At 70.1% G+C, this 57,671-nt stretch carries 38 protein-coding genes and 2 pseudogenes (2 of these 40 only partly in view); 6 read left to right on the top strand and 34 right to left on the bottom strand.

Going from position 1 to position 57,671, the window contains the following annotated elements; genetic code table 11:
- The 23 genes and pseudogenes from AC1DMS_RS22030 to phnD form a co-directional block, all read right to left on the bottom strand.
- Positions 1 to 1,592: the 5' portion of a DUF2169 family type VI secretion system accessory protein gene (locus AC1DMS_RS22030; protein WP_478181832.1), read on the bottom strand. 1,021 nt of this gene lie to the left of the window's left edge; only the first 1,592 of its 2,613 coding nucleotides appear in the window; it begins with the start codon at positions 1,590 to 1,592; its stop codon lies beyond the left edge, outside the window.
- A gap of 85 nt (positions 1,593 to 1,677) precedes the next feature.
- Positions 1,678 to 2,562, bottom strand: a pseudogene (locus tag AC1DMS_RS22025) (pentapeptide repeat-containing protein); the annotation flags it as partial.
- Between the two features lie 242 nt (positions 2,563 to 2,804).
- Positions 2,805 to 4,565: pseudogene (locus AC1DMS_RS22020) on the bottom strand (type VI secretion system Vgr family protein); the annotation flags it as partial.
- Positions 4,566 to 4,643: 78 nt separating this feature from the next.
- Positions 4,644 to 7,373: a type VI secretion system ATPase TssH gene (gene tssH / locus AC1DMS_RS22015; RefSeq protein WP_062363584.1), complete on the bottom strand. Its 2,730-nt coding sequence runs from the start codon at positions 7,371 to 7,373 to the stop codon at positions 4,644 to 4,646.
- Between the two features lie 69 nt (positions 7,374 to 7,442).
- Positions 7,443 to 8,777 (bottom strand): methyltransferase domain-containing protein, encoded by a 1,335-nt coding sequence (locus tag AC1DMS_RS22010; protein ID WP_478181831.1) that lies wholly within the window; start codon positions 8,775 to 8,777, stop codon positions 7,443 to 7,445.
- A complete protein-coding gene (gene tssG, locus AC1DMS_RS22005; RefSeq protein ID WP_478181830.1) occupies positions 8,774 to 9,877 on the bottom strand; it encodes a type VI secretion system baseplate subunit TssG in 1,104 nt (367 codons plus the stop codon). The genes AC1DMS_RS22010 and tssG overlap by 4 nt, the downstream gene beginning before the upstream one ends.
- On the bottom strand, positions 9,874 to 11,766 hold the full coding sequence (gene tssF, locus AC1DMS_RS22000; protein WP_478181829.1) for a type VI secretion system baseplate subunit TssF: 1,893 nt from the start codon (positions 11,764 to 11,766) through the stop codon (positions 9,874 to 9,876). The genes tssG and tssF overlap by 4 nt, the downstream gene beginning before the upstream one ends.
- 7 nt (positions 11,767 to 11,773) lie before the next feature.
- Complete coding sequence (gene tssE, locus AC1DMS_RS21995; protein WP_012745689.1) at positions 11,774 to 12,289, bottom strand: type VI secretion system baseplate subunit TssE; 516 nt, start codon at positions 12,287 to 12,289, stop codon at positions 11,774 to 11,776.
- A 2-nt stretch (positions 12,290 to 12,291) separates the two neighbouring features.
- Positions 12,292 to 13,128, bottom strand: a complete 837-nt coding sequence (locus tag AC1DMS_RS21990; protein WP_412510289.1) for a type VI secretion system accessory protein TagJ — start codon at positions 13,126 to 13,128, stop codon at positions 12,292 to 12,294.
- 1 nt (position 13,129) lies between these two features.
- Positions 13,130 to 13,687, bottom strand: coding sequence for a type VI secretion system tube protein Hcp (locus AC1DMS_RS21985; RefSeq protein ID WP_012745687.1), 558 nt, complete (start codon positions 13,685 to 13,687; stop codon positions 13,130 to 13,132).
- Between the two features lie 34 nt (positions 13,688 to 13,721).
- Complete coding sequence (locus tag AC1DMS_RS21980) at positions 13,722 to 15,686, bottom strand: caspase family protein (RefSeq protein WP_478181828.1); 1,965 nt, start codon at positions 15,684 to 15,686, stop codon at positions 13,722 to 13,724.
- A 104-nt stretch (positions 15,687 to 15,790) separates the two neighbouring features.
- Positions 15,791 to 16,969: a hypothetical protein gene (locus AC1DMS_RS21975; RefSeq protein WP_478181827.1), complete on the bottom strand. Its 1,179-nt coding sequence runs from the start codon at positions 16,967 to 16,969 to the stop codon at positions 15,791 to 15,793.
- A 28-nt stretch (positions 16,970 to 16,997) separates the two neighbouring features.
- Positions 16,998 to 17,747: a hypothetical protein gene (locus AC1DMS_RS21970; protein WP_012745684.1), complete on the bottom strand. Its 750-nt coding sequence runs from the start codon at positions 17,745 to 17,747 to the stop codon at positions 16,998 to 17,000.
- A 105-nt stretch (positions 17,748 to 17,852) separates the two neighbouring features.
- Positions 17,853 to 19,457: a murein transglycosylase A gene (mltA, locus tag AC1DMS_RS21965; RefSeq protein ID WP_478181826.1), complete on the bottom strand. Its 1,605-nt coding sequence runs from the start codon at positions 19,455 to 19,457 to the stop codon at positions 17,853 to 17,855.
- A 54-nt stretch (positions 19,458 to 19,511) separates the two neighbouring features.
- Positions 19,512 to 21,437, bottom strand: a complete 1,926-nt coding sequence (locus tag AC1DMS_RS21960; protein ID WP_478181825.1) for a protein kinase domain-containing protein — start codon at positions 21,435 to 21,437, stop codon at positions 19,512 to 19,514.
- A 622-nt stretch (positions 21,438 to 22,059) separates the two neighbouring features.
- Positions 22,060 to 22,683, bottom strand: a complete 624-nt coding sequence (gene tagF / locus AC1DMS_RS21955) for a type VI secretion system-associated protein TagF (RefSeq protein ID WP_478181824.1) — start codon at positions 22,681 to 22,683, stop codon at positions 22,060 to 22,062.
- A complete protein-coding gene (tssM, locus tag AC1DMS_RS21950) occupies positions 22,680 to 26,279 on the bottom strand; it encodes a type VI secretion system membrane subunit TssM (RefSeq protein ID WP_478181823.1) in 3,600 nt (1,199 codons plus the stop codon). The genes tagF and tssM overlap by 4 nt, the downstream gene beginning before the upstream one ends.
- On the bottom strand, positions 26,276 to 27,604 hold the full coding sequence (locus AC1DMS_RS21945; RefSeq protein WP_478181822.1) for a DotU family type VI secretion system protein: 1,329 nt from the start codon (positions 27,602 to 27,604) through the stop codon (positions 26,276 to 26,278). The genes tssM and AC1DMS_RS21945 overlap by 4 nt, the downstream gene beginning before the upstream one ends.
- A gap of 32 nt (positions 27,605 to 27,636) precedes the next feature.
- Positions 27,637 to 28,968, bottom strand: a complete 1,332-nt coding sequence (gene tssK, locus AC1DMS_RS21940; protein WP_478181821.1) for a type VI secretion system baseplate subunit TssK — start codon at positions 28,966 to 28,968, stop codon at positions 27,637 to 27,639.
- Positions 28,969 to 29,166: 198 nt separating this feature from the next.
- The gene (locus AC1DMS_RS21935; protein WP_436035000.1) at positions 29,167 to 29,475 is read right to left on the bottom strand and encodes a hypothetical protein; all 309 of its coding nucleotides are present in this window, start codon (positions 29,473 to 29,475) and stop codon (positions 29,167 to 29,169) included.
- Positions 29,472 to 30,017, bottom strand: coding sequence for a hypothetical protein (locus AC1DMS_RS21930; RefSeq protein WP_478181820.1), 546 nt, complete (start codon positions 30,015 to 30,017; stop codon positions 29,472 to 29,474). Before AC1DMS_RS21930 ends, AC1DMS_RS21935 begins: the two co-directional genes overlap by 4 nt.
- A gap of 71 nt (positions 30,018 to 30,088) precedes the next feature.
- Complete coding sequence (locus AC1DMS_RS21925) at positions 30,089 to 31,147, bottom strand: phosphate/phosphite/phosphonate ABC transporter substrate-binding protein (protein ID WP_478181819.1); 1,059 nt, start codon at positions 31,145 to 31,147, stop codon at positions 30,089 to 30,091.
- A 14-nt stretch (positions 31,148 to 31,161) separates the two neighbouring features.
- Positions 31,162 to 32,145 (bottom strand): phosphate/phosphite/phosphonate ABC transporter substrate-binding protein, encoded by a 984-nt coding sequence (gene phnD / locus AC1DMS_RS21920; RefSeq protein WP_478181818.1) that lies wholly within the window; start codon positions 32,143 to 32,145, stop codon positions 31,162 to 31,164.
- Between the two features lie 291 nt (positions 32,146 to 32,436).
- Here phnD and AC1DMS_RS21915 point away from each other — a divergent pair, with 291 nt between their 5' ends.
- The 4 genes from AC1DMS_RS21915 (at position 32,437) to AC1DMS_RS21900 (ending at position 38,396) form a co-directional block, all read left to right on the top strand.
- Entirely contained in the window at positions 32,437 to 34,326 is a 1,890-nt protein-coding gene (locus AC1DMS_RS21915; protein WP_436299407.1) for an ATP-binding response regulator, read from the top strand.
- 224 nt (positions 34,327 to 34,550) lie between these two features.
- Positions 34,551 to 35,546, top strand: a complete 996-nt coding sequence (locus AC1DMS_RS21910; RefSeq protein WP_478181817.1) for an ABC transporter substrate-binding protein — start codon at positions 34,551 to 34,553, stop codon at positions 35,544 to 35,546.
- A complete protein-coding gene (locus AC1DMS_RS21905) occupies positions 35,543 to 37,534 on the top strand; it encodes an ATP-binding response regulator (RefSeq protein WP_478181816.1) in 1,992 nt (663 codons plus the stop codon). The genes AC1DMS_RS21910 and AC1DMS_RS21905 overlap by 4 nt, the downstream gene beginning before the upstream one ends.
- A gap of 58 nt (positions 37,535 to 37,592) precedes the next feature.
- Positions 37,593 to 38,396 (top strand): hypothetical protein, encoded by an 804-nt coding sequence (locus AC1DMS_RS21900; RefSeq protein ID WP_307592895.1) that lies wholly within the window; start codon positions 37,593 to 37,595, stop codon positions 38,394 to 38,396.
- A gap of 18 nt (positions 38,397 to 38,414) precedes the next feature.
- Here the strand turns inward: AC1DMS_RS21900 and AC1DMS_RS21895 are convergent, their stop codons facing one another.
- The 7 genes from AC1DMS_RS21895 to AC1DMS_RS21865 form a co-directional block, all read right to left on the bottom strand.
- Entirely contained in the window at positions 38,415 to 39,194 is a 780-nt protein-coding gene (locus AC1DMS_RS21895; protein WP_478181815.1) for a glycosyltransferase family 2 protein, read from the bottom strand.
- 1 nt (position 39,195) lies between these two features.
- Positions 39,196 to 40,296, bottom strand: a complete 1,101-nt coding sequence (locus tag AC1DMS_RS21890) for a radical SAM protein (protein ID WP_478181814.1) — start codon at positions 40,294 to 40,296, stop codon at positions 39,196 to 39,198.
- 13 nt (positions 40,297 to 40,309) lie between these two features.
- On the bottom strand, positions 40,310 to 45,847 hold the full coding sequence (locus AC1DMS_RS21885; protein WP_478181813.1) for a two-partner secretion domain-containing protein: 5,538 nt from the start codon (positions 45,845 to 45,847) through the stop codon (positions 40,310 to 40,312).
- Between the two features lie 7 nt (positions 45,848 to 45,854).
- Positions 45,855 to 47,567, bottom strand: a complete 1,713-nt coding sequence (locus AC1DMS_RS21880; RefSeq protein ID WP_478181812.1) for a ShlB/FhaC/HecB family hemolysin secretion/activation protein — start codon at positions 47,565 to 47,567, stop codon at positions 45,855 to 45,857.
- A gap of 374 nt (positions 47,568 to 47,941) precedes the next feature.
- A complete protein-coding gene (locus AC1DMS_RS21875) occupies positions 47,942 to 50,095 on the bottom strand; it encodes a CHAT domain-containing protein (RefSeq protein ID WP_478181811.1) in 2,154 nt (717 codons plus the stop codon).
- Between the two features lie 144 nt (positions 50,096 to 50,239).
- Positions 50,240 to 52,426, bottom strand: a complete 2,187-nt coding sequence (locus AC1DMS_RS21870) for a catalase (RefSeq protein ID WP_478181810.1) — start codon at positions 52,424 to 52,426, stop codon at positions 50,240 to 50,242.
- Entirely contained in the window at positions 52,423 to 52,590 is a 168-nt protein-coding gene (locus AC1DMS_RS21865; protein WP_012745663.1) for a hypothetical protein, read from the bottom strand. Before AC1DMS_RS21865 ends, AC1DMS_RS21870 begins: the two co-directional genes overlap by 4 nt.
- A gap of 336 nt (positions 52,591 to 52,926) precedes the next feature.
- Between AC1DMS_RS21865 and AC1DMS_RS21860 the strand changes: the two genes are divergently transcribed.
- The gene (locus AC1DMS_RS21860; RefSeq protein ID WP_012745662.1) at positions 52,927 to 53,745 is read left to right on the top strand and encodes a transglutaminase-like domain-containing protein; all 819 of its coding nucleotides are present in this window, start codon (positions 52,927 to 52,929) and stop codon (positions 53,743 to 53,745) included.
- 22 nt (positions 53,746 to 53,767) lie between these two features.
- Here AC1DMS_RS21860 and ligD read toward each other — a convergent pair whose 3' ends face one another.
- From ligD to AC1DMS_RS21845, 3 genes are all read right to left on the bottom strand, one after another.
- Complete coding sequence (gene ligD, locus AC1DMS_RS21855) at positions 53,768 to 54,676, bottom strand: non-homologous end-joining DNA ligase (protein WP_436287195.1); 909 nt, start codon at positions 54,674 to 54,676, stop codon at positions 53,768 to 53,770.
- Complete coding sequence (gene ku, locus AC1DMS_RS21850) at positions 54,673 to 55,692, bottom strand: non-homologous end joining protein Ku (RefSeq protein ID WP_478181809.1); 1,020 nt, start codon at positions 55,690 to 55,692, stop codon at positions 54,673 to 54,675. The genes ligD and ku overlap by 4 nt, the downstream gene beginning before the upstream one ends.
- 205 nt (positions 55,693 to 55,897) lie before the next feature.
- Positions 55,898 to 56,902, bottom strand: coding sequence for a M14 family metallopeptidase (locus tag AC1DMS_RS21845; protein ID WP_478181808.1), 1,005 nt, complete (start codon positions 56,900 to 56,902; stop codon positions 55,898 to 55,900).
- Between the two features lie 172 nt (positions 56,903 to 57,074).
- Here AC1DMS_RS21845 and AC1DMS_RS21840 point away from each other — a divergent pair, with 172 nt between their 5' ends.
- Positions 57,075 to 57,347, top strand: coding sequence for a hypothetical protein (locus tag AC1DMS_RS21840; protein ID WP_436301283.1), 273 nt, complete (start codon positions 57,075 to 57,077; stop codon positions 57,345 to 57,347).
- Between the two features lie 9 nt (positions 57,348 to 57,356).
- Here the strand turns inward: AC1DMS_RS21840 and rpe are convergent, their stop codons facing one another.
- Positions 57,357 to 57,671: the end of a ribulose-phosphate 3-epimerase gene (gene rpe / locus AC1DMS_RS21835; RefSeq protein WP_478181807.1), read on the bottom strand. The gene runs 384 nt beyond the window's last position; only the last 315 of its 699 coding nucleotides appear in the window; the start codon falls outside the window, past its right edge; it ends in the stop codon at positions 57,357 to 57,359.

Genomic DNA, 57,671 nt, shown 5'->3' with positions numbered 1-57,671 from the left:
GCCTCGCCCGCAAGGGGAACGGCGGCTGCCTGCAGGTGCGCCGTCTGCAGGTAGTCGACGTGCAGCGAGTTCTGCATGCGCCAGAGCGCGGTACCGATGCGCGCACGGTCGAAGGGCTTGCCGGCAGTACGGTGCGCGCCTTCCAGTTCAGCGAGCTGCTGCTTCGCGCTGAAGAGCGGCGGACCGCGGTGCTGGAGCTTTTCAGCGGCAGGTTTGTGCTTTCTGGCGAAGGCGATCGCGGTTTCGGCGTGCGTTGCCGCGTCGTCCAGCGCCGCCCACCTCTGCGCGTCCATCTGCTCGCGCAGCTTCTTCAGGTAGGCCGGCATCTCGGCGGCGGTCGGCGGCTTTTCTCGCGGCGCCAGCCGGACGCCGAGTGCATCGGGGTCCCTGCCCTTCGACTGCAGGAAGTCGCGCGCCAACTGCACCTCGACTTGCGCGCGGCGGTACTGCGCCGCCTCCTGCAGGCCTTGCGACTTCATGACGGCTTGCAGGGCTTCCAGCGAGGGATCGGCGGTGTCCAGGCCCTCGGGCTGCAGATCGCCGTCGTTCAGGGCCTCGAGCGCCGCGTCGCGGCCGCGCGTGCGCTTCTCGAGCACCGACAGGTAGTGCGCGCCAGTGCGCGCCTCGGCCGGATCGATGCGCTCGACCGCCCCGAGCAGATCGTGGATGTCGGATGCGTCGTCCTCGGCGGTTTCAGCCAGGCCGTGGAAGACCAGGACCATCCGCTGCGCCGCCGGGAAGAACCACACCGTCGTCAGCCGCATCGGAATTTCACGCAGCTTGAAGACCGCGCTGTCCCCCTCGCCCATCCGGTAGTGCGCGAACGCACGCACGCGAAGACCTGGCAGCCGGCCTTCGATGTGCGGGCGCTCGGGATGCATGTGATCGAGCTCGTAGGTCTCGTCGCCGCGCAAGGGCGCATCGATCCACTGGTCGCGCGGCGCCATGTTGAAGTGCTGCCAGTTCAGGTCGGGCGCGTAGCCGGGTGCATGCTCCTTCAGCCAGTTGGCGTCGTAGGTGCCGCGCAGCGCCGCCCGCTGCGGATGCAGCACGTCGAGCGGCGCGAAGGCCGCGGGCGCCACCGCCTGGTCCGGCCTGCGCAGCCGGTCGCCCGGGTATTCGAGGGCGGGCAGCCATCGAATGCGGTCGGTGGCCTGGCGGCCGCGCCCCGACGGGTTCTCGGCGAAGTCCGCGCCGCCATAGGCGTTGGGCCAGTCCAGGGCCAGCGGCTGCATCGGCGCCGGCGCGCTCGGCGCGTCGCCGTCCCAGTAGCGCTCCCCGAATGCCAGCAGGGTCTTCGAGGTGCCGCCAAGCCGGGCGCGCACCGCGACGGCCTCGGGGCGCTCGGGCGCCGCGAAGGCCTTGCCATGCACGAGAAACTCGGGCGTCAGCTTGGCGATGCCCTCGTCGATCAAGGGCACCCCCATCTCGGCGCCGAGAAAATTCCACATCGACTGCTCGCCCCAGAGACAGCCCTGCGCCGGCTGCGCGAAAGGGACGTGCAGGTAGCCCGACACGGACAGGCCGAACCGCTTGCGGAACGCCATGGGCCTGAACGAGAGCCCGAGTGTCTGGGGCTTGATGATCTGCATGGGGGCAAGGTTGTTTCAGAAACCGGAGGAATTGGGTTCGGACGAATTGGGCTCTGATGAGCTGGGCCCGGATGAACTGGGCCCGGATGAACTGGGCTCGGACGAACTGGGCTCTGACGAGCTGGGCTCGGACGAACTGGGCTCCGACGAGCTGGGCTCGGACGAGCTGGGCCCGGATGAACTGGGCTCGGACGAGCTGGGCTCCGACGAGCTGGGCTCCGACGAGGTCGGCCCGTCGCCGCCGGCGGATGGATCGCTGGAAGATCCGCCGTCGGGCACGGCAAAGGGGTCGTAGTCCGATGAGAAGGCGTCGCCCCGGGTGTTCTGGGTGCTCGTCGGCGCGTCCTTGTCCATGGTGCCCGCGCCGTCGGTGGCCAGGCGGTTCAGGCGCGCGGCCAGGCCCGGGTGCCCGGCAGCGGCGGCATCCCGGGCCGCCTGCGCCAGTTCCGCCTTGGCATCGCTGTACTGGTCCGACAGCTCGGCGAACCCGATGACGGAGGACATGAAGCCCACGTTCACCCCTTCCAGCACGCCGACGATCGCCAGGAACTCCGCGCCCTCGCTCAGCACCGTGGCGCCGCCGCCGGCTGCCCCTCCACCGGGCACGTACATCTTCATCGAATTCATCTCGATGTGCGGCCCCACCGCGATGCTCAGCTTGGCGGCGGCCACCGCCTCGAACTGCAGCGCCAGCGTGTTGCTGATGCTCGCACCCATGAAGGTGTCGATGGCCACGCCGAGAAAGGTGCTGCGGGCCAGCCCCATGTTCGTCTCGCTCGCCATGCCGACGTAGCCGCTGTTGTTGTTCCCCATGACCGTGACGTTGTTCTCGATCGACGTCTGGTTGATCTTGCCGACCGCCAGGATCGAGGCGTCCGTGTTGCTCAGCACGCTGAACTTGTTCGCCATGATCGAGTAGGGGCCGCTGGGCACCGCCATCACCGCGGAATTGGCACCGGTGATCTTCCATTCGAAGTGCGGCGTTTCCATCACGATGGTGGCCGCCTTGAAGCCCATGTTTCCGGAGACGGTGAAGGTCTGGTTGCCGCTTACCTTGCGCGTTTCATTGCCTGTGGTGTGGTCGATGCGGTTGCCCGAGGTCTTGGTGCGGATGTCGCCCTTGGCCTCGACCTGGTGCACGCCGTCCACCGTGGTGACCTGGTTGCCGACGATCTTGTTTTCCTGGTTGCCGATGACCTTCAGGCTCTGGTTGACGTCGACGATGTGCGACTCGTTGTTCTTGACGTGGATGCTGCGGTTGCGCGTGACGGCCAGGCTCTGGTCACGCTGGACGATGCCGCTCTGGTCGCGCTCGACCACCAGGCTCTGGTCGCGGCCCACGGTGGTGGAATCGTCGCGCTCCACGCTGCGGCTCATGTTGCGCTCCGCATGGATGTTGATGTTCTCCTCGCCCTTCTTGTCCTCGAACATGATCTCGTTGTAGTTCGCGGGACCGCCGCCGGGCGTGGAGCGGGTCTTGAAGCCGCTCTGCGTGGGCGACTTGTAGGGAATGGGCTGGTCGTCGTTGTAGACGCGGCCCACGACGATCGGCCGGTCGGGGTCCCCGTTGATGAAATCGACGATCACCTCCTGGCCGATGCGCGGAATGAAGTACCCGCCCCAGCCCTTGCCGCTCCAGGGCTGCGACACGCGCACCCAGCAGGTCGACTTCTCGTTGCTCTCGTCGTAGCGGTCCCAGTGGAAGTGCACCTTCACGCGGCCGTGCTCGTCCACGTGCAGCTCGTCGCCCGCGGGGCCGACCACGATGGCCGTCTGCGGACCGGGCATGGTCACGCGCGGCGTGAGGCGGGGCGGGCGGTAGGCCCGCTCCATCGGTATCGCCGTGATCAGGAATGCGCTGGTGCCCGGCTGCGAGGTGCTGAGCATCGGCGTGCTGGCGATCAGGTCTTCCAGCACCTGCAGCGTGTCGGCGTTCACCGCATCGTCGCGCAGCACGCCGGCCAGCGCCGTGCGCAGGTCCTGTGGAACGGCCGTGCCGGCGCCCACGCTTTCATAGCCAGGGTGGCTTGCCATGAAGGTGCAGGCCGCGATCACGTAGTCGCCGTTGCGTGTGCCGTCGGGGTCGCCCTCGAACTTGAAGCTGCGCCCCGCGGCCACGTCGGGCCAGGTGGTCAGCGCCCAGTGGCGGTCGCGGCGCGCGTTGAGCTCGTCGCCGCGCAGCTTGGTGCGGTTCTCGCCGTCGTCGCCCGTGAAGTAGCCGCCCGGGAATTCGAACTCCTCGAAGTCGGCGAGTTCGTGGTCGTCCTTCACATCGATGGTGGCAGCCAGCTTCTTCTTGATCGCCTTGAAGTCGCTGTCGCGCGAGGCCTGCTTGCCGGTGTCGAACTGGCGTGCGCTCACCCAGCGCGAGATCTCGTTGTGGCGCGCCTCGCTCGCGTCGCTGGACATGTAGCGCAGCGTGCCTTCCACCGGCAGCTTCTCGTGCGCCAGGTCACTCGCGTCCGACAGGTGCATGGTGCCGGGCGCGTCGTGCGCGTCGAACCAGTAGTAGATGCCTTCGTCCTCCAGCAGGCGCGAGAGGAACTGGTAGTCGTTCTCCTGGTGCTGCACGCAGTAGCGCCGGGGCGTGTGGGTGCCGATGACGTTGCCGGCCTTGGTCTTCTTGAAGCGCTTGATCGGGCTGTCTTCGAAGACCGCGTCGAGCACCTCGAGCACCTTCTTGTCCTGCAGGATGCGCGAGTTGGTGCGCTTGGTGAGCAGCCAGAACCACGAGCGCAGCGTGATGCGGTATTCGAAATGCCTGCCCACATGCCCGGCCCGCACGAAGCGCACCGCATGGCCCTGGCAGTGGCGCTCGTGCACGCCGCCGTCCTTGTCCTGGAACTGGATGACCACGTCGAAGGCGCGGCCGAGAATGTCCTTGGCATCGAGCGCCTTGTTCTTCGACAGCACCGTGAGTTCGTAGGCCGACGGGCGCGCCAGCGCCTCGTGGCCCACGATGCGCCAGAACATCAGGTCGTCCTTGGCGGGTGAATCTGTCTCGATGCGGAACTCGTGATCGGCCATTTTTTACTCTTGATGCGCAGTTGCTCAGTCGAACGCGTAGGTGAAGTCGGCGTCCTTCACATCGAGCGCGACGCGGCGGATCTCGCCGCCCGACGCCAGCCGCTGCAGGTACTCGACCGAGATGGTGGGCAGCACCGTGTTGGTCAGGATCGCGTCGATCACGCGCCCGCCCGACTCCGGGTCCTGGCAGCGCGCAACCACCTGGTCGACCACCGCGTCGCTGTACTCGAAGGGCACGCCGTGGTTGGTCTCCACGCGCTTCTTGATGCGGCCCAGCTGCAGCCGCACGATCTTCTTCATCATGTCGGGCGACAGCGGGTAGTAGGGAATGGTGACGATGCGGCCCAGGAGCGCGGGCGGGAACACCTTCATGAGCGGCGCCTTCAGCGCATCGGCCAGCGCGTTGGAATCGGGCAGCAGCTCGGGGTCGCGACACATGCTCATCACCAGCTCGCTGCCGGCGTTGGTGGTGAGCAGGATGATCGTGTTCTTGAAATCGATCATGCGGCCCTCGCCGTCTTCCATCCAGCCCTTGTCGAACACCTGGAAGAAGATCTCGTGCACGTCGGGATGGGCCTTCTCGACCTCGTCGAGCAGCACCACGCTGTAGGGCCGGCGGCGCACCGCCTCGGTCAGGATGCCGCCCTCGCCGTAGCCCACGTAGCCGGGCGGCGCGCCCTTGAGCGTGGAGACCGTGTGCGCCTCCTGGAACTCGCTCATGTTGATGGTGATGATGTTCTGCTCGCCGCCGTACAGCGCCTCGGCCAGTGCCAGCGCGGTTTCGGTCTTGCCCACGCCCGAGGTGCCGCAGAGCATGAACACGCCGATCGGCTTTTGCGGGTTGTCCAGCCGCGCGCGAGACGTCTGGATGCGCCGCGCGATCATATCCAGCCCGTGCTTCTGGCCGATGACGCGCTGGTTGAGCGTGTCGGCGAGCTTGAGCACCGCCTCCACTTCGTTCTTGACCATGCGGCCGACGGGAATGCCGGTCCAGTCGGCCACCACCGAGGCCACGGCCTGCTCGTCGACCGAAGGCAGGATCAGTGGCGACTCGCCTTGCACCGCATGGATCTTGGCCTGCAGCGCATGCAGTTCTTCAAGCAGCGCGGCCCGGTCTTCGCTCCCTCCCCCGCCGGGGGAGGGCTGGGGTGGGGGCACGTCGGCTTTCGCATCGCCCTCGGCGGAAGCAGTGTCCACCGGCTTGCTCCCCGCACGCAATTTGCTGCGCAATTCCAGCAACCGATCGACCAGCCCCTTCTCTTCCTTCCAGCGGGCGTTGAGCGTTTCCAGCTGCCCGTTCGATTCCAGCAGCAGCGCGGAGACCTGCGCGGCGCGCTTGGTCACGTCGATGCCGATGGCTTCCTCGCGGCCGATGATCTCCTGCTCGACCGTGAGCCCCTCGATGCGGCGCATGCAGTCTTCAACTTCAGGCGGCGTCGCGTGCTGACTCACAGCCACGCGCGCGCATGCCGTGTCGAGCAGGCTCACGGCCTTGTCGGGCAATTGGCGCGCGGGAATGTAGCGGTGGCTCAGCTTCACGGCCGCCTCGATGGCCTCGTCGAGCAGCTGCACGCGGTGGTGCTTCTCGAGCACGCTGGCCACGCCGCGCAGCATCAAGATGGCCTTCACCTCGTCGGGCTCGGGCACCTGCACCACTTGGAAGCGCCTTGTCAGCGCCGGGTCTTTCTCGATGTACTTCTTGTACTCGGCCCAGGTGGTGGCGCCGATGGTGCGCAGGTTGCCGCGCGCCAATGCGGGCTTCAGCAGGTTGGCCGCATCGCCGGTGCCGGCCGCGCCGCCCGCGCCCACCAGCGTGTGGATCTCGTCGATGAAAAGAATGATGGGCGTGGGCGATGCCTGCACCTCGTCGATCACCTGGCGCAGCCGCTGCTCGAACTCGCCCTTCATGCTGGCGCCGGCCTGCAAGAGGCCGATGTCGAGCGTGAGCAGCTTCACGTCCTTGAGCTGCGGTGGCACGTCGCCGCGCGCGAGGCGCTGCGCGAAGCCTTCGACCACGGCCGTCTTGCCGACGCCCGCCTCGCCCGTGAGCAGCGGATTGTTCTGGCGGCGCCGCATCAGGATGTCGACGATCTGGCGGATCTCCTCGTCGCGTCCGGTGATCGGGTCCATCTCGCCCTTCTTGGCCTTCTCGGTGAGGTCGACCGCGAACTTCTTGAGCGCGTCGCCCTTGCCCATGGCGGCGGGCGCCATCGCGCCCGAGTCTTCGCCGGGGGCGCCGCTGCCCATGCCGGTGCCGTCCTGCGCGCGCATCTGCGATTCGGGCGAGGCGTCGCAGATCTTCGCGAAGTTGTCGGCCAGGTCCTCGACCTTGACCTTCTCGAACTGCTTCGACAAACCGAACAGCGGGTTGCGCAGGCTCTGCGTCTTCAGCATGCCCACCAGGATGTAGCCGGTGCGCACCTGCGCCTCGCCGAACTGCAGCGTGGCATAGGTCCAGGCGCGTTCGATGGCGTTCTCGATGTGCGGGGAAAAATCGCTGATGGCGGTGGCGCCGCGCGGCAGGCGGTCGAGCGCGGCCGTCATGTCCTTGGCGACGACCGACACGTCGAGGCCGTAGTGCTGGATCACGCGGTGCAGGTCGGAGTCCTGCGCCTGCAGCAGCTGTGCGAACCAGTGCTCCAGTTCCACATACGGATTGCCCCGCATCTTGCAGAACACCGTGGCGCCCTCGATGGCCTTGTAGGCCAGCGAGTTGAGTTTGCCGAAAAGGGCGGTGCGACTGATTTCACTCATGGAAGACTCCGTATCTGTTGAAGACGATTCATGCCGGAAAATTTGAAGGTCGGCGATCCGTGTCCGGCGTCAATGCGCAGAAAGCCTTGCGCTGGCCAGCCACCCCTGCACGTCCTGCCCCGCCTCGCGGCGCGGCACGATCGGCTCGATGCGCACGGCACAAAAACCGGCAGCCGCAAGACAGGCCTCCACATGCGCAGCCGCATGGCGGTAGCGGCCGCTGCCTTCGAGCCTGAAGTCGTGCTGCCCCCCGGGCATGGCCTCGACCGTGAACACCACCCCGCCCTCCGGACGCAGCGCGCGCGCGGCCGCCGCCAGCACCTCGTGCAAGTCGCCGAAGTAGCACAGCGTGTCAGCCGATATCACCAGGTCGAAGCGGCCGGGCTGCGTGTGCAGGTAGTGGGTGAGCTCGGCCTTGTGCAGCACGTCGTAGCCGCCGCGCTGCTCCGCGCGCTGCAGCATGCCGACCGACAGGTCGCAGCCGGCCAGGTGCGCGGCCCAGGGCCGCAGCAGCGGGGCGCAGAGCCCGGTGCCGCAGCCGGCATCGACCACGGCCAGGCTCGCGGCCGGCGCGCCATGCATTTGCTGCACCGCCTGCGCCACCAGCTCGGGCGCACGGTAGTGCAGCTTCTCCAGGCTGGCGTCGAAGCTTCCGGCGTAGCTGTCGAACACGGTCTCCACATAGCCGTCGCTGGCGCGCGCGGGCGCCTGCCCCTCGCAGGCGGCCAGCAGATGCGTGACCACGGGATTGCCTGGATCCTCGGCCAGCCACTCCCGGTACATGCCAAGGGCCTGATCGTGCTCGCCGAGCAGTTCCAGCGCACGAATCACCTGCGAGCGGGCGCTCAGGTTGCGCGGCTGCAGCAGCACCGCACGGCTGTTGGCGATGACGCTCTCATGGGTGCGCCCCTGCTCCATCAGCGCGATCGACAGGTTGTACCAGGCCTCGCTGAATTCCGGCCGCAGTTCGATCGCCTGGCGGCTCACGCGCTCGGCGGCTTGCCAGTGGCCCTTGCGGCGTTCGAGCGATGCGATGTTGCTCAGCGCATCGGCGCCTTCGTCGCCTTCTTTGGCGAAGGAAACGCTGTTGCCGTAGGCGAGCATCGCGTCGTCGATGCGGCCGGTCTCGACCAGCAGGTTGCCCAGGTTGTTCCAGGCGCCGCTTTGCGCGGGTTGCAGCGTGAGCGACCTTCCGATCAACGCGATGCTCTCGTTGCTGCGGCCTTGCGCATGGCGCAGCAGGCCCTGGTAGTGCAGGGCGTCGGGGTCGGCCGGCGCGGCCTCCAGGAGGCGGTCCAGCAATCGGTCCGCCGCGTCCAGCTTCTGCGCCTTGACCAGGGCCGCGGCTTGCGCCAGCGCGGCCGCGTGCGCCGTCGTGTCCGGCTGCACGGGCGTCGTCGTCATGCGGCGGCTCCCACGGTGGCCTGGGCGCTGCGGGCGGTCATCGGGCGGTTGCCGACGCGCACGTCCGCCGCATCCTTGGCACGCGTGCGCTGGCCGAGCCACGAGACCCAGCCCAGGCGCGGCGCGTTGCCCTTGGCCTGGCCAAGGCGCGTGGCGGGCACCTGCGTCGTCTCGAGCACCAGCTCGGCGTCCCATTCGAGTTCGTCGCCGAGCAGCTGCTGCATCCAGCGCTGCAGCACCGGCTGCGCGTTGCCGGTCGGCAGGAACATGCGGTACTGCGCGAGCGTGAGCGGGCCGATGTGCAGGCGCACGCGGTGCTGCCGGTCCCACGCGCGCGTGCCGAGCATCGCGCCCATGCCCATCGAACGCGAACTCTCGCCCTGCCCCAGCCGCGTGAGCTCGCCCGCGGGCAGGCTCATCCAGTGGCCGACCCAGCGCTCCAGCTTCACGGGCACGCCGAAGTAGCTGCACAGCACCGCTTCCACGCTCTCGGCGTTGTGCACGCGGCGCGCGAGCCAGCCCGAGAAATGCAGGCGCGCATCGTCGTGCACCTCGTCGCGCTCGATGCGGCCCGGCGTGCCGATGCCCACGAACGCGCCGACCTGCAGGCGGAAGCGGTCCTCGCCCGGCCGGTCGAGCGCCACCGCGGGCCGCGCCTGCGCCCAGGCGCGGTAGAAGTGCAGCGAGAAGCGGTGCAGAAAGCTGTCGAGAAAGGCCAGCCAGGTGGGGTCGCCATGGTTCAGGCTGCGCTCGCGGATGAAGTCGCTCAGGTGCACCGGCAGCGGACCGTTGGGCCCGACATAGCTGAAGAAGTGCTGGCGCAGGCGCGGTGGCGAGTGGGCGCTGGCCGGCTCGAAGCGGCTGAAGCTGGCCGGCGCGAACGACAGCGACGGCTCCTGCCCCACGCGCACCGGCTCCGCGCTCGGCAGCAGGGCGCGGCCCCAGCGCGGCGTGGTCGCGGCCACCGACTCCAGCCGGCGCAGCACCGCAAAATAGTCGAAGGACCACGGCTCGGCCGACCATGCGCGCAGCGCGGTGTCGACCCGCGTGTTGACCGCCCCCCCCAGGCTCGCGCCCTCGGGCGGCCGGGCGGCGCTCACAGGATCTGCCGGGTCCCGCACAGCGGCCTCCATCGCATGGTCTCGCCCTTGCCCGCCACGCGCAGCACGGTCTCGACGAAATGGTTGACCTCCACATGGCGCGCCAGAAAGCGCGCCATCACCGCGCCGAACAGGAACACGCTGTGGCCGTGGAATGCGTCCTTGTCGACCTCGAGCGTCACTTCGAGCCCGCGCCCGAAGGCGATCGGCCCCTTGAGCGGCAGGCGGCGCGCCACAGGCTTGGCTCTGACCGAGAGCAGCCCGCGCACCTGGCCCTGGCGCATCTCGTCGGCATGCGTGGCATAGAGCATCAGTGTTTCGCGCAATGCGGCAGCGCCTTGCTCCGGCGTGCTGTCGGAGATCGACAGGTAGTTGAGCGCCAGGTGGTCGACCACCCGCCAGCCCAGCCCCTGGCTCACCACCGGCGACACCGGCCGCGAAGGACCGCGCACCATGCGTACCCGCTGCACGGGGAAGGAGTCGACGCAGTCGAAGTCGTTGTCGCGTCCCAGCGGCATCAGGAGCGGCAGGTCGCGGTTGGTGCACAGCGCGGCCACCGCAAGCTGCCGCAGCGTGGCGGCGTACGGCGCCTGCTGCGGATCGACGATCTGCATGTAGACCTCGGAGCCGATGTGGCTGCTGCGATGGCCCTCGGTGCGCTGGCGCACCGACAGCATCCGCGGCTCGCGCGTGGTCGTGAAGTAGGCCGGGTGGCTGTGCCGCGTGCCATGGAAGGCCGAATAGAAGGGGCGGAACACCTGTTCGGCGGCCGCTGCATCGGCGCCCGGTGCGCCGTGGCCGATGACCTCGGTGACGGTGTGCACCTCGAAATCCTGCGGCCGCGTGCGGTCGGGCACCAGGTGGAACTGGCTCACGCCTTCGGTCAGCGGCACGCGGTCGAGCCGCTTGTTGAACAGGTTGACCACCGGCACGCAGTGCAGCTGCACGTTGTCGGCGCTCACCAGCTTTTCGAGCGCCGCATCGCCGCGCGAGAACAGCAGCACGAGCTCGACCTCGGCGACCGGCATGGCCGCAAGCACCGACTGCAGCCCGGCGATGCGCAGGAACTGGAAGCGCTGTGGAAACGCGAAGTACTCCTGCAGCAGCCGAAAGCCCGAGAAGCCGGTGGCCGTGACCGGCAGCAGCGCTTCATCGTCCTCGAAGCCGACCGGCTGGATCGCCGTGGCCGGCAGGCTCTGCGCCGCGCCCTGCAGCGCACCGGTGGGCGACAGCGGCCGCACCATCACGCCGATGGGCTGGCCCAGCGCGCACTCCTGCAGCTGCCACGCCACATCTTCGGCGCCGCCCAGGTGCAGCACCAGGTCGTCGAGCTGAATCTGGCTGAAGTTGAGCCCCGCCGTCGCATGCAGCGTGATGCGCAGGCCGCCGCGGATGGCGCGGGACTGGGGGTGCGTGGCGAGCGGCAGGTCGGGCGCATAGGTGAAGTACTGGGCGCGCTGGATCTCGATCGGCCAGATGCGCAGCGCGCTCGAGGTGCGGAACTCGCAGTGCGTGTTCTGCCCCACGGCCTGCCGCGCGCGCAGGCCCGCGCCGCGCGGCAGCCTGGGGCCGGTCGCAAGGTTGGCGTCGTCCAGGTCGGGCGAGAACGAGACGACCGCCATGGCGGGCGTGGGCGCGAGGAAATTCGGATAGACGATGTCGAGCAGGTGGCCCGTGAAGCGCGGGTATTCGGCATCGAGCTTGAGGTTGACGCGCGCCGACAGGAAGGCCGTGGCCTCGATCAGCCGCTCGACGTACGGATCGGCGACCTCCTGGCCTTCGATGCCCAGGCGGTGCGCGATCTTCGGAAAGGCGCGCGCAAACTCCGAGGAGCTCTCGCGGAAGTAGCGCAGTTCCTGTTCATACAGGTTCAGCAGCCGAGGGTCCATGTCGGACTCACCTTGGGTTTTGCGCCATGTCCACGATCTCGATGCGTCCTTCTTCCAGGTCTACACGGCTTCGCATCAGGAACTCGAGCGGCACGGGCTGCGCCCACAGCATGCCGCGGATCTGCAGGCCGATGCTGTTGTGCGAGTCGAGTGCCGAGCCTTCCATGACGAGTTCAACTTCGAGAGTGCGGGACAAAATGCGCGGCTCGAACTGCAGGATTGCGTTCTTCAAAGCCTGTTCCATGCTGACACGCTGCACCGACGAGGTGAACTGGCCAGACAGCATAGGCAATCCGTAGTTGATGACCGAGCGCGCGGCGTTCGGGTATTGCTTGTCGTCCATCGCAAGGCCGAAGCCGGTGGCGTTGAAGAGCCAGCTCAGATCGCGCAGCACGGCCGAGCGCAGCGCCTGCTTGGTGAGCGTGCGCTTGTCGTCGCTCTCGCGCTTTTCGGTGGGCGCGTCGTCGACCAGGCGGTCGAGCAGCGACGGCTGCAGGCGCTCCTGGGCGGTGAGCTCGGCCACGATCAGCCGCCTGCGTCGCCGGGGCCGTCCTGCGCTGCGGCAGAGGCGGTGGGCGTGAAAAGGATCTCGCGCACGTCCATGAGCGCGTACTCGCCGGCGTCGCTGCCGAGCACGCGCTGGCCGCGGCCGGCCCAGACCTCGGGGCGCAGTTCGCGCCACTCGGTCTTGCGCGCGAGCCGCAGCTCGCCGTCCTCGCTGTTCTCGCTGCCCTCGTAGCGCGTGGGAATCAGCGCAAGCGTTTCGCCGCCGTTCTCGAACTGCAGGTGGGCGGGCATCCAGACGCAGTCGCGCAGGTCTTCGGGCGGCTCGATCCTGATGTGCGCGAGCCGGGCGTAGGGAATCCAGTAGTACTTGCCGTTGACGAAGGCTTCGAGCACCGGGCCCAGGCGCATGTCGGCATCGGCCAGCCATTCGAAGGGCACGCCGTCGATGGTGCCGGCGATGGCGGGTGCGCCGTCGAAGGCCCGCTGGCGAAGGTCTTCGGCCAGTTCGCTCTCGCCGCGGCCCTGGCGCAGCAGCGATTCGATCAGCAGCGCCAGCCATTCGTCGGGCTGGCCGAAGATCATCGGCGTGCGCGTGCCGGCGAACACCTCGGCGCGCAGGCCTTCGCAGCGCACGGCGTCGCCATACACCTGCTTCATGGGAACGGCGAGCGCATCGAGCTCGGCCGCGACAGTGAGCTGGTTGAGCGCGCGTTCCCACTGGCCCAGCACGCACAGCAGCTGCGCCATGAAGACGCGGTGCTTGCTGTCGGCGGGCTTGGCGCGGACCTCGTCGCTCAGGGCCTTGAGCGCGGCGACGGGGTCGGCGGACTTGAGGAGTTCGGCGGAGCTGGCCATGTCAGTTCCCCGCGAAGGTGCAGGTGCGGACGGCACCCCGCGCGCCCGTCTGCTGCTGCGGCGCCGAGCGGATCTCCAGCTTCGTGTAGTCGAAGAAGATCAGGTCGCAGGGCCGCTTGGGCGTGCCGCCGGTGACGATGGCGTGGCAGTTCACGCGCGCGCCTTCGAGCACGAATTCGAGGTGCGACTGCTGGTCCTTGGAACTGTCTCCGCCGGCCTTGAAGACCGAGATGGTCACCTTCAGGTCGCTGTCCTGGCTCTTCAGCAGGCTCGCGATGGAGGCCGTGGCCGCATCGCAGTCGCGGATCACGATGAAGGCGTGGTTGCGCAGCTTGCCCTTGGTGGAGCCGGGCGGAACGACGACGTCCGACTTGTACGAGTAGCCGCCGATGTCCATGCGCTGCTTGCCGTCTTCGTAGGTGCGCTTGGACTCCCCTTCGATCGGCGAGCCCTTGCTCTCGATCATCATCGCGAAGTCGTTGCCCGATTCGCCCGACAGGTAGTCGAGCAGGCGCAGGGCCTCGTCGGGGTCCAGTTTTCCATCGTAGGTCCAGCTCATGTCGATCTCCTGAAAAAAATCCGGTGGTCTGTCGTTACCTGGCGGACAAGGCTTCGCCCGCCCAATGCACCATCGCGGCAAAGCTCTGCCGCTCGCTGTCTTGCTGCAGGGCGCCGCGCACCCGCACCTGGGCCACCCCGTCGGCCGTGCCGGCGCCGAACAGGCGCGGCGCGCTGTAGGGCGTTGCCGGCGCGGCCAGCACCAGCAGCCGGCCGCCTTCGGCGTTGAACCAGGGCAATTCGAAGCGCTTGACGGCGGGCGCGTCGCGCGTGCCGCGCTTGAAGCGGTTGGTCTCGCCCGGGTCCCCGGGGTAGACCTGGCGCGCGCCGCCCTGCGGGTCGATGCCGACGACGACAAGGTCCACCGAGCGCCCGGTGGCATTGCGCACATTGAGCACGGCGCGCTCGCCGGCACGCAGCGGCAGCAGCCCGGCGCCGGCCTGGCGGGCCGGGCCGCTGCGCACCAGGCGGTCGCCGTTCCACACTTCGAACAATGCGTCGAAGCCCTCGAACTGCGCATCCCTGGCAATGCTGTAGAGCTGGTTGAGCCACTTGAGCCGGGCCAGCATTTCAAGATGCCGGCGGGCCGCTGCGGCATCGGCCGGCACAGGCCTGGCGCCGGCGCCGAGCGCGGGCGAGAGCACGTCGAGCCGGGAGGCGCTCCAGTGCACGTCGGCACCGTCCGCCGCGGCCACGGCGACGACCGAGGCGGGGTAGTCGAGGCTCAGCCCGGGCGGCAGGCCCTGCTCCGCGCGCACGCGCAGCGCGACCGACGCCGGTTCGCCGAGCGGCGTGATGTTCCAGAGCGCGGCGCCGGACAGCTCGCGCAGCGCGGGCGGCACCGCCATGCGCGCCTTGTCGGTGTAGGCCTGCAGCAGCAGGCCCTCGGCGCTGCGCACCGTGCCGTCTTCCATCGTGGCCAGCACGCGCAGCGGCTGCTGCGCCACCAGCCCGTCGAGCTGGCCGGCCTGCAGGACCAGCGCGTCGCCGGAGCGCTGCGCACGCCACACCGGCCGCGTCGAAACCGGCTGCGCGCGGTTGGCGAAGATCGGCGCATCGAGGTTGCCCTCGGCCACCGGCGATGGCAGCTCGCGCGTGGGAAAGCGCTGCGCGAGTTCGTCGATCACCGGCGGATAGGCCGCGAGCACGCCGTCGAACAGCTCGCGCCAGGTGGCGGGCCGGCGCGAGAGTGCCTCCACCACGGCCCAGGTCAGGAGGCCCTGCGGGCGCGCATTGCGGCTCTTGCGCGGCAGCCGCAGCTCGGGCGTGATCTGGTGGCTCTCGGAGGCGAAGAGCGCGACATAGCGCGCGCGCGGCACCGGCTCGGCCGCGGCGGCAGGCCGCGCCACGGCAGCGCGCGCTGCCGGAGCGGGCGCGCCGAGCAGTTGGCCGATGCGCAGGCCGCGCCAGCGCACCTCGTCGTCGGCCGGACCCTCGGCAATGAGCGGGCTGTCGGCCGTGCTGCTGCGGGTCATCGAGTTTGCCGAGCAGGTGTCGAAGATGGAGGCGACGAACACGTTGCGCGCGAGGAGGGCCTGGATCCAGGCATCGAAATCGGCATCGCGCAGGTCGCCCGTGAGCGCGCTGTCGCTGCCGAGCGTGCCGCGCACATCGCGCGCGAGAAAGTTTTCCGAAAGGCCGTCGGGCTCCTGGTAGAGCTTGCTGCTGTCGCGCAGGCGGGTGCCGTGGCCCGAGAAGTAGAGCAGCACGAAGTCGCCGCTTCTCGATTGCGCGAGCAGCCGGCCGAGTGCATCGTGGATGGCCTGCGATTCGGGCAGCACCGCGCCGCCCACGCCATCGGCGAGCACGGTGATGTCGGATGGGGCAAAGCCCTGCTTCAGCAAGGCATCGCGCATCAGCATCACGTCGTTGCGCGGCGCCTGCAGCCACAGGGCCTGCGGCTGGTTGACGAGCTCGGAGACGCCGACGAGCAGGGCACGCTGGGTTGCAGAGGCAGGGTTGCCGAAGGCCAGCAGCGCCAGCGACAACAGCAACTGCAAACAACGCGATCTGTGGCAGGCAGGGCGCCCGATGGATACGCCGCTCGCCCCCTCCCCTGCCCTCCCCCGGCGGGGGAGGGAGAAAGGCAGGCGCGCCGCGCACGTCATGGCCGCTCCGGAGCGGGCCCGGCCGACTCGACCAGCGGCGATGCCGCAAGCACCGCGCGGCCGCCGACCGGATCGGCGGCGCGCAGCCGCCAGACGCCGTTCGCATCCGGCCCGCCGACCACCTCGGCCGGCATCGAGCGCAGCAGGCGGCCGGCCTCGTCGATGCGCACGCCGTCCTTCCAGCGCACGACCAGGTTGGCTTGCGTTGCAACGGGCACGGCGGGCACCGCACGAAAGCGCACATCGTCTTGTTCCGCATCCCGGCTGCCGAGCAGGCCGGTGTTCTGCACCACCGCGAACAGCGCCAGCACCGCGAACGCGGGACGCAGCCATCCGCCGGAACCGAACCAGTGCCGGATGCTGCCCCACCAGCCGCCTTCGGGCCGCGGCTGCGGCCGGGCGCGCGGCACGCTCGGCGGCGCCGATGCGCGGCTCGAAGCCGGCTTCAGGGCCGTGCCCAGCTGCGATGCGGCGGAGCGATAGAGCGCCTGGTAATCAACACGCGGATCCTGCGCAGCGAGCGGCGTGCCGGAGAGCACCGAGAACACGCCGCCCACGGTGCGCAGCGCAATGCGCCCGGGCTCGGGCGCGATGGCCAGCGGCGCCTCTGCGGCCCATTCGTCGTGCACCGCGCGGATCGCGGCGAGCCGGGTGGCCGAGACCTCGCCGAGCACGCGCGCGCACAGCTGCGGACTCGGTTCGAGCGTGAGCATGTTCCAGGCCTGCACCAGGCCGAAGGCCGGCTCGAAGGGCTCGTCGCCGGGCTCGAGCAGCACGTCGAACGGCCCGGCCCAGTCGGCCTCGCCCGCGGCCATCCAGCCCTGCCACAGGTTGCCGTGGATGCAGCGGTCGAGCAGCACGCCGAGCAGCCGCCCTTCGTGCACCACGCTCACGAGGCGGCCCGGCGCCCAGCGCGCACTGAAGGCGCGCTGGGCGACAGCCTCGCGGCGCCGGGCCAATTCGGTGAGCGGAAGCACGAGATCGAGCACGGCACGCGGCGGCGCGGCCGCGGTGCCCTGCTGCGCGGCATGGGATGCGGCACCGGGCATCGCGACGGCCGCCACGGCGGCTTCCTGGCCGGATGCGCCTGGTGCGCCCGGCATCGCAGGCGCGGTGCCCGCGGCCTGGAATGCGCTTCGGATCACGCTGAGCGGGGGCCAGAGGTCGGTGTTCATGGCGGTCTGTTCCTGAATGGCTATGTCTTCAGGCATAAGACGCTTCAGCACCGAGGATTTTGAAAACCTGCAGGATCGCCGCCATGTTGCCGGGCTCGATTGCAATGCCCAGGGTCTGCTGGATCCAGCCCCCAAGCCGGGTTTTGGCGTAGTCGGCGGTGAGGCCCTCGCGCTTGTGCACCAGGCCCAGCCGGCCCGCGCGGTAGTGGTAGGAGGCGATGGCATGGCGCGAGGCAATGCCCGAGAGGCCGCCCTCGGCCTCCTTGCCGAAGCCCTCGCACAGCAGGATGCGCTCGGGCTCGGGCAGCTCGGCGATGAAGGCGCGCGCGGCCAGCTGCACCGCGCCGGCGCTCAGGCCGTGTTCCGCGAGGCAGCCTTCGAGGTCTTCACCGGCGCCCAGCGCATCTTCGAGCTGCGCTTCGCTGACCTGCTCGCCGATCGAGAGCTTGCGCCGGAATGCGCTCGCGCGCGTGCAGTCGATCAGGTAGCGGCGGAAGTACGCGCACAGCGCAAAGGCGGTGGAAGGCGCGCTGTGGCCCGCGCGCTCGTCGGCCTCGTCGGGATCGGCGTCGAGCCGCAGCACCTTCACGTAGATGAACTGCGCCACCAGCTCCTGCCGGCCTTCGCCCAGCACCTGCAGCTCGGGCGGATTGCAGGCCACGAGCGCATCGCCCACGATGCGGTACATGGTGCCCATGTCGCCCGGGGACAGCGTCTGCCGGCGCTGCCAGAGGCGGACGAGTTCGGTGCTTTCCGCGGACGAAAGGGTTTCTTGCATGGGTCAGCGGCCGCCGCCGGGCCGCCCCAAGGCGGGCCGCGCCTCCCCCTCGGGGGGTGGAGTTACAGGAGCGCAGCGAGTGAAAAGCCGGGGGACAGACATGACTCAGTCGTCCACGCACACGCCTTCGGTCGGCACCAGGCACTGCGGCAGGCCGGCGCCCGCCGGGCCGCCGCGCGTGCGGATGGCCGAGGACACCGCCGCCGTGGCCACGGCCAGGCCGCGCGGCAGCAAGATCCAGAGCTGGCCGCGCTCCTTCATGCGGCGCGCGTTGGTCGCGGCCTGCTGGCCGTTGCCGAAGAAATAGTCGGCCCGCACCGCGCCGCGGATCGCGCCGCCGGTGTCCTGCGCAATGGTCAGCCGCTGCATCGGCGCGCCGGTGCCGGGCGCGCGGGTCGACACGAACACCGGGTAGCCCAGCGGCGTGCTGCGCGGGTCCACCGCGATCGAGCGGCCCGCCGACAGCGGCACGCCGAAGGCGCCCACCGGCCCGCCCGAAGGCGACGGCGACTCCTTGAAGAACACGTAGCTCGGGTCCTTGATGCCCGAGCCGACCACCGGCCCGGCCGTGCGCCGCCCCGGCACCAGCACCGCGCCGCTGGCCGTGGGCTGCGCAAGCGTGAAGCCGCGCGTGCGGATGGTGCCGGTCGCGGGGCCGCCGACGTCGTCGTCTTCGTCGCCGTCGTCGAGCTGCAGTTCGATCGACGAGCCGCGCACCTTGACCGGGCTGCGCGGCTTGCCGTTGGCCGCCTGCGCCAGCGTGGGGCGGAAAGGCTGGCCGTTCTGCTCGGCATAGGCCACGCGGATGATGTCGCCGTTGGCCAGCTTGATGCGGCCCGAACCCTGGATCTGCATTTCGTAGAGCGCGGTGGCGCTGCTCACGAAGGCCAGCACCTTCGCATTGGGCGCGCCCTTGGTCTCGATCTCTTCGCGCGTGTAGTAGGGCAGCAGTTGCTTGCCCTCGATGCGCAGGCGCACCTTGCGGTCGAGGGCGTCGCGCGTGATGGCCGAGAGGTCGAGCGCATAGAGCCCCGGCGCGCCCATGTCGCGCGTGCTGAGGCCGGTCTGCACCACCACGTTGCGGCCCTCGACCTTTGCCGCCACCGTGCCGCTGCCGGCCGGCAGCTTGCGCGCATCGGCAAACAGCATGTCCTCGGGCTGGCCATAGACCGGGTAGATGAACGGCGCCGCGTACTGCCGGCTGCCCGGGATCTCGGGCTCGAAGTAGCCGGTGACCACGCCATCGGGCTTGCGGTCGTCGTCGCGGATCTGGTAGGCCGAGAACTCCTGCTCGAAGAAGGCGCGGATCGCGCTGTTGTTCTTGCTGTCGACCCGGAGGGCGCGCGCACACACGTCCTTCCACTCGGCGCCGCGGCCGGTGAGCACCTTGCAGCTGCCGAGGAAGGCGGGCCAGCTTTCGGAGAAGTCGTCGCGCGCCCATCCGGGCACGGCATCGAAGCTGACCGAGGTGTAGGTGGCCAGCTGGGTCGAGAAGGTGCGCGCCTGGCCGGCCGTGCTCGAGCCGGCGGGGCGCGGCGGTGGTGGCGTCGCCGTCGTCGAGCCGGCGGCCGCCGCGCTGGCCGCCGTGTCCGAAGCGCCGGCGCTCGCCGTCGGCGGCGTGTTGGCGCAGCCCGCCGCAAGCATGGCTGCTGCGGTGGCCGCCCAGCGCAGGGCGGAAATGAAAAGAACCGGCGACGGTGTCGTGTTCATGAAAGCCTCCTTGTCCGGAAAGAACGGCCCAACGGGCCAACGCTCTGCAGACGATTACTTCTCGACGATTTTGAAATTCGCGACGCCGTAGACGTCGTTGCAAGGGGTGTTGGGCGCGCAGACCGGCTTGCCCAGCAAAGGCGACGGACCCGTGCCGCGGCTGGCTTCGAGCGCCGCCAGCACGGGCAGCGGAAATTGCGGAAACACGCCGTCGTTCTGCACGCCCGAACCGCCGAAGTCGCGCTCGTGCTCACTCACGAGCACCGCGAACTGGTTGGTGCCGGCCGGACCGCCCGCATCCATCGGCCAGGAGGCGCGCGGCAGCGAGAGCGGGCTGCCGGCGGTGATCTTGTTGTACTTGTCGAGCAGGTTCGGGAACAGCAGGAACATCTCGCCGCCGCTGGACAGCAGGAACACGTAGACGAAACCCTCGCGCTTGCTGCGGACCTCGAAGGCGAGCTTGTCCTTGCCGATCGACACCTCGGCCTTCCTGGGCGCGGCCGTCACGTCGAAGCCCGGCGCCGCGCCCGCCGCGAGCGACTGCAGCGATTCGAGCGGCGTGCGTGGCGCCGGCGGGGGAGGAGGTGGTGGCGGCGGCGCCTGGACCACGCGCGGTTCGGGCGGCGGTGGTGGTGCGACTACCGCGACCTGCTTGCCGCCGTTGTTGTCCCCTTCCGCGGCCGCGGTGGTGCGGCCCTGGTACCACCACCAGCCGCCGCCGGCCACGGCGGCCAGCACGGCCACCGAAGCGATCGCGGCCACGGCCTTGCCGCTGTTCTTTTCGCCCGCGCCCGGAGCGGGTGCCGGCGCGGGTGGTGCCTTGCCGCGTCCGATCGTCGTCGGCAGGTCGGCGTTGCCGGTGTTGTTCCGCGCGCCCGAGCCGCCGGGCGTGGTGCGCGGCGGCGGCGCGATGCTGTGGCCCACCTCCAGGTCGAGCGCGGCGCGGAACTCGGCCATCGACTGCGGCCGCGATTCGGGCCGCACGCCCAGGCCCGCGTCGATCGCCTGCAAGAGGCGCAGGCTGTAGCGCTGGCGCAGGATGTCGTTGCCCGCAAGCGACACGTAGCTGTCGGACAGGAGCCGCGCCACCGAGGGCGGCGGCGCGCGCCCGCACACGGCCACATGCATCACCGCCGCGAGCGCGTAGACGTCGGTCCACGCGCCCTGCGACATGTCGGGCATCTCGGCGTATTGCTCGATGGGCGCGTAGCCAGGCTTGAGGATGACGGTGATCGCCTGCGTCTTGTCGGTGATCACGCGGCGCGCGGCGCCGAAGTCGAGCACCACCGGCCGGCCGGAGCCTTCGAGCAGGATGATGTTGTCGGGCGCGATGTCGCGGTGGTAGCAGTTGGCGCCGTGCATCACCGCCAGCGCCTGCGTCACGCCGTCCATGATGCGGATCAGCCAGGCCTCGTCCACGCCCGCGGGAATGGAGACCAGCGCCTGGCGCAGCGTGTCGCCGCGGTAGAACGGCATCACCATGTAGGTGGTGCCGCGCTCCTGCCAGAAACGGTAGACCTTCAGCAGCGAGGGATGGTCGAACTGCGCGAGCAGGCGGGCTTCGTTGATGAAGCTGCGCATGCCGAGGTCGAAGGTTTCGCGGTGGCGCTCCGACAGCGGGACCACCGTGCCGTCGTGCTGCCTTGTGGACAGCGATGTGGGCAGGTATTCCTTGATGGCAACGACGCGTTCCAGCGTGTGGTCCCAGGCTTCGTAGACGACGCCGAAGCCGCCCTGGCCGACGACCCGCGTGATCTCGAATTCGGCGAGGCGGCTGCCTACGGGGAGGAGGCCGGCCTCGCTGGTTTCTGCTGCAGCGGCGGCGGCTGCTGGTGGCGCGTTGGAGAGGCTTGTGGAGCCGGATGTGATGACGGTGGCGGAGGTGTCGGATTCGCTGTCTGCGGGTTGCTGCGCGGGCCTGGACATGACGCGGGTGCGGTCGTCTTCTGGGGGCATGCTGGGGTTTGGAGCTTCGGTCATTGACGGGCTCCTTTGTTTGTTCTTGTTTGTGTTCCGAGGCCGGGTCTCGCCCCGGCGGGCGACCTACTTTTCTTTGCTTCGCCAAAGAAACGTAGGCAAAAGAAAGGCGACCCTACTGTCTGCGTCCCTCCGCTTCGCTGCGGGCAACCTGCGGTGCTCGACTCCGGCGGGGGTCCGCAGAACTCGCTTCGCTCAAACAGCTGCGGCCCTGATCCCGCCTCCATCTGCGCTCCTCGGCGCAGCCAGAAGGGGTGGGGAGAAGACAGGCCATCGCTTCGCTCGGCCGAGTCCGATCCAAACAGCCAATACCAACCACCGCAGGCGCTGCGCGCCTGCGGTGGCTTGGTGGCCGAGCGAAGCAAAGGCCCGTTCGGTATCCAAGCCCCTCTGTATGCGCCGAGGAGCGCAGGGTTTCGCGGATCAGGGCTCGCAGCTGTTTGAGCGAAGCGAGTTCTGCGAGACCCCGCGAAACCCGAGCACCGCAGGTTGCCCGCAGCGAAGCGAAGGGTCGCAGACAGTGGGGTCGCCTTTTCTTTGGCTACTTTCTTTTGGCGAAGCAAAAGAAAGTAGCTCGCCCGCCGGGGCGAGACCCGGCCTCCGGCAACAAAAGGAAGCAGGAACTTCATTCCCCACCCCCCAAAAACAAGGCTTCAAACCGACCATCCAAAGGCAACCCCGCAACAAGCATCCGAGCCCCGTCACCAGCCCCCGGATCACCAAGCCACAAAGACTCCCCCACCCCCGGCAAGGCAAGCGACTCCACTGCCATCTCGCGCACCTCGAGATCACCGGCAGCAGCAAACACCCTCTCCAGCACCGCATCAAACCGCAGCGCATCCAGATCCCCCTCAAGCCCTTCGAGCGCAGCCCGCGTCCCCCGCGCCCACCACCCCAGCGCCTGTTGCAGCGCCTCGCCCTGCAACGTGCCTCCCGCGGAAGCATCAAGCTCCACCGCCAACGTGAACGGAAAGTACCGCCCCACCCCATCGACCGACGGCATCAGCACGCCGATCCATGCACCTTCGCCAACCACCTGCGGCCCGAGCGCAAAGCACCACACCGGCGCTTCGAGGTAGTGCGAAGTCCAGTCCGCATGCCGGTCGCGCAGCCGCGCCAATCCGCGCTGCAGCCACGGGTCCCACACCGAGCGAAATGACTCCGGCAGGCGCCGGTGCGCGAAGTCGCCCATGCCCGGCAGCTTGCCGAACCATCCGGGCAATGCAGAAAAAACAGCGGCTTCGCTCACAGCCCCTCCGGACAGGAGAACTCGCGCAGCTCCTTCAAGCGGATCGGATGCTGCACGCTGTTCGTCGTCACTTCGAAGCGCGTCTTGCGCGCGCCGATCTGGAAGGTGATGAAAAATTTCTCGGGCGCATCGCCGGCTTCGAGCTGGCCATCGTCGAGCGCGCGGAACAGCGCCCATGGCCCATCGACCGCCGCGCCCGAACTGCCGGTGGCCGAAGGCGGGCTCACCTGGATGCGCACCTGGTTGCTGCCCTTCGGGCCGGGCCACTGCACGGCCATGGGCACCACCGGCCCGTGCGCGTACTTCACGAGCTGTCCGTCGACGTCGAGGATGAACTGCGTGATGCCCGCATCCATTTCCACCGGCTTGAAGTCCAGCCGCATCGACGGGCCCCGGCCGCCGCCGCGGAAGAAGATGTCCTTGATGCGCGCGGCCCGCTCGAACTGCGCCAGCGCCTGCGTGGTGACGGCGCCGCGTTCGGCCACGGGCTTGTAGCGCCAGGGCTTGGTGCTGGTGTCGACCAGCGCGGCCAGCCGCTTCTGGAAGAACTCGTCCATCAGGCCGCCGGCGCCGAACATCTGGCCGAAGTCCTCGGGCAGCACGTCGCGCTTGCTGCTGCCCACGAAGGGGTAGCGGCCCGCGATGGCGCGGTTGCAGAAGTCGGTCACGGGACGCAGGTCCTGGCTCAGGTTGCCGCGCTCGGCCACCTGGGCCTGTGCCGCGCCCGACTGGCTCAGGTTCTCGACCATGGTGCGCACCGGCTCGGGCAGGCGGCCCGCGTCGGACTTGAGCTTGCCGGCCACGTCGCCGGGCGGCGGCGAGGTGCGGCCCTTCACGGCGGTGTCGACGGCCGTGAGGTACACATACACCTCGTTGAAGAGCTTGAGCGCATCGTCGATGGGCGCGGGCTGGTTCGGGCCGGCGGCGGTGACGAGGCGGCGCAGCGGCTCGAAGCGGTCGTCCACGATGCTCTCGATGCGCTTGCCGCTGGCCACGGCCTTGTTGGGGTCGCCGCCGAACAGGTCTTCCAGGCCCTTGCGCGTGCTCGCGACGGTGGCGGTCGCCTTGCTCACCACGTCCTTGGGCTGGTCGGCGGGGATGAGCGTGGTCTCCTTCACCACCGCGCGCAAAAAGTTCGCAAGCGGCGAGCCCACGCCCGAGAGAATGCGCGCGGCCTCGATGTTCTTCTCGAGCCCGCTGGCGCGGATCAGCCGCACGTCGGCCAGGAGCGCCTCCCAGACCTTGACGTACTCCGCAAGATAGAGGCGGCGCACGCGGTCGGTCAGCGCGCCGAGCGCCGCCACGTCGCGCATGCGGTCGGCGGCGCTGCGGTCTTGCCCGAGCACCCACGGGTCTTCCTGCGCCAGCAGGCCGGTGAGCACCGTCACTTCATTCTGGAAGCGCTTGTGGTAGCCGTCGTAGGTGAACATGCCCGGCACGCCTTCGGTCAGCGGCTTGCCGCTGATGCGCTCGAACACCAGCGGCGCCGAGGGGCCGGCGGCGGTGGCAATGCTGAAGGCCGGAATGTCCTTGGTGGCGCGCTGGCGCTTCAGGCGGCTGAACACGCGCTGCTCCAGCGGATAGCTCGCGAGCACGGCACGCACGCTGCGCACCAGGTTCTCGTCCATCTTGAGCGGCGAGCGTGGCGGGCCCTGGGCAATGAGCACGTCGAGCTGGTCTTCGAGCGCCTGGCGCTGGTCTTCGGGAATGCCGCGGTCCAGGCTGCGCGCCCAGTCGAGCGTGATCCAGGCCTTGAGCGCCTCGGCATCGAAATGCTCGGGCTGGTAGAGCATGAGGTAGCTCTTGAGCGCCTCGTAGGTGTATTCGAGGTTGTCCTTCTGCGCGGTGCGCAGCTGGTCCTCGATGCGCTTGGCGATCTGCGGCAGGAAGGCGTCGTTGAGCGCACGCTGGTGCGTGAGCATGGCGGCGGCGTCGAGCTTGTCGCCCTGGTAGAGGCCGAGCGTCATCGACAGCGGCTCGTCGCCCTGGCGGTTGTCGGGTGTCTTCCAGATGTTGCGCAGGCCCTGCAGCACCGGCGCCACCTCGACCAGGTTCTGCACCCGCGAAGGCAGGGCCGCCAAGGTCTGGCGCGCGGGGTCGACGCGCGCCTCGACCGACTTCAGGTAGTTGAGGTTCTGCAGCGTGCTGTAGCCCCAGCCCGCGAGCAGCGCGAGCGTGACCAGCGTCATGGCCGCCACGCCCGCCATGCGCAGCGCATGGCGCCGGCGCTCCAGCTTCACGTTGGCGCCGGCCAGCCGCTGCTCGGGGAACACCACCTCGCGCAGCAGCGCGGTGAGAAAGTAGCTGCGGCCGCTGGACTTCTGCGGCGCGAGCATCGCGCGCTCGATGCCGAAGCTGCGCGAAAGGCTGCCCATCACGCGGTCGATCGGGCTGCCTTCCTGCGTGCCGCTGGTGAAGTACACGCCGCGCACCCACGGCGGCTGCGCGAAGCGCGAGCCGGTGAACACCTGGTCGAGCAGGTCCGACAGCATCGAGCCGATGGAGCCGAACTGCGCCGGAAAGCCGAAGATCGCCGCGCGCCGCGTGCCGTCGGTCTCGCGCTGCATGCGTGCGATGAGCCCGTCGTTGACGCGGTTGTGCAGCAGCGCGAACTCGCGGTGAAAGGCCGTGGACAGCCCCTTCTCGTCAGCCTGCACGTTCTCGTCGGCCGCCAGCGTGAAGCCGAAGACCTGCGCGCGCTGCTCCTTGCCGAGGTCGTCGAAGTAGTCGGTGAAGCCATAGAGCAGGTCGCTCTTGGTGACGAGCACGTACACCGGCAGCCGCGTGGTGAGCTTCGCATCGAGCTCGAGCAGCCGCGCGCGAATGGACGCGGCCAGCTGCGTGCGCTGCTCGGGGCCCTGGCTCAGCAGGTCGGCCACGCTCACCGTGAGGAACACGCCGTTGAGCGGCCGGCGCGGACGCGCCTTCTTGAGCAGGCCGAGGAAGCCCTCCCACGCGCTCTTGTCTTCCGACTGGTGGCTGTCCTGCGTGGTGTAGCGGCCGGCGGTGTCGATGAGCACGGCCTCGTCGGTGAACCACCAGTCGCAGTTGCGCGTGCCACCCACGCCGCGGATCGCGCCGGGGCCGAACTTCTCGGCCAGCGGGAACGAGAGGCCCGAGTTGACCAGCGCCGTGGTCTTGCCCGCGCCCGGCGCGCCGATGAACACGTACCACGGCAGGTCGTACAGGTAGCTGCCGCCGGAAATGGAGAGCCAGTCGCGCCAGCCGGGCTTCTTGCCCGCGGCATGCAGGCGCATCTGCTTGAGCGTGGCCACGGCTTCGCTGAAGCGCGTGTCCAGGATCTTCTGTTCGCCGTTGACCGGCGCATCGGTCTTGGCGGCGGGCGCCTTCATGAGGCCGTCGGTCAGGTGCTGGCTCGCACGCCGTGCGCGCCACCGGCGGTAGATCGCGCGCAGCACCACGACGAGCACGATGGCGCCGATCAGCAGCGCGCGTGCGAGCTCGCTTTCGAGCGGCACCCACGCGCCGATCTTCACCAGCGGGCCGATCCACCAGATCAGGAGCGCGACGATGACCAGCGCCAGCAGCGTCAGCAGCAGCGGGCTGAACAGGAAGCCGAAGATTTTTTTGATCATTTCGCCACTCCCGCCGCGGCAGCCACGCGGTCCGGCTCGGACAAGAGCACGATGTCCACACGCCGGTTGCGCGCGCGGTTGGCCGGCGTGTCGTTGGCGGCCACGGGCTCGGCGTCGGCCTTGCCGTCGGAGCGCATGCGCGCCGGATCGACCAGCGTGGTGAGCGCGCCCTTCACCGCATCGGCGCGCGCGGCCGACAGGTGCCAGTTGGAGGGATAGCGCAGCGAACGGATCGGCTGGTTGTCGGAGTGGCCGGTGATCAGCACCTCGCCCTTCACCTCGGCCAGCGCCTGGCCGATGCGGCGCAGCACCGGCAGCGAGGCCGCCATGGGCTCGGCGCTGCCGGAGCCGAAGAAGGAATCGCCGCGCAGCCGCACCACGCTGCGGTCGGCCTCGTCGGTCACGGTGACCAGGCCCTGCTTGATCTCGGGCTCGAGAAAGCGCGCGAGCCGCGGCGACTTGGCCGGCGCGGCAGGCGGCGCGATCTGGAGGTTGGGCACGCGCAGGCCCGACACCGCGGCATAGGTGGTGTCGGAGCGGTAGTTGAGCGTGAGCCTGAGGCCGAACCAGGCCAGCGCGAGCAGCAGCGCGAAGCCGGCCGCGAACACCCACAGCGGCAGCGATTCGCGCAGCCGCACCGTGCCCGCGCCCTGCCCGCGCCAGTGCGGCGAAAGCTCGGCTTCGAGCGGCGGGCGGTCCTTGGCGATCAGGTCGGCAAGGCGCTGGCGCACCGAATCGAGCTGCGCGCGGCCGTTGTCGACCACGCGGTAGCGGCCTTCGAAGCCGAGCGCGAGCACGCTGTAGATCAGCTCCAGCAGCTGGCGGTGCGTGGGCACGTCCTGCGCGAGCTTGGCGAGCAGCTGGAACACCTTCTCGCCGCCCCAGGTCTCGTTGTGGAACTGCACCAGCAGGCTCTGCTTGTTCCAGCCGGCCTGCACGCCCCAGGGCGTGTTGGCCACGGCCTCGTCGAGCGCAGTGCACAGCACGTAGCGCGCGGCCAGCACCGATTCGTTGCTGGCGCCGGCGCGGCGCGCAGCGGCGTCGAACTGGTTCACCGCGTCGGCAGTGGAGGCGCGCAGGGCCGGCACGTTGGGCGGCTGCACCAGGTTGCGCAGCTTTCCGATCAGCACCAGCAGCTTGCCCGCGGCCGAGACCAGCGGATTGAGCAGCCCGATCTCGCCGACCTCGGCGGCCGGCGTCGGATCGGCCCCGCCGAAGAAGGGTGCGGGAGCCGGCGCGGGCGGCGTGCCGGCCGGCGTGCGCGGCTTGGGCTTGATGACCGTGCGCTCCGACTCGAAGGCGGCGAAGGGATCGGGTGTTGTCATGATGGTGTTCCGTTTCCGTCAGCCCGATGCGGCTAGGAACGAATGGCCCAGAAAGCCAGATCCAACCCTGGGAAGTCGCCCGCGATGTGCATCGCAATGCCGCCCGATTGCTCCAGCTGGCGCCACAGGTCGCTGTTGCGCGTTTCGAGCTCGAAGTAGTTGGCGCCGGTGTGGAAGGGAATCTGCCTTGGCGCCACCGGCATCGGCGTGAGCGTGACGCCCGGCAGCGCCAGGTTCACGAGGTCGCGGATGCGCTCGACCGGGCCGATCTTGACCTGCGTGGGAAAGCGCGCGCGCAGCGCCTCGCTCGGCATGTTGGCATTCACCGCGAGCACGAAGGTCGCCTTGCGCTGCAGCTCCACGTCGGTCACCACCGCCACGCGCACGCCGTGCTTGCGGTCGTGCAGGTCGATGCGGATGGCCGACTGCTCCAGCACCATCGAGAGGCTGCGCCGCAGGTCGTCCATCAGCGGGCGGAAGCTCAGCGCCAGGTCGTCGTGGATGTAGGGGCCGAAGCGCGTGACGCGGCGCGAATCGCGAAAGCTCGCCAGGTCGCCGGCCAGCCCGAGCGCATGCTCGAAGAAATGCTGCGGGTGCAGCATGGCGCTTTGGGCCAGGTGCGCGAAGACCGCCTCGTTGCGGTTGACGGCCTGCAGCAGCATGAAGTCGGCGATCTCGGCCACGCCGCCGGTGCCGCCCTGCGTCATGCGGCCGGCCAGTGCCTCGCCGCGCTGGCGCAGCAGGCCCAGCAGCTCGTCGAGCCAGGAACGGATCACGGCATGGCCCGCCACGTCCAAGAGCGGCGGCAGCATCGCGCGGTCGAGCTGCACCTGGTTGTCGACGCGGCGCTCCAGCACGCGCGCCACGCCCAGCATGGTCCAGGCGTCGGTGGCTTCGCTGGCGCGCATCAGGCGCGTGTGGAGCTGGCCCAGCTGCAGCACGGCGGTGCGCTCGCCCGCGGTATTGGAGTCGGGCACCTCGGACTCGAGCACGCGGTGGCGCACCAGCTCTTCATAGTCTTCGGCATCGGCCTCGCGGGCGCCGGCGCGGCGCAGCGGCAGCGCCAGCACCACGGCCTCGTCGCGCATGGCGGGCGGGATGTCGATGGGCTCGGGCAGCGGATCGACCGCCGGCATGTCGAACACCGTGCCGTCGCCGAACAGGCCCACCGCGCGCACCAGCGCGAGCTTGCCCAGCGTGAGCGCGGCCTGGTCGATCTCGATCTCCGCGAATCCCCAGGCATAAGGCGTGGTGGAACGCAGCAGCACATGCCTCGCATGGTCGGCATGACGCTCGCTTTGCTGCAGGTGCTGGGGCTGCAGCAGCATCCCCTCGCTCCAGACCACTTTTGTTCGCCAACTCATCCGCACTCCGTCAACGGCAAGGGCTGCCTGAAAGAAACACGAAGTTTCCGGCGCGCGCCGCGGCGGGCAAATCCGCCTAACGGCCTAGATGCGGGGTTTTGGAGCTACGGCGAAGGGAGTAGATGCCTCGATGGCGGTGCGGCAAATGTCCCGCCGGTTGTCTACCGGCAAAAAGGAACGGACAGCTCCGGGCGGGCGTTACAGGCCGTAGATCGCGACGATGGCCCAGAAGGTCAGCCAAAGGGCTCCTGCGCCCAGCGCAAGCATCGCGGCGACGAACGCCACGAAGTACCCGATGCGGCGCGGGAGTTCGGGCGCTGCCGGAACGCATCTCGCGTAGATCAAGGCGGCCCAAAGCAAAAGCGCAATCGCTCCGGCCGCCACGGCGCTCCCCGACATCGCCAGGATCCGATGCTGCTCCAGGAAGCGCAGGCCGACGCTGAGCAAAGGCATCGCCAAGGTCCAGGCCAGCATGTTCAGCGGCAGCCACCACCACCGCGCTTTCATCGGATCGCCTCGCCCTTGTAGTAATGCGCCGGCATGGGGCTCTCCCAACCTGGCGTCAAATATCCAGGTACGGACACCAAGGGCACGTAGCCCGTCACGCTCTTGAGCAAGCCTGCAACATAGGAGCTGCTGTTGTACTCGCCGGGACGCATGCGCGAGCCGAGGATGTTCTTCGGCGCCGAGTACGGAGAAACGTAGCTCGCGAACTTCTGAGAGTTGACGACGAGCTGGCGTGCGAACTCCTGTCGACTCATGCCCTGCGGGGGATTCAGAGGAATCTGGGTCCGCACCTCGCCGGGAAGCGAGTTCATGTATCGGTTCGATCGGATCAAGCCAAAATTCCGCCTACCCGCTTCAAAGAAGGTCGGCTGACCATCGATCACGGTGATGCCGCTGTAGGCGTCGTCGATGACGATCGAAAAATGCAGATGGGGCGTGGGCCAGGTGACATAGCCCACAGGATCTGCAGCGATGCGCCCGTACAGAGTGATGTTGGGCTCCGAATGCTGCGCACGCGCAGCCGAATTCATGTTCGACGGCATTTGTTCTCTCCCTTGATTGACCGGTTGCCCTGGTGGGCCCGATCCATGATATCGATGCCAGCTGCAGATGCTCAGCGCGCGCCAGAACCGGCGGCCGCGCTCAGGGCCTCGACCTGTTCCCGGTAGTTCTTCTCGATGCGCTGCAGGCGCTTCTCGCGCGCGGCGTCGTTGACCCAGGCGGCGGCCATGGCGCTTTGCTTGCCGAGCTGGTATTCGAGCATGGCCTCGGCCAGCAGCGCGCTGTCGTCGGCGGGGGCATAGCCGTAGGCCGCGCGCAACGTCTTCAGCACCTCGCGCTCGGCATCGGCGCCGGGGCCCTTGCCCTGGCCGTAGCCCACCAGGAAGGCCTGCAGCCGGGCCTGGAACTCGGGCGGATAGCTGCGCCGCACCACCATCTGCGCACCGGGCGGCGGCTCGGACTCCCACACGATGTGCAGCCGCGCGGCCTCCACCGGGAACTGTTCCCTGAAGCGCTCGAAGTCGGTGGTGTTGTTGGTGGCCACGTCGGCATCGCCGTTGGCCACGGCCAGCGCGGTGGCCTGGTGGGTGCCGACGATCTCGCCGCGAAAGCGCGTTTCCATCGCGATCCCGCGCGGCAGGAAAAGCTGGCTCTGCGGAATGAGGAAGCCGGTCACGGAGCGGCTGTCGCCGCGCGCCAGCCGCCAGCGCTCGGGCTCGGCGAGCACGGCCTCCAGCGTGCTGGGCAGGCCGGCCTTGCGCGTCAGCAGCACGGCGCGGTGGGTCGGCATGCCGGGCCGGCGCGCGATCTGCGCCACCACCTTCATGCGCCGCTGCATCACGGCGTCGAGCGCCATCTTGGCCGAGAGAAAGGCCATGTCGATCTCGTCGCGCTGGATGGCGCGGTCGAGTTCCTCGTACGACGCCACCGAGTAGGCGCTCACGGGCACGCCCATGGCCTGGCTCAGGCCGGCCAGCAGCGGCGTCCACAGGGCGCGCGATTCGACCGCGCCGCCCAGCGGCAGCACGCCGAAGCGGATCGACTTGACCGGCGCAGAAGCTGCCTTGTCCGCCGTGGCGGCACCGCCCTGCGCCAGGCAGGCCGCGGCAACGGCCAAGAGCGCGAGCGCCGCGGCAACCGAACGCAGGAGACGCAGCATGGACATGGACATGGGCAGGGCCCGCGTCAGGGAGACAGGTCGCGCAGCACGGCGGTCTGTTCCGCGTACCCGCTCTCGATGCGCGAGAGCCGCGCCTGCCGCGCCGCATCGTTGACCCACTGCGCACCAATGGCGTTCTGCCTGGCCAGCTGGTAGGCCAGCTTGGCGGCAGGCTGCAGCGAGCTGTTGTCCGCCGCCACGAAGCCGGCCAGGTCATGCAGCGACTTGAGCACCACGCGCTCCGCATCGCCCTTGGGCCCCTTCGCGCGGCCGTAGCCGACCAGGAAGGCCTGCACGCGGCTGCGCAGCTCGGGCGGATATTCGCGCCGCACCACGATCTGCGCGTGCGGAATGAGCTCCGACTCCCACAGCACCTGCAGCCGCTCGGCCTCGGCCGGAAAGCGCTGCCTGAAGCGCTCGAAGTCGGCGGTGTTGTTGGTGGCCACGTCGGCTTCGCTGTTGGCCACGGCCAGCGCGGTGGTCTGGTGGGTGCCGACGATCTCGCTCAGGAAGCGCGTCTCCATCGCGATGTGGTTGGGCAGGAACAGCTGCAGCTGCGGCACGATGAAGCCCGACACCGACTGCCGCTCGCCGCGTGCGAGGCGCCAGCGCTCCGGCTCCGCGAGCAGGCTCTTCATGCTGTTGAACGGCGGCGCCTTGCGCGCCAGCAGCAGCGCCCGGTAGCCGGGCAGCCCGTCGTGCCGCACCACCTGGGCCACCACCTTCATGCGCCGCTGCGTGACGGCGTCCAGCGCCATCTTGCCGGACAGGAAGGCCATGTCGACCTCGTCGCGCCGGATCGCCTGGTCGAGCGCTTCGTACGAGTTGACCGACAGCACGCTCACGGGCCTGGCGATGGCGCGGCTCAATTCGGCCAGCAGCGGGTCCCAGTCGCTGCGCGACTCGAAGGCGCCGCCCAGCGGCAGGATGCCGAAGCGAACCGGCGCATCGGGCTGCAGCGCAGGCTGCGCAAGGGCCATTTGTGGCAGGCCGGCAAGCAATGCGAGCATGGCGGCCGCTGCGCCGCGGCGCGCCACGCCCACCATGGCGGCGGCGCGCCCGAACCTCGGGCAGCGAGAGGCGCGAACGGCGTCGGAAGCGCCGGAAGCCTTCCGGGCGCGGCATGGGGAGGCCTGCATTTTTGGAACACGAAGACATGGGGCCGCTGCGGACCAGCGGGTCTAACATGGGCAACGCGACGCAATTAGATACCAAATACAAGTTAATTTCGTGATGTTTTTCCCATCTTTCGCTCGCATGGCCGTCCCTCTAAGCTCGACATTCATGCGCCAAATCCCCCCATGAACTGGAACTTCCGCGTCCTCCGGGGGCTTGCGCGCCTCACCTTCGCGCAGCAGCTGATCCTGCTGGCGCTGGTTCCGGCGACCGCCGCCACGCTGGCGGCCATTGCCGTGCTGACGCGCCAGCACCTGGACAACCTGACCGCGCTGATGCGCGCCAACGCGCAGACGGTGGCCATGCAGGTGGCCACCGCGGCGCAGACGCCGCTGCTGCGCATGGACCGCCGCATGCTGCAGCGCACCGCCCAGTCGGGCACCTACCAGCCGCACGTGCAGCAGGTGCAGATCTGGTCGGAGGACGGCGAGATCGTCGCCAACTCCGAGACCGTCGACCGCGCGCGCGGCGATGGCCTGCAGGTGGTGGTGCCGATCGTCAGCGACGAGGGCCGCCAGAGCGGCAAGGTGATGGTGGAGATGAGCCTGGACGCGGTGCAGGACGCGCGCCGTTCGGTGTGGCTCAACGTGGTGCTGGTGCTGGCGATCAGCCTGGTGGGCGTGGGCCTGGCGGGCTGGTGGGCGGCGCGGCGCATCAGCGAGCCGATCCGCGCGCTCGGCAGGGCCGTGGACCGGCTGGGCGCGGGCGAGGCCGCGAGCGTGGCCATCGAAGGCACCTCCGAGATCCGGCACCTGCAGCACGGCTTCAACCAGGCGGCGCGCGCGCTGGCCGAAAGCCATCGCCTGCTGCAAAGCCGCATCAGCGAGGCCACCGCCGAACTCGCGCGCAAGAACCAGCAGCTCGAAGTGGCAAGCCAGGCCAAGACGCGCCTGCTGGCTGCGGCCAGCCACGACCTGCGCCAGCCGCTGCATGCGCTCACGCTCTTTTCCGACGGGCTGGCCAACGGCGAGACCGATCCGCTGCGCCTGCAGCGCATCGGCCACATCCGCGAGTGCGTCGATTCGCTCGACCGGCTGTTCTCCGAGCTGCTCAATCTCTCGCAGCTCGACGCCGGCGTGCTGCAGCCGCAGTGGGCCGACTTTCCGCTGGACCGGCTGTTCGACGAGATCAGCCGCAACTTCCGCCCGGTGGCCGAGCAGCAGGGGCTGCGGCTGGTGGCGCGCAAGACCGAGCTGTGGGTGCGCTGCGACTACGTGATGCTCTCGCGCATCCTCAACAACCTGGTGTCGAACTCGCTGCGCCACACGCTCGAGGGCGGCGTGCTGATCGGCGCGCGGCGGCGCGGCAAGGGGGTTCGCATCGACGTGGTCGACACCGGCGTGGGCATCGCGCCGCAGCATCAGGCGCGGGTGTTCGAGGAGTTCTACCAGGTGGAGACCACGGGCCGCCAGGCACCGCGCGGCGCGCGCGGCATGGGCCTCGGGCTGGCCACGGTGCAGCGGCTGGCGGAGCTGCTCAACACGCGCGTCGACCTCACGTCCAGGCCGCACAAGGGCACCTGCGTGCGCGTGCTGGTGCGCTCGGCGCCGGCCGCGCTGCCGCCGCCGGCCGCCGCGCCCGCCGCCGGCGGCGCCGAGGAAGAAGCGAGCCTGGAAAACCTGCGCATCCTGGTGATCGACGACGAGCGCACCATCCTCGAAGGCCTGACGGTGGTGCTCACCCACTGGGGCGCCGAAGTGCTGGCCGCGCAGACGCGCGCCGAAGCGCTGGCGCTGGCCGACACCTGGGCGAAGCCGCCCGACGTGGTGGTGAGCGATCTGCTGCTGCAGGGCGGCGACAACGGCCTGGACGTGATCGCCGCGCTGGAGCGCCACCCGCGCGGCATCGGCCCGGGCACGGCGCGGCTGCTGGTCACGGGCGAGACCAAGCCCGACCGCTTGCGCGAAGTGGCGAGCGCCGGCATCGCGGTGCTCTACAAGCCGGTGTCGCCGCGCGTGCTGCGCCAGGCGATCCAGGCGCAGCGCGCGGCGGCGCTGTCGAACGCCGACGCCTGACCAGGGTAGTGCGTCGGACATAGGCCAAGCGGCTGCCGGCGCTGTGATCTTCCTCACAGCCGCGCGGGGCTGCGGGCGCCGACATAAGCCCTCTGCCTTATCGCGCGGAGCAGGCGGCTTCCGTACATTGGGTGCTGCACTTGCTGCAGCCGCAGCCCATGTTTGTCGCCGTGAACCCTCTCATCTCGCTCCTCCGGAAACGGCGACGCCAAGGCGCCTGCGCCGTGCTGGCCCTCGTGTGCATGGCGCAGGCCGCCGCCAGTGCCTCGGCGGCCGAGCTCACGGTGCTGGTGGGCGACGAGCTCCCGGCGCATGCCGAGTTCGTGCAGCATCTGCGCGCGAGCCAGGAGCCCGGCAGCCGCTTCGAGCTGGTGCGGCTCGCGCCAGGCGGCGCCGAAGCCGCGCAGCCGGTGGAAACGGCGCGCGCCGAGCCAGACTCCGAGCGCGGCGCCAATGCCGGCGTGCGCACGCGCAGCCTGCGCACCGCGCCCGCGAACGCCGCGCTCACCCTCGCAGTGGGCGCGCTGGCCGCACGCGCCGCGCTGGAGCGCCCGGGCCAGCAGCCGCTGGTGCTCGCGATGCTGAGCCGGCTCGACTACGAGAGCCTTCGCGCCAGCAGCGCCGCACTCAAGCGCGGCGACCGGCGCGTGGGCGTGCTGCTGCGCGACCCGGCCATGGCGGACCAGCTCGCGCTGATCGGCGCGGTGCTGCCGCAGAAGCACCGCATCGGCGTGGTTGCCACACCTGAATCCGAACCGCTGGTGCGCGAGCTGCAGCGCGCCGCGCAGAACGGCAACCCACCGTGGGACATCCAGGTGGAGTACGCGCCCGACGACAGGTCGCTGGCCGGCGCGCTGCGCTCGGTGGTGCCGCGCAGCGATGCCCTCCTGGTGCTGCCCGACCTGATCGGCGACAACCAGGCCGCCACGCTGTCGGTGCTGCGCGCCGGTGCCGGCGCGGGGCTGCCGGTGTTCGGCGCCAGCGAAGGGCTGGTGCGTTCGGGCGGCCTGGCGGCGGCCGTCTCGACGCCGGCGCAGCTGGCCCAGCAGGCGCGCCTGCTCGGGCAGAAGCTCGCGAGCGGCGCCGGCGGCAGCGGCAATCCGCTGGTGGAATCGGCCGCGCCCGCGACCGTGCGGGTCAATGCCACGGTGGCGCGCGGACTCGGCCTGCGCCTGCCCGAGGAGCGGGAACTGACCGAGCGGCTCACGGTCGTGCGATGAGCGAGACGCTGCCCTCCGCGGGCAGGCGCGCCGATGCAGCGCCGCCGCCCTCTGCGCCCACGCCCACGCTGCTGGTGCGCGGCAACCTGCAGCGCGACCTGTTCCGCCTTGGCGTGGTGCCGTGCGCCGCGGTGGCGCTCGCGCTCACCGGCTGGTTCACGCACAGCCGGCTGCAGACGCTGGAGGCCGCCTTCGACGCCGAGGGCCAGGCGGTGGCGCGCCAGGTGGCGGCCATGTCCGACCTGAGCCTTTATGCCGGCGACCTGCCGGCGCTGCAGAACGTGGCCAATGCCGCGCTGCGCGGCGGCCAGGTGATGCGCGTGGAAATCAGCAACAGCGCCGGCGTCTACGTGACGGCCGGCCCCAAGGCCTCGTCGCTTGCGCAGCTGCGCATGTTCACCTCGCCGGTCACGCTGCGCGAGGCCTCGCGCGCCAGCGCCTTCGCGCCGGCCGGCTCCACCGCCGCCGGCGACGCGCCCATCGGCCTGGTGCAGACCTTCCGCGACACCACGGCCTATGCGCGCGAACGCAGCCGCTCGCTGATCGCGAGCATCGGCATCGCGCTGGTGGCGCTGCTGGCGGCCTGGGCCTCGGTGCGCCACATGGCGCGCACGGTGGCGCGGCCGCTGCGGCGCATCTCGCGCACCGTGGCCGCGCTCGAGGGCGGCCACTTCGAGGCGCGCTGCGACGTGGCCGAGGGCGACAGCCGCGCGTCCGCCGGCGGCGCCGGCAAGGGCCGCGCGCATGAGCTCACGGTGCTCGCGCACGACATCGACCGCCTGGCCGAGCGCCTGCAGCGCAACCGGCAGATCAGCGAGGAGCGCGTGCGCGAGGCCACCGCGGTGGCGCTGCAGCGCATGGCCGAGGCCGAGCAGGCCGCACTCTCGCGCGCCCGCTTCCTGGCCGCGGCCAGCCACGACCTGCGCCAGCCGCTGCATGCCATGGGCCTGTTCATCGACGGCCTGCTGCCGGGCGCCAGCGCCGCGCAGCGCCCCGCCATGCTGCGGCTGCAGGAGAGCACCGAGTTCATGGGCGTGCTGCTGGACGACCTGCTGGAGATCTCGCGGCTCGATGCCCAGGTGCTGACGCCGGCGATCACCAAGGTGCCGCTCGCGGCGCTGTTCGACCAACTCGATGCGCAGCATGCCGCCACCGCGGTGGAAACCCACGTGCGCCTGCGCTGGAGCGACCGCGGCCTGGCGGTGCGCAGCGATGCGGCGCTGCTGCAGCGCATCGTCGGCAACCTGGTGGCCAACGCACTGCGCCATGCGCCGGCCGGCGGCACCGTGCTGGTGGCCGCGCGCCGCTGCCGCGGGAGGAACGGCGACAGCGTGCGCATCGAGGTGCGCGACAACGGCATCGGCATCGCGCCCATCCACCAGGGCCGCATCTTCGAGGAGTTCTACCAGGTGGCCAACACCGAGCGCGACCGCCGCCGCGGCTTCGGCCTGGGCCTGGCGATCTGCGCGCGCATCGCGGCGCTGCTGGGCACCCGCATCACGCTGCGCTCGGCGCTGCAGGCGGGCAGCACCTTTGCGCTCACGCTGCCCGCGGCCCATGCGGCCGACGCTACGGCGCCCGAACCCGCGCCGCTCGCGCTGACGCCGCTGGCCGGGCTGCACTGCATGGTGGTGGACGACGACCCCGCCATCCTCGACGGCAGCCGCGCGCTGCTGGAGCAGTGGGGCTGCCAGGTCGAATGCGTGGCCACCGGCGCCGAGGCCATCGCGCGGCTGGGCACGGGCGACGTGCATTTCGACGCGGTGCTGTGCGACCTGCAATTGGCCGGCGACGCCGACGGCATGGAGGTGATCGATGCCGCCAGGCGCCTGCAGCCCGATGCGCTCGCGGTGCTGGTCTCGGGCGCCACCGGCCCCGAGGTGCTGCAGCGGCTGCGCCACGGCGGCGTGATGCTGCTGACCAAGCCGGTCGCGCCGGCCAAGCTGCGCGCACTGCTCACCACGCGGCGCCATGCGCACGCGGCCTGAACTGCACGCCCCTCTTCCACCAGCATTCACCAGGCATTCACCACGCACCGACCCCGCCATGCTCGACACCGCCGCCCTCAAGGGCATCCGCCCCTTCGTCGCCACGCCCAGCTACAGCGGCGCCATGGCCAGCCTCTATGTGCGCAGCCTGCTGGGCCTGGTCAATGCGGCGTGGACGCACGGCTTCGCCATGCAGACGCGCTTCCTCGACGGCGACAGCCTGCTCACGCGCGCGCGCAACCGGCTGGTGGCCGAGTTCATGGCCGATGCGCAATGGACGCACCTGTTCTGGATCGACGCCGACGTCGGCTTCGCGCCCGATGCGGCGCTGCGCCTGCTGCTGTCCGGCCGCGACGTGGTGGCCGGCGTCTACCCGCACAAGAACGACGGCTGGCCGGCCCAGGGCCTGGCGCGGCCGCTGCCCGCGGGCGCCACGCAGGCCGACTTCGACGCGCTGCATGCGCGCTATCCGCTGAACCTGCGCCACACGCCGACCGAGGCCGACGCCGACGGCTTCGTCGAGGTGCTGGACGCGCCGACCGGCTTCATGCTGATCGCCCGCGGCGTGTTCGAACGCATGGCCGCGGCCATGCCCGAGCTGCGCTACACGCCCGAGGCCGGCGACCACGCCAATGCGCACTTGCCGCACTGGCGCTTCTTCGACACCCAGTTCGAGCCCGCCACCGGCCGCTACCTGAGCGAGGACTTCGCCTTCTGCCGGCGCTGGCAGCAGCTGGGCGGCCAGGTGTTCGTCGACCTGCAGTCGCGCCTGTCGCACCAGGGCCTGAAGACCTGGCACGGCGACCTGCCGCGCGCGCTGGGCGCACTGGACGCAACGGGCGGCCACGGCCTCCCGCGGTGAGCCGGCGCACCGGGTCCGTCACGCCCGCCGCGCCGGCGGATCGAAGCGCCACTGCACCCGCAGCAGGCCCCAGAGCTCTTCCGGCGTCAGGCCGACGCCGGCCGAGCGCAGCAGCTCGTCGTGCAGCCCCTCGGGCGGCGGCAGGCCGGCCTGCAGATAGGTGGCGCGCCAGCGCGATTCGTACAGCACGGTGCACTGCCGGGTCCAGCGCACCCGCAGCCCGTGGTGCTGCATGAGCCAGCACATCGCCCGGTCGCACACCGGCGTCAGCGAACGCGGCAGCTGCGACCAGGCGCCCCAGAGAAACCCGGCCGAGCGGGCCAGGCTGATGCAGTTGGTGTCCACGAAATCCGAGCCCGGCGCCTCGTCCGGCGGAACGATGCGCAGGTGCTCGTGGCCCGGCAGGAACATGTACCGGGAAGAGAACACCGCATCGACCGGCCGGCCCCGCTCCCGGGCCTCGGCGTAGGCCTGCACCACCGAGGCGACGTGGCCGGGCAGGAACAGGTTGTCCGCGTCCAGGAAGCACGCCACGTCGGCGCCGTCGGCCAGTGCGCACAGCGCGCCGATGCCGCGCGGCGTGCAGCCGAAGTTGGCGTTGACCTGCGGCAGCACGATGTGCCGCACATGCGGCCATTCGGCCAGCAGCCCGGGCTGCGGGAGGCCATCCGCCACCATGTAGTGCACCACCTGCGGATGGCTCTGCGCACGCACGCTCTGCATGCAGCGGCGCAGCACGGCGGCCGGCTCGCGGTGGTAGGGGGTGACCACGGCCACCCTGAGCGCCGCGCCGTTCACCTCAGCCTCCGCGGTCCACGTGCAGGGGAATGGTGCGCGCCACGCCGGCCGCGGGCCGCGCCTCGGGAAAGAGCGCGGCCGGTCGGCGTGAGGCGCAGGTGCTGGTCTCCCGCCGCACGCTGTGGCTGATGCCGCAGAACTGGTTGCAGCCGCGCATCGCCGTGCGGACGAACTCCGCCTCGCGCCAGAACAGGCGCAAGTCGCCGGGCTTGTCCAGCTGCATGCCCGGAAAGCTGCCCGAGAAGCACAGGCGCGCCACGCCGTAGTGGTCCACCATGATGTTGCGCTCGTAGGTGTTGCAGATGTGTTCCGTCGTGCGCGTGTGCGAGCCCCAGCCGCGCGCGGCGTCCGGGCAGGCGCGCAGCGTGGAGAAGTACATGTGCACCTGGTGCAGCCAGAGCGGGTTCAGCCCCAGGCCGAAGCGCTGGTCGCAGCGGCGGATCACCTCGACCAGCCGGTCCGGGTCCACGTTGCGGTGGGCGGCGAAGAAGGGGTCGACCAGCCCCATCTGGCCGAAGCTGGGCTGCAGGAAGTTCAGCTTCAGTTTGTCGGCGCCCAGCTCGTCCAGCACGAAGGCGTAGAAGTCCTCCAGCTCGAGGTAGTTCTCGTCGAAGACGAGGCCCATCACGTTGATCCGGGTGTCGCCGCCCGGCGGGCGCGCCGCCAGCAGCAGGCGCAGCGCGGCGACCGCCTTGCCGAAGGCGCCCTTCACGCCGCGCGTGCGGTCGTGCAGGGCCGGCCGATGGCTGTTGAGCGACACCGAGATGCCGTGCGGGCCCTCGCGGATCATGCGCTCGGCCGTGGCCTCGTCGCGCACGCGGGTGCCGTTGATGACCGACAGGCAGGCGAGGCCCAGCTCGCGGCAGGTGCGCGAGATGTGGAAGTAGTCCTCCAGGTCGAGCATGCTCTCGCCGCCGCAGATCACCACGCTGCCCTGGGGGTTCATCGCGGCGAACTCCGCCAGCACCTCGTGCCGGCGCGCCGGGCCGAGGTAGCGCGCACGGTCGGCGTCGTCGAGCTTCCAGAAGTCGCAGTGCTCGCAGCGCAGGTTGCAGCGCTTGTTCGTCTGGATGAACAGGAACAGGGGCGGCGGCAGTTCCACGGCCAGGTCGCTCTCAGAAATCGGCGCAGCCGTTCTTGCGGTCGGTGGCCACGCAGCTGGTGAGGTTGGGCCGCGAACGCACGCGCGACCATTCGCGCGCCAGCAGGTCGCCGTCCTGCTGCGCACGGTCGCCCTCCAGCGGCCCGGTGGCAAAGCAGATCGGCGGCGCGCCGAGGTTGCGGTCGAAGGTGTAGGTGTTGGTGTTGGGCAGATCGCGCACCAGGTCCGCGCTCGGAAAGTCCGGCCGGCGCAGGGCCGCCGTCACGGTCAGCGTGCCGGGCACCACGTCCACCGCATAGCCGGCCGCCGAGGTGAAGCTGCCGTTGATGCCATAGCGCCCCGCGGGGCTGAAGATGCCGGCCGGGCTCGTGGGCGTGCCCTGGAAGCCGGCGGTGCCGTCGCCCAGGATCAGCCCGCCGATGGTGAAGCCGAAGGGCGGGTTGGCCATGCCGAAGGGCCGGCTGGCGTCGCCGATGACCACCGTGGCCCGCGGCTGCTGGGCGTAGATGAAGTGGTTGTCGCCCGGCGTGATGCTCACGGTGCACAGCCCCAGGTAGGCGCAGTGGAACAGGTTGGGCGTGGCGCCCGAGCCGGCGAGGCCGCCGCGCGACTCGCCCACCCAGGTGTCGGCCCAGATGCGCCAGGGCGCGCCGCCGATGCTGCCGCCGCCCGCATTCTGGAAGCGCGCCGCGGCCACCAGGTCGGTGCCCGAGCTGCTGGTGACGGCGGTGTCCAGCGTGAGGTCGCCCGAGAGCGTGCGCACGAACACCGTGTCGGCCGCCATCGAGGTGGCCGACACCAGCTGCGGCTGGTTGCTGCCGGCGTCGAAGCCGGTGACCGACAGCGCGCCGATGCGCACGCCGTCCACGTCCTGGTAGCGGAAGGCGCCGGCGGCGCCGCCGCCCAGCGTGTTCTCGCTCACGTTGTTGGCCGCCTGGTCCAGCAGCACGCTGCCGCGGCTGGAGCGCGCCAGCAGGTGCTGGGCGGTGATCGGTGCTTTCACCGTCTGTGTGATGTCGCCGGCCGAGAGCAGGCCCAGGCGGTCCGCCGTGACGGCGCCGTTCAGCACGATGCCGCCGGCGCCTGCGCCCACGCCTTCGTTCTGCAGCGTGAGCGCGCCGGCGCTCGTCAGCGCGCCGGCCACGGTGATGGTGCCTGCGTGCGTGTTGCTGCCCACCACCACGCTGGGCGCATTCAAGCGCGACATCAGCGCATCCGACAGCGTGAACCCGCCCCCCGCCGCACCGCCCACGGTGATGCCGGCGGCCGTGGCGTCGAAGGTATTGAGCGCCGCGTCCATGCCGCCCGGCCGCAGGTTGATGGTGCCGGCGGCGCTCACCGGCACGTCGATGGCCAGGGCCGGCGCGCTGCCGTCGTTGCTGGCGCGCAGCACCAGGTTGCCGCTGCTTTGCACCTGCGGCGCCGCGCCGGGAGCGCCGGTGGACAAGAGGCCGGTCTGGATCGACACGCCGGGCGTGCCCTGCAGCGAGCTGCCGGTCAGCTCGATGCTGCCGCCGCCGGTGGTTGCCAGGCGCGCGCCGTTTTCCAGCCGCACGCCGCTGTCGGTGCCGTCGACCACCGCGCTGGCAAACAGGCCCTGCAGCGCGATGTTGCCGCTGCCGGTCGTGATGCTGCTGCCGCCGGTGACCAGCACGCCATGCGTCGCATTGAATGCGCTCGAGCCGCGGTTGAAGTCCTGCACGCCCCGCACCAGCACGTTGCCGCTGGTGGTCGAGATGGCGGTGGGAACCGGAACGCCCACGGCCCGCAGGAACAGCGAATCCAGCTGCACCGCGCTGCCGCTCTGGCCCGTGCCGCCGGTCCCGGTGATCGCCACGTCGCCGGTGGCGCTGTCGATGCGCGCGCCGTTGATGCTCACGCCGCCGCCGGCGATGCTCACGTTGCCGCCGGCGCCCGCATCGGACTGGCCGACGCGCGTGTCGATGCGGGTGCCCTGGAGCAGCACGAAGCCCGAGGGCGCGCCGGTCTGCCCGTTCAGGATCGACACCGCCCCGCCGTTGGTGATGATCTGGTTGTTGAAGCGGCTGGTCACCGAATCGTAGATGCCGCCCACGCCATGCGCATGGATGGACACCGCGCCGCCGCCCGTGTCGATGGTGCCGTCCACGTCGATGTTGATGTCGCTGAACGCGGGGCTGGCGCCGACGAAGCCCGAGTCCAGCGTCACGCTGCCGCCGCGCGTGTGCACATCGCCGCTGAACGCGACGAACTGGGTGCTGCTCGGCCCGTCCGTCACAAGGCTCAGGTTGCCGCCGCCGGTGTCGATGCTGGCGGAGTTGAAGACCACTTCGGCATAGCCCGTGCCCGTGGCGTGCGCCAGCACGCTGCCGCCGTTGGTGGAGATGACGGCCTGGTCGGCCCCCGTGTTGCCGAAGTAATGGACGTAGCCGTCGAGCGCCCCGGCCGAGCCGGCATTGAAGATCACGTCCATCGGCCCCGTGGTCGAACGGATGATCGGCGCCAGGTACGAGCTGGAAAACACGCGGTCGCCGATCGAGTGCGCCGCGTTCAGCTCGAACACCAGCGGCGCGCTGCCCACCGTGCGCTCGATCACCATGCCGCTGCCGAAGCGGATGTCGCCCGCATCGGTGCCGCCGCTGCCGGTGGTGATGCTCACGCTGGTGCCGGTGTTCAGCGCGCCGTTGATGTCGCCGTCCTGGATGGTCGAGGTGGCCACCGGATCGAAGGGGTTGGTGGGCAGGCTGCCGCCGCCGGCCACGCCGTGGACGATGGTGACGTCATACGGGTCGACGATCCACCGCCCCGCCAGGCCGGCCGGCGCCGAGGCGTCGATGCGGATGCCGCTCACGTCGAACGAGCCGCCCGAGGTTTCGATCGTGCCGCCATTGCCGCCGGCGCTGCCGCCCCGGGCCTGCAGGTCGCCGAAGGCGCGCACCGAACGCTCGCCGACGAGGGTGATGCTGCCGCCGTTGCCGCTGTCCAGGGCGTTGGCCAGCAGCGTGAGGTTCGGGCCGACCGAGACCACGCCCGTGTTCTCGTTGCCGGCGCCAGCCGCGGTGCTGCCGCGGATCTCGATGCTGCCGCCGCCGCCCGCGCCGCTGGCGTCCGCCAGGCCGCTGCTGTCCGCCGCCGATTGCGCGAGGATGTTGCGCCCCGTCACGCCGATGCTGCCGCCCATGCCGGTGGCGCTGGCGGCATCGAGCAGCGTGCCCTCGAAGGCGCCGGCCACCAGGCTCACGTCGCCCGTGCCGGCCGCGATCCGGATGCTGCCGCCCGCGGCATGCAGCCCGTCGGCCTGCTGGGAGGACGAAAGCCGCACGCCAAACGGAGTGACCGTCGCGTCCAGCGGCGCGAAGCCCAGCGCCGCGCCCGTGCCGTCGTAGCCGAAGCCCGCGCTGCCGGCCGTGCCGGTGATCGCGATGCTGCGGCCCGCGCCGGCCTCGATGCGCGTGCCGTCGATCGCCACGCCATTCGAGGCGCCCACGGTGTAGCTGGTGCTCAATTCGACGGCTTGCGTGCGCAGGCCGGCGGCCATGCCCGACAGGTCGCCGCCCTGGCCGGTGATGCGCACATCGCCGCCGGTGGTCAATTTGGAGCCGGTGATCAGCACGCCGGCGCCATCCGGCGGCTCGCCGACCGGGCCGCCGCTGGCCCAGTCGCGCACCGTGCCGGTCAGGGCGATATTGCCGCTTGCGGAAGACAGGGCGACCGAATAGTCGTCGCCGTTCAGCCGCACGCCCGAGCCTCCCGCGGCGCCGCGGCCGGCCAGCGTGATGCCGCCGGCCTGCGTGCCGAGCGTGCTGTCGCCGTCGATGCGCACGCCGTCGGTGGCGCTCAGGAAGCCGCTGCCCACCTCGCCGGTGCCGCCTTCGCCGCGCAGCAGGATGCTCCCCGCGCCGAGCGTGCTCAAGGCGCTGCCGCCCAGCCAGACGCCGCTGCGGATTTCGCCGGCGCCGTCGGCACCCGGGCCCTTGACCTGCCCGCCGATCGCCCGCCCGTTGTCGCTGTCGCCCTGCCCGAAGAAGCGGATGTTCCCGCCGTTGGCATCGATGCGCGCGCGGTCCAGCCGGATGGCCGCCGCAATGCCGTTGGCCTGGCCGGCCTCGGCGGCGGCCAGGCCCTGCGCGTCGGCATTGAAATCGACGTTCAGCGCACCGCTGGTGGAAGCGATGGTTGCGCCGCCGCCCTCCACCGCCCAGCGCATGTCGATGTTGCCCACCGAATTCACGCGCAGCGTGGCCGCGCCGCCGCCGTCCTTGATCACCTGGGCGCCGGGCTGGAACACGACGGCGTCGTTGATCTGCGCCACCTTGCCGGACGAGCGCGTGGTCAGCGTCACGTCGGTGCCCTGGCTCAGGGCCTTGCCGATCACGCTGGCCGCGATGTTGCCGGAATCGGCATCGGCCACGATCGAGAGATTGCGGCCCCCCTCGGCCGTCCAGCTGCCGTTGGCGCCGCCTTCATTGCCGCCGGCGGCTATCTGCGTACCCGCCAGCACATTGAGGTTGCCGGCCGTGGTGCGGATGCTGCCGCCGGCCACGCCGGCCGCATTGCCGCGCGCATCCAGCGTGCCGCTCACCTCGAGGCCCGCGCCGCTGTCGACCTGCGCGCCGATGGCCTCCAGCACGATCTCGCCGCCGCGCTCGACCAGCGAACGCGCGCGCACCGTGCCGCTCTGGTTGACCACCTGCTGCACCAGCCCGGAGGCGCCCACCAGCACCACGCGCCCGCCATCGGCCGTGATGGTGCCGGTGTTCATCACCAGCGCCTTGGTGGTGGGGTCGGTCGCCTGCACGCCGGCCACCGAGGTGTTCATGAGCCCGCCTTCGAGCGGCACCGTGAACTTGGTCAGCCCGTCGCCTTCGAAGTCCAGCGTCACCCGGGCGCCCGACACCAGGCCCGCCGAGCCGCGCGCCACGTTGATATTGCCCTCGTTGCGCACCAGCGCGCCGATCAGCCCGAGCGTGCCGCCTTCGCCCACGGTGATGACCGCGCCGGGTTGGACCGTCACGCGGGCGGTGCTGTTGGCATCGTTGATGCCGCCGCCGAACAGCAGCTGGCCGCCCTTGCCCACCACGCTGCCCTCCTTGGCGATCTGGCTGTCGCTGATGTCCAGCGTGGAGGCCACCAGCCCGCCGACGTTCACCTGGGCGCTGCCGCCGAAGAGAACGCCCGAGGGATTGACCACGAACACATGCCCGTTGGCCGACAGCGTGCCGTTGATGACCGACTGCTCGATCACGCCGCCGCTGCCCACCACGCGGTTGAGCATCACGCTCGCGGCGCCCATCTGCTGGTTGATGTTGAGCGTCTTGCCGCCGTCCAGCGAAAACGCGTTCCAGTTGACGATGGCGTTCATCGTGCTCTGGTTGAGCACCTGCCTGGTCGCCGAGCCGCCGGAAGCGATGCCCACATTGCCGAACACCACATTGCCGCTCTGCGGAAAGCCCGCCGGCAGGTTGAGCTGCGCCCAGGCCGGCACCATGCCCATGCAGGCCAGCGACAGCACCAGCGGCCGCACGCGCCAGTGCCGCGGCAGGGCTTTCGCGGAAAGATCATGGTTTCTCATGCTGCCCTCAGAAGGTCTTTTGCGCCTGCACGTACAGCCGCGGGTTGCGCCCGCCGCCGTCGGTGCGCGCGGGGTCGGTGCCGGCGCGCCAGGCCAGCGTGGCATTGATGGTGAAGTTGCCGGGCCGCGTCCAGCTCAGGCCGATGCCCGCGCCGCGCAGGCTGCGCGAACGGGGGCCGCTGTCGAAGATCGTCGGGTTCTTGGTCTGGCGCCCGTGCGCCGCGTCGTAGAACAGGAAGGGCGTGAACTCGGCATCGAGCGACCAGCGCCATTCCACGGTGCCGATCACGCCCTGGTCCACCAGCAGTTCGCCCGAGGGGTAGGCACGCACGGCACGCGCGCCGCCCAGCGAGAGTTTTTCCGAGGCATCGAGGTTCTTGCTGGCCCACTGGCCGCCCAGCGCCAGGTACAGCGAGTGCCGGGGCAGCACCGCCTGCAGGCGCGAGAGCTGGAAGGTGGCCTTGGTGAAGCCGCCCTCGGTGCGGTGCCCGCCCAGGCCCTGGTCGGTCTGCAGGCTGTCGGCGTCGCGGATCGAGAGCCGGCCGTGGTAGAGATTGCCGGTGCTCGCCCAATAGCCGCCGCCCAGCCAGTCGTCGCGGCGCTCCCAGGTCCAGCCCAGACCGAAGCCGCGCACCCGCTTGCGCGCCGAGAAGTCGACCGCCGTGTACTCGTCGGTGAGCTTCTTGCTGTCGGCCGACAGGCGCAGGAACAGGTTGTGCTGGCGCTGGCGGATCACCGGGTAGCTCAGCGAGACGTCGAACACGTCGGCCTTGCCCTGGGCGCCCAGTTCCGAGAACTCGCCGCCCAGCTCGTAGTTGACGCGCGCCAGCCCGAGGCCCGCGCGCAGGCCGCTGCTGCCGATGGGCGCCTCGTAGGCGACGCGGCCGAACTGCAGCGCATTGCCGTTGGAGACCATGGCGCGCACGTCCAGGTTGTCGCCGATGCCCAGCGGGCTCGCCCAGCGCATCGTGCCGCCGAGGCGGTAGCGGCCCGATTCCTTGGTGCCGTGGTTGTCGGCCTCGGCCGCGAAGGCCCAGCGCGGCGCCGGCGCCACTTCCACCGACAGGTCGGTGGTGCCCGGCTGCGTGCCTTCCTGCAGCGCGGACGAGACCTTGATGCCGGGCTGGTCCGACAGCAGCAGCATCGAGCGTTCGTAGGCCGGTGCGTTGACGGCCTCGCCGGGCTGCAACGGCGCAAGGAAGCCGCGCACGCGCGCCTCGCTGATGGCCGCATCGGGCGCAACGATCACCTCGACCTTGCCGAGCCGGCCTTCGATGACGCTGATCTCGACGATGCCGTCGCGCACGGTCTGCACGGGCACGACGGCCTGCGCGAGGAAGTAGCCGCGCTCCTTGTAGCGCGCGGTAATGGCCTGCGCCAGGCTTTCGAGATCGCCGAGCGTGACGTCTCGCCCGATGTACGGCGCGGTGATGCCCTGCAGTTCCTCGTTGCTCAGTGCCTTGACGCCGTTGAGCCGCAGGTCGTTGAGCTTGAATCTGGCCGCAGGTGGCTGCGGCGGCGCGGGCAGGCTCTGAGGCGCCACGGTGCCAGTGGCCTGCGCGACGGGGCGGTCGCAGCTGCCGCAGGGATCCTTTGTCGGCAGCAGCGCATTGGCATCGGCTTCCGCTGCATGGGTGCGCTGGGCGGCAACGAGAAGCGTTGCGCTCACCAGGGCGGCGACTGCGAGGGCGATCGGGGTGGAGCGTTGGATTGCGCGCATCTGCATCTCAGTGCTCCACCGCGTGTTGCTGTTGTTGGGGGCGCTGCTGTTCAGGGTGCTGTTGTTCAGGGCGCGTGCACAGGCCACCGGGTACTCCCCTCCGCGAATGTCCCCCGCCTTCGGCTCCTCCTTTATTTCGCTGCGGGGAGCACCCGATGCCCTGCGCACGATGAGCGCGGTCGTTGTGCTGACCGATCAACGACCGCTGCGCATGACGATCACGTCGATGGGGTGCCTTGCGCAGCGAAATCAAGGAGGAGGCCGCAGGCCGGGGGACATTCGCGGAGCAAGGTACCCCGTCGGCGTGATCGCGGCCCGAACAACAAACTTCAAACACAACACCACAAACAGACATGGCAATTCTTCTTTTCATGTCAGCTCCCCACCGTGAGACGCCAGTTGCCGATCAGGTTGAACGGCGCCCAGAAGAAGGGGTGGGACATCTTCGGATCCTTCAACACCGCCAGCTGCCCGGCCTGCATCGCCTTCTGGATGTCGCGGCCCTTGGCCAGCTCGCCGTAGAGCGTGCCCATGAGCACCGCGGTTGCGTCGTCCGACACCGGCCACAGCGATGCGATCAGGCTCGAGCTGCCGGCCGAGAGAAAGGAGCGCGTGAAACCCAGCACCTCGTCGCCCTGCGCGATGCGCCCCAGCCCCGACTCGCAGGCCGACAGCGTCACCAGCGCCGTGCCGTCCATCGGCAGGCCGAGGATCTCGTGCGCCTCCAGGAAATTCTGCTTGCCGCCCTCGTTGGCCAGCAGGATGCGCGAGTACAGAGGGTCCACCGCGTCGGCCTCGGCATGCGCCGCCACGTGCATCAGCGGCGAGCGCGCGGCCACGTCGCGGAACTGCGTCTTGGTGGCCGCGGCGCCCATGTACACGGCGTTGCGCGGGAACAGCTGCGCGAGCTGCTTCACCTCGACCTCGGCGCCCGGCAGGTCGTACTTGTCCTCGATGCGCGGGTTGCCGAAGGCCGTGAGCGACGCGCCCACGCGCGGCGAGCGCTGCGCGAGCTGCACCGCGATGCTGATCGATGGCGCCACCGCCACCGGATGCGTCTCGATCACATAGCGCCCGTCGAGCCGCAGCGCCTGGAACGGCAGGTAGTGCAGCGGCCCGTGCGGCACCACGATCAGCCGCTGCCCCGGCGCCAGGCCCAGCGGGCCGAGCAGCGCGGCGCCGAGCTTGTCGGCATTGGTGATGGCCGCGCGGCGGCCGCGCACGATGGAGTTGCGGAACACCTCGACCAGCTCGGTGAGTTCGTCGCGGCGCACCGGCACCGTCCTGGCCTCGATGCCGGCCGGGCCGACCACCCACACCAGCAGCCGCTCGGGCAGCGAATGGAACTGCACCACGCGCTCGTCGGGCGCGAGCATGCCCTGCAGCGCGGCCAGGTCCACGGTGGTCGCCGCGCGCTCGTTGATCTTCGCGCGGCCGCGCACCGCATCGAGCAGCGCGCGCGAGCGGCTGCGCTCGCTCACCTCGAAGGCCTGGCGCGCATCGCCTGCGTCGCTGTAGATCGAGACGCCGCGCTCGAACACCGACTGCAGGTCGGAGAACAGGCCCATCTTGAATTCTTCGCTGCGGAACCTGGCGCGCACCTGGTCGATGCCGCCCAGCGCACGCGCCACGGCCTCGGCCGCGGCCTGCTTCTGGCCGAGCGCAAGTTCGCTGCGCGCCACGCCGTCCCAGGCCCAGAGGCGGTAGTACTCGGTGTCGGTGCCGACCTGCCGCGCCGTGAGCGCGCGGTAGAGGTCGCGCGCCTCGGCCGGCTTGTTCTCGGCCAGCAGCAGCCGCGCGCGGGTGCGGTCCAGCTGCGCCGTGAGCGGCGCGTCCCGGGGCGGCGCCATGCCCCCGAGCACTTCGCGCGCCCTGGCGGCGTCGCCCGATTCGATCAGCGCATTGACGAGCGAGGCCTGCACCAGCGGCGCATAGCGCGCCGAGCTGTTGGCCAGCGCCTCGTCATAGCTGATGACGGCGCCCGCATAGTCGCCGCGGCGGGTGCGCACGTCGCCGATCACCTTCTGCACCGGGCCGACCACCAGCTTGGGATCGCGCGCCGGATGCTTGAGCGCCTCGCGCGCGAATTCCTCGGCCTTCTCGAGCTGGCCCGAATAGCTGTAGACGATGGCCAGGTCGCGGTTGGCCATGGCCAGCAGGTTGGGATCGCTCGTGGCATTGGCCAGGTGCAGCGCCTTGCTGGCGGCGCGCACGCTCTGGCGGAATTCGCCGGCCTCGGCCAGCGCCACCGCCTGGCTGCAGTACTGGTAGCCGGACAGCTTGACCGCATCCTGCCCGTAGAGCACCGCGCCCTCGCTGGTCAGCGCGAGCAAGGTGTCGGTGTCGGCAAGCCGGGCCTGCTCCGCCCGGCCGGCCGCGGCTTCGGCATTCGGCCCCTGCTGTGGCTGCTGCGCCGATGCCGGGGACCCATGGCCCAGCAGAAGAATGGCTGCCAGCCCCAGCGCACCCGCGGCCCCTGCACGACGTGCCGAGCGCTCCCGTTCCGTTCTTCTCGAAAACCACGTCATTGGACCCCCGCGCGCGGCCCGTGTGCCCGCGGTTGCGGGGGTCGACGCCGCGGAAGTGCGCGCCGTTCAGGCCTCGTGGGGAAAGTCTAGGAGCGGCCCCCTGCGGCGCCTATTCGCAAGAAGGCCTAGCGCGAACGGACTACATCAGGCAGGAATCGCATCGATGTTGGCGCGGTCCCAGTGGCGGTGCCTCGCGATCGCGGCGATGAAGGCCTGCGCGATCTGCGTCGCCTCGCTGGTGTCGCCGAGGTTGGTGACCGGCGTGGCCGCCACGATGATGCCGGCGGGCGCATCGCCCAGCTGCGCGTTGGCGCCGATGCCGAGCGTGGAGAGCAGCTGCACGCCGTCGCCCACGGTGCAGATGGCCTTGCAGTGCTTGTACGCCTCCAGCACGAAGTGCACCGCATCGCCCATGCCCGCGAGCGCCGCCACGCCCTGGGCGCCGCCGGGGATCAGCACGGCATCGAACACGACCGACGGCCCGTTGGCAAAGGTCATGTCGACGTCGATCTGCCGCTTCGATGCGCTGGCGATGGTGCCCAGCCGCGCGCCCACCACCTTGCACTTGCCGCCGGCCTGCTCGAGCGCATCGCGGATCGGCTTGAGCGAGGCGGAGTCGATGCCGTCGGCCGCGAGGATCGCGATCTTGCGCGTGCGGATCGAGCCGTCGCCGCTGTCGGCCATGCTGAGCGCGGGCGACTCCTCGATGGGCAGGGTCATGCGGTGCTCGCGGTAGCCGGCGCGGCCCGCGGCCGCCTTGGCGTCCGGCGCGCCGATGCCCAGCGGCTCGGCCACGCGGCGCGCGAGCTTCTCGTCGACGTGCGCCAGGTTGTCGACCATGCGCTGGCGGATGGCCGGCACGTCGACCTTGGAAAGCTCGAAGCGGAAGGCCGCAACGATGTGCTCCTTCTCGGCCGCGCTCTGGCTGTTGAAGAACAGCCGCGCCTGCGTGAAGTGGTCGTCGAAGCTCGGGCTGCGCCGGCGCACCTTGGGCGACTCGAGCTCGTCGGGATGCGGCTGGAAGCCGACGCTGCCGCCGTCCACCCTGAACTCCTTGCCGTCGCCCAGCGAGTTGGGCTCGTAGGCCACCTGGCCGCGCGCGATGGTCTGGCGGTGCATGCCGTCGCGCTGGAAGTTGTGGAACGGGCACACGCTCTTGTTGATGGGCAGCTCGTGGAAGTTGGCACCACCCAGGCGCGAGATCTGCGTGTCGGTATAGGAGAACAGGCGCCCCTGCAGCAGCGGGTCGTTGCTGAAGTCGATGCCGGGCACCACGTGCCCCGGATGGAAGGCCACCTGCTCGGTCTCGGCAAAGAAGTTCTCGGGGTTGCGGTTGAGCACCAGCCGGCCGATGCGCTGCACGGGCACCATCTCCTCGGGGATCAGCTTGGTGGGATCGAGCAGGTCGAAGCCGAGCGAATCGGCCTTGTCGGGCGGCACCAGCTGCACGCCGAGCTCCCACTCGGGAAAGTCGCCCTGCTCGATCGCTTCCCACAGGTCGCGGCGGTGGAAGTCGGGGTCCTTGCCCGCGACCTTCTGTGCCTCGTCCCATGCCAGGCCATGGATGCCGAGCTTGGGCTTCCAGTGGAACTTCACGAAATGGCTCTCGCCGCGCAGGTTGACGAAGCGGAAGGTGTGCACGCCGAAGCCTTCCATCATGCGCAGGCTGCGCGGAATGGCGCGGTCGCTCATCGCCCACATCAGCATGTGGGTGCTCTCGGGCATGAGCGAGACGAAATCCCAGAAGGTGTCGTGCGCGCTGGCGGCCTGCGGCATCTCGTGGTGCGGCTCGGGCTTCACGGCGTGGATCAGGTCGGGAAACTTCATCGCGTCCTGGATGAAGAACACCGGGATGTTGTTGCCCACGAGGTCGTAGTTGCCTTCGCGGGTGTAGAACTTGACGGCAAAGCCGCGCACGTCGCGCACCGTGTCGGCCGAGCCGCGCGAGCCGGCCACGGTGGAAAAGCGCACGAAAACGGGCGTCTTTGCGTCCGGGTCCTGCAGGAAGTCGGCGCAGGTGAACTGCGACATCGACTTGTAGACCTGGAAATAGCCATGCGCCGCCGAGCCGCGCGCATGCACCGCGCGCTCCGGGATGCGCTCGTGGTCGAAGTGCGTGATCTTCTCGCGCAGGATGAAATCTTCGAGCAGCGTGGGCCCGCGCACCCCGGCCTTGAGCGAATTGTGGTTGTCGGGGATCTGAAGACCCTGGTTGGTCGTCAGATTGGGCGCATGATCGGTTGCGAATCCATCGAGCTGCTGCTGCTTGGCGTTGCTGCCGTCCGTGGCCTTCGAGCGGCGTCCGGCGGCGGCCTTGTTCTGAGGCGTCATCGAGGGTCTTTCATGGGAGGGTCGGCTTCGTTGTCGAGAAAGAGGTCCAGCACGTTCACCAGCGCAATCAGGCAGATGAAGCCCGCCACGGCGGCCACCACCCAGAACAGGATTTCATCCCCCCAAGCACCGGTGAGTGAATCGAACAGCGACGACAGATCCATGATTCGCTCCAGCAGATCAGATTGAACAACTCGATGCTTGCGCTGCGGCCTCCATGAAGCCACGAAAGCGGGTTCGCGGGGGCAGTTGCGAGCGAATCCAAAGGTTATGTTTTTCTCACACTGTTACCCGTAGTGGCGCCTCGCCCGCGCTTGTGGGAGAGGCGGCGTCTACGCGGTAGGAGCGCACCGACAGCGGCTGGCTGCCGCCTACGCGGGCTGGCGTGTCGGCCCGCATCCGCGCCCGGTGCGCAGCCGTAGCATCGAACACGGTCGGCACGAAGCCTGCTTGGGCATTCGTGGACCGAAGCCATTCACACAGGGAAGAAAGAAAGAAACATGCAGATCAAGATCGGTTTCGACATCGAACTCGCCGTCACGGCGCCCACCGCACTGGTCTACATGCTGCATGTCCACCCCTCGCGCGCGGCGGACCTGCAGGACGGTGAGCACGTCACCCTCACGCCGCCGCTGCATACCGACTACTACGTGGACGGCTTCGACAACCATTGCGCGCGCGTGCGCATTCCCGCAGGGGTAGCGAGCGTGCGGCTGCGCAACCATGCGGTGGTGTTCGACCCGGGCTGGGCCGATCCGGTTGACTTCGGCGCCGTCGAGCACGCGGCGGCGGACCTGCCGGTCGCCACGCTGCCCTTCCTGCTGCCGAGCCGCTACTGCGAGGTCGACAGCGAACTGCTCGCCTTCGCCTGGAGCAACTTTTCCAGCGTGGCGCCGGGCTGGCACCGCGTGCAGTCCATCTGCGACTTCGTGCACGAGCACCTGCGCTTCGACTACCAGAGCGCGCGCGCCACGCGCACGGCGCTGGAGGGGTTCCGCGAGCGCACGGGCGTGTGCCGCGACTTCGCCCACCTGGCGATCACGCTGTGCCGCTGCATGAACATTCCCGCGCGCTATGCCACCGGCTACCTGGGCGACATCGGCATTCCGCCCGTGCCCTCCCCGATGGACTTCAGCGCCTGGTTCGAGGTGTACCTGGGCGAGCGCTGGTACACCTTCGATGCGCGCCACAACGTGCCGCGCATCGGCCGCATCGTGATTGCGCGCGGACGCGACGCGGCCGACGTGCCGATCACCATGGTGTTCGGCGCCAACTCGCTCAAGCGCTTCGAAGTGACGACCGAGGAAGTGCCGCAGTAGGCCCGCGGCCCCGCTCACGCAGTCACTCAGGCAGGAAGCCGAGCATCTGCATCGCGGCGCGAAGGCCGGTGCGGCTGCGCTCCATCGCGTCCCAGGGCGTGTTGCCGGTGGCCAGGCGCGGGCCGATGTTCGCCACCGTCCAGTGGGCGGCGCTGTCCAGGTCGGGCAGCTCTTCCCAGGCGAGCGGCACCGACACGCCCATGCCGGGCCGCGCGCGCGCCGACCATGCGCTCACGGTGGTGGCGCCGAAGCCGTTGCGAAGGTAGTCCGCGAAGATCCGGCCCACGCGGTTGCGCGGCCCGCTCTTGGCCACGAAGCGCTCGGGCACGGTGCGCGCCAGGTGCTCGACGATGGCCCGCGAGAAGCCGCGCACCTCGTCCCAGCCGAACTGGCGCCGCAGCGGCACCACCACGTGCAGCCCCTTGCCGCCGCTGGTCTTGAGGAACGACGGCAGGCCGAGCTCGTCGAGCAGCACGCGCACCAGCAGCGCCGCCTCCTGCATCTGCTGCCAGTCGATGCCTTCGCCGGGATCGAGGTCGAAGGTCATGCGGTCGGGCTTGCCGAGGGCGCGCGAGGTGGCGTTCCAGGTGTGCAGCTCGACGGTGTTGAACTGCGCCGCGCCGACCAGCGCCTCGGCGGTGTCGATCTGCAGCAGCGGGTCGTGGCCCGGGTCGAGCGCGGGATCGAGCAGCTTGATGCCCGCGATGTCGCTGTGCTGCGCATGCTTCTGGAAGAACAGCTCGCCGCCCACGCCGTCGGGCGCGCGCACCAGCGCCACCGGGCGCCCTTCGAGGTGCGGCAGCATCAGCGGCGCCACGCGCGCGTAGTAGGCCGCGAGATCGCCCTTGGTGAGGCCGCTGGCGGCGTCGATCAGGCGCTCCGCGTGGGTGATGCGCGGCGCCTTCTGCGCCGTGGCCATGCGCGCGCTCATGCCGCGCGGCGCCGGGCGGTGGCGCTCTTGGCCGGAGTGCGCTTGCGCGCGGCGCCGCTGCTGCTTTTTGCGGCGGCCTTGCCATGGGCCCGGGGCTTGGCCTTGGACCTCGGTTTGGTTGCCGCGGGCGCCTCTTCTTCTTCATCGCCGCTGTCTTCGCCGGCCGCGGCCGCCTTGCCGCCGCCACCGCCCTTGCGCAGGCTGCGCTGCAGCAGCTCGGTGAGGTCGATGATCTTCGCGCCGCGGCTCTCCAGCGCCTGGCCTTCCTCGGGCTCGATCTGCGTCACGGTCTCGGTCTGGCCCGCGGCCACCTTGCGGTCGACCAGGCGCAGGATCTCGTCCTTGAACTCGTCCTTGTAGTCGTCCGGATCCCACTCGGCGCTCATGTCCTCGACCAGCTGCTCGGCCATCTTGATCTCGTGCTCGCGCAGCCCCGCCTTCTTCGCGTCTTCCGACGGCAGCGGCAGTTCGGTCCAGGGCCGGATGTCGGCGCCCCAGCGCAGCAGGTTCAGCACCAGCCCCGGGCCCACGGGCACGAGCGCGGCCAGGTGCTGCTTGGTCTGGATCACCACGCGCGCCACGCCGATGCGCTGGGTGCGCTGCAGCGTCTCGCGCAGCAGCGCGTACACCTTGGTGCCGCGGTTGATGGGCGCCACGTAGTAGGGCCGCTCGAGGTAGACGAAGGGGATGCCGTTGGCGGGCACGAAGCTCTCGATCTCGATGGTCTGCGTGGTCTTGGGATAGGCGTCGGCAATCTCCTTGTCGCTCAGCACCACGTATTCGCCGTCTTCGTACGCGATGCCCTTGACGATGTTCTCGCGCGCGATCTCCTTGCCGGTCTTCTTGTTGATGCGCTTGTAGCCGACCGGGTCCATCGTGCGCTTGTCGAGCCAGTCGAAGTCGATGGCGTGGTCGGTGGTGGCCGAGTACAGCGCCACCGGGATGTGGACGAGACCGAAGCTGATCGCGCCCTTCCACAGGACGCGCGGCGCGGGGGCTTTTTTCGAGACTGCCATGGACACACTCCTTCAGCCTCGAGACTCTGCGCCCCGGGCCGCTCGGGGATGTAGGAGCGCGGCGGCGCCTGCCGTAAGGCGCAGGCCGGCGTTTTCTCCCTCCCCTGCCGGGGGAGGGCCGGGGTGGGGGCAAGCGGTCGTTTCCACCGAACGCTCTGCCCGCCCCCATCCCGGCCTTCCCCCAAAGGGGGAAGGAGCAAATGCTTCAGGCCAGAGGGGTGGGCCCGAGCACGCGCTCGCTCGGGCGCGCGAAGTAGAACCATTCGGCGCCGGGCAGCGCCAGCGCGTTGGGAAAGACGATGAAGCCGTCGTCCGGCGCGCTCACCAGCGTGCCGTCGTGGCGCATGCCGATGGGTTCGCCGCGCTGCACCGCATCGAAGGTGGCCCAGTCGCGCACGAAGCTGTCGTCCTCGTGCAGCCGGTCGGTCACGCTCGCCAGGCGCAGCAGCCGGGGCGGCGCGGGCGGCGTGCCCGCCAGGCCCTGGGGCAGCGCCGCCATGCCGAGCAGCGCGAGCGCGCGGCGGATGGCGCGCCAGGCCACCTCGGGCGCCTTCGGGTCCCGGTGCTGGCCGCATTCGAGCGTGACGCCGTAGCCGCCGCAATTGCGGATGTATTCGTTGGTGCCGCGGCCGAAGTCGATCGCGTCCTCGCCCACCGCGATGCCGGCGGAGCGCTGCGCGAGGCCGGCGGCATAGATGTCGAGCCAGCCCTCCACCACGATGGGCGTGCCCAGGTGCAGCGCGAGCAGCCCTTCCTCGCTGGCGCGTGCAAAGGGCTCGAGCGTGCCGGTGTTGTCGCGCGGGCCGATCATGGCGAAGGCCTCGCCCTCGCTCTGGAAGGAATGCAGGTCGAGCAGCACGTCGTGCCGCTCGATGATGGGGCACAGCACGTTGGTGACCCGGTCTTCGTAGTCCGCGGGCGCAGCGCTCGGCTTGAACAGGCGGTTGAGGTTGCGCTCGCCTTCGCGCTGCAGGCGCCGCCGCGCCAGCGGGTTGGCAACGGGCACCAGCGTGAGCTGCCCGCGCCGCAGCCGGAAGGTGCCGCCGTCGAGCTCGGCCAGCACGCGCTCGATGCCCGCGGTGCCGCAGGTCTCGTCGCCATGCACGCCGCCCAGCACGAGCAGCCGCGGGCCCGGCTCCAGCGCGGCGAAGGTATGGATGCGCAGGTTGTCGGTGGCGGCAGCAGCGGCGGCAAGAGGATCGGAGGACATCCGGGCGATTATTGCGGAGGCCTTCCCCTGCGCGCAAAGACGCTACTCGTTTCATAGCGGCGCGCCGTGCCTACAGGGCATGCCTGGGCTGTCCTACCGGCCGCGGGCGGCGCGCCATGCAGGCTCGGTCGTGGATGCACACAGACACCGCAGCAAAAAGGAACCGAGCGCCATGAGCAGCACCAAGCCCCGTACCAAGGATCCGGCCGACCCGAGCGACCCGCTGCGGGACGCCGGCGGCGGCGACACCAAGACCCGGCAGGGCGGCGATTCGGCGCCGCGCCTGCCGCACGAGCGCGACGAGTCTTCCGACAGCCAGCAAACGCCGAACGGAAAGCCGCCCGAGATCGGCCGCAAGGGCCACGAGGACATCGAGCGCGGCAGCGTGGACACCGACCGCGGGCCGGTCACGGACCGCGTCTACAACGACAAGGTCAAGCGCTGAGCCGGGGTTTTATTTGCCGCCCACGCCTGCCAGCTGGTCGCGCATGGACGAAATCACTGCCGCGTAGTCCTTGGCGTTGAAGATCGCGCTGCCGGCCACGAAGGTGTCGGCACCGGCCGACGCCACGCGCGCGATGTTGTCCACCTTGATGCCGCCGTCCACCTCCAGCCGGATGTCGCGCCCGCTCTGCTCGATGCGCTTGCGCGCGAGTTCGATCTTGCGCAGCGCCGAATCGATGAAGCTCTGCCCGCCGAAGCCGGGGTTCACCGACATGATCAGGATCAGGTCGATGTCGTTGATCGCCCAATCGAGCGCCTCCAGGCC

Source organism: Variovorax sp. 05T418 (assembly GCF_056396385.1).
Note: the sequence above shows the minus strand (reverse complement) of the source record. Positions and strands in the feature narration are given on the sequence as shown.

Bases quoted from the DNA above. Each gene is read 5' to 3' on its own strand.
- tssH (WP_062363584.1), bottom strand. From the start codon at position 7,373: ATGAGTGAAATCAGTCGCACCGCCCTTTTCGGCAAACTCAACTCGCTG.
- AC1DMS_RS22010 (WP_478181831.1), bottom strand. From the start codon at position 8,777: ATGACGACGACGCCCGTGCAGCCGGACACGACGGCGCACGCGGCCGCG.
- tssF (WP_478181829.1), bottom strand. From the start codon at position 11,766: ATGGACCCTCGGCTGCTGAACCTGTATGAACAGGAACTGCGCTACTTC.
- AC1DMS_RS21990 (WP_412510289.1), bottom strand. From the start codon at position 13,128: ATGGCCAGCTCCGCCGAACTCCTCAAGTCCGCCGACCCCGTCGCCGCG.
- AC1DMS_RS21985 (WP_012745687.1), bottom strand. From the start codon at position 13,687: ATGAGCTGGACCTACGATGGAAAACTGGACCCCGACGAGGCCCTGCGC.
- AC1DMS_RS21975 (WP_478181827.1), bottom strand. From the start codon at position 16,969: ATGAACACCGACCTCTGGCCCCCGCTCAGCGTGATCCGAAGCGCATTC.
- AC1DMS_RS21970 (WP_012745684.1), bottom strand. From the start codon at position 17,747: ATGCAAGAAACCCTTTCGTCCGCGGAAAGCACCGAACTCGTCCGCCTC.
- mltA (WP_478181826.1), bottom strand. From the start codon at position 19,457: ATGAACACGACACCGTCGCCGGTTCTTTTCATTTCCGCCCTGCGCTGG.
- AC1DMS_RS21960 (WP_478181825.1), bottom strand. From the start codon at position 21,437: ATGACCGAAGCTCCAAACCCCAGCATGCCCCCAGAAGACGACCGCACC.
- tssM (WP_478181823.1), bottom strand. From the start codon at position 26,279: ATGATCAAAAAAATCTTCGGCTTCCTGTTCAGCCCGCTGCTGCTGACG.
- AC1DMS_RS21945 (WP_478181822.1), bottom strand. From the start codon at position 27,604: ATGACAACACCCGATCCCTTCGCCGCCTTCGAGTCGGAGCGCACGGTC.
- tssK (WP_478181821.1), bottom strand. From the start codon at position 28,968: ATGAGTTGGCGAACAAAAGTGGTCTGGAGCGAGGGGATGCTGCTGCAG.
- AC1DMS_RS21935 (WP_436035000.1), bottom strand. From the start codon at position 29,475: ATGAAAGCGCGGTGGTGGTGGCTGCCGCTGAACATGCTGGCCTGGACC.
- AC1DMS_RS21930 (WP_478181820.1), bottom strand. From the start codon at position 30,017: ATGCCGTCGAACATGAATTCGGCTGCGCGTGCGCAGCATTCGGAGCCC.
- AC1DMS_RS21925 (WP_478181819.1), bottom strand. From the start codon at position 31,147: ATGTCCATGTCCATGCTGCGTCTCCTGCGTTCGGTTGCCGCGGCGCTC.
- phnD (WP_478181818.1), bottom strand. From the start codon at position 32,145: ATGCTCGCATTGCTTGCCGGCCTGCCACAAATGGCCCTTGCGCAGCCT.
- AC1DMS_RS21915 (WP_436299407.1), top strand. From the start codon at position 32,437: ATGAACTGGAACTTCCGCGTCCTCCGGGGGCTTGCGCGCCTCACCTTC.
- AC1DMS_RS21905 (WP_478181816.1), top strand. From the start codon at position 35,543: ATGAGCGAGACGCTGCCCTCCGCGGGCAGGCGCGCCGATGCAGCGCCG.
- AC1DMS_RS21900 (WP_307592895.1), top strand. From the start codon at position 37,593: ATGCTCGACACCGCCGCCCTCAAGGGCATCCGCCCCTTCGTCGCCACG.
- AC1DMS_RS21885 (WP_478181813.1), bottom strand. From the start codon at position 45,847: ATGAGAAACCATGATCTTTCCGCGAAAGCCCTGCCGCGGCACTGGCGC.
- AC1DMS_RS21880 (WP_478181812.1), bottom strand. From the start codon at position 47,567: ATGCGCGCAATCCAACGCTCCACCCCGATCGCCCTCGCAGTCGCCGCC.
- AC1DMS_RS21875 (WP_478181811.1), bottom strand. From the start codon at position 50,095: ATGACGTGGTTTTCGAGAAGAACGGAACGGGAGCGCTCGGCACGTCGT.
- AC1DMS_RS21870 (WP_478181810.1), bottom strand. From the start codon at position 52,426: ATGACGCCTCAGAACAAGGCCGCCGCCGGACGCCGCTCGAAGGCCACG.
- AC1DMS_RS21865 (WP_012745663.1), bottom strand. From the start codon at position 52,590: ATGGATCTGTCGTCGCTGTTCGATTCACTCACCGGTGCTTGGGGGGAT.
- AC1DMS_RS21860 (WP_012745662.1), top strand. From the start codon at position 52,927: ATGCAGATCAAGATCGGTTTCGACATCGAACTCGCCGTCACGGCGCCC.
- ligD (WP_436287195.1), bottom strand. From the start codon at position 54,676: ATGAGCGCGCGCATGGCCACGGCGCAGAAGGCGCCGCGCATCACCCAC.
- ku (WP_478181809.1), bottom strand. From the start codon at position 55,692: ATGGCAGTCTCGAAAAAAGCCCCCGCGCCGCGCGTCCTGTGGAAGGGC.
- AC1DMS_RS21845 (WP_478181808.1), bottom strand. From the start codon at position 56,902: ATGTCCTCCGATCCTCTTGCCGCCGCTGCTGCCGCCACCGACAACCTG.
- AC1DMS_RS21840 (WP_436301283.1), top strand. From the start codon at position 57,075: ATGAGCAGCACCAAGCCCCGTACCAAGGATCCGGCCGACCCGAGCGAC.